The organism is Acidovorax sp. CCYZU-2555 (assembly GCF_018413525.1).
Lineage (GTDB): Bacteria > Pseudomonadota > Gammaproteobacteria > Burkholderiales > Burkholderiaceae_C > Comamonas.
This window is the reverse complement of record NZ_JAHCDD010000050.1, coordinates 1-43,659: the sequence shown is the minus strand read 5'-3', so window position 1 is coordinate 43,659 and position 43,659 is coordinate 1. Positions and strand designations below refer to the sequence as shown.

The 43,659-nt window shown below is 68.0% G+C and carries 35 protein-coding genes and 1 tRNA gene; 27 read left to right on the top strand and 9 right to left on the bottom strand.

The window, feature by feature from the left end; genetic code table 11:
• The 6 genes from KHY18_RS17450 to KHY18_RS17425 all read left to right on the top strand — a co-directional run.
• On the top strand, window positions 1-701 hold a 701-nt coding region (locus KHY18_RS17450; protein WP_213302631.1), incomplete at its 5' end, for a threonine ammonia-lyase.
• A gap of 103 nt (window positions 702-804) precedes the next feature.
• Window positions 805-1,806: a Bug family tripartite tricarboxylate transporter substrate binding protein gene (locus KHY18_RS17445; RefSeq protein ID WP_213302628.1), complete on the top strand. Its 1,002-nt coding sequence runs from the start codon at window positions 805-807 to the stop codon at window positions 1,804-1,806.
• Window positions 1,807-1,899: 93 nt separating this feature from the next.
• Window positions 1,900-1,976: transfer RNA gene (locus tag KHY18_RS17440), tRNA-Gln, on the top strand.
• A 205-nt stretch (window positions 1,977-2,181) separates the two neighbouring features.
• Window positions 2,182-4,620: a membrane-bound PQQ-dependent dehydrogenase, glucose/quinate/shikimate family gene (locus KHY18_RS17435; RefSeq protein ID WP_213302625.1), complete on the top strand. Its 2,439-nt coding sequence runs from the start codon at window positions 2,182-2,184 to the stop codon at window positions 4,618-4,620.
• Between the two features lie 144 nt (window positions 4,621-4,764).
• Entirely contained in the window at window positions 4,765-6,270 is a 1,506-nt protein-coding gene (locus KHY18_RS17430; protein ID WP_213302622.1) for an MFS transporter, read from the top strand.
• Window positions 6,271-6,287: 17 nt separating this feature from the next.
• A complete protein-coding gene (locus tag KHY18_RS17425) occupies window positions 6,288-6,860 on the top strand; it encodes a TetR/AcrR family transcriptional regulator (protein WP_213302619.1) in 573 nt (190 codons plus the stop codon).
• A gap of 21 nt (window positions 6,861-6,881) precedes the next feature.
• Here KHY18_RS17425 and KHY18_RS17420 read toward each other — a convergent pair whose 3' ends face one another.
• Window positions 6,882-7,394, bottom strand: coding sequence for a Dps family protein (locus KHY18_RS17420; protein WP_349630311.1), 513 nt, complete (start codon window positions 7,392-7,394; stop codon window positions 6,882-6,884).
• 144 nt (window positions 7,395-7,538) lie between these two features.
• Window positions 7,539-8,375, bottom strand: coding sequence for a DNA/RNA non-specific endonuclease (locus KHY18_RS17415; RefSeq protein WP_249729191.1), 837 nt, complete (start codon window positions 8,373-8,375; stop codon window positions 7,539-7,541).
• A 143-nt stretch (window positions 8,376-8,518) separates the two neighbouring features.
• On the opposite strand from KHY18_RS17415, the gene KHY18_RS17410 reads away from it, so the two are divergent.
• From KHY18_RS17410 to putA, 4 genes are all read left to right on the top strand, one after another.
• On the top strand, window positions 8,519-8,728 hold the full coding sequence (locus tag KHY18_RS17410; RefSeq protein ID WP_213302613.1) for a putative hemolysin: 210 nt from the start codon (window positions 8,519-8,521) through the stop codon (window positions 8,726-8,728).
• Window positions 8,729-8,850: 122 nt separating this feature from the next.
• Window positions 8,851-9,924 (top strand): 6-carboxytetrahydropterin synthase, encoded by a 1,074-nt coding sequence (locus KHY18_RS17405; RefSeq protein WP_213302610.1) that lies wholly within the window; start codon window positions 8,851-8,853, stop codon window positions 9,922-9,924.
• The gene (queE, locus tag KHY18_RS17400) at window positions 9,921-10,556 is read left to right on the top strand and encodes a 7-carboxy-7-deazaguanine synthase (protein WP_213302607.1); all 636 of its coding nucleotides are present in this window, start codon (window positions 9,921-9,923) and stop codon (window positions 10,554-10,556) included. Before KHY18_RS17405 ends, queE begins: the two co-directional genes overlap by 4 nt.
• A 246-nt stretch (window positions 10,557-10,802) precedes the next feature.
• Entirely contained in the window at window positions 10,803-14,552 is a 3,750-nt protein-coding gene (putA, locus tag KHY18_RS17395; RefSeq protein ID WP_213302603.1) for a trifunctional transcriptional regulator/proline dehydrogenase/L-glutamate gamma-semialdehyde dehydrogenase, read from the top strand.
• Here the strand turns inward: putA and KHY18_RS17390 are convergent.
• From KHY18_RS17390 to acnD, 3 genes are all read right to left on the bottom strand, one after another.
• Window positions 14,538-15,263, bottom strand: a complete 726-nt coding sequence (locus KHY18_RS17390; RefSeq protein ID WP_213302600.1) for a class I SAM-dependent methyltransferase — start codon at window positions 15,261-15,263, stop codon at window positions 14,538-14,540. The two genes, putA and KHY18_RS17390, sit on opposite strands and share 15 nt — an antisense overlap.
• Before the next feature lie 74 nt (window positions 15,264-15,337).
• Window positions 15,338-16,501 (bottom strand): bifunctional 2-methylcitrate synthase/citrate synthase, encoded by a 1,164-nt coding sequence (prpC, locus tag KHY18_RS17385; RefSeq protein ID WP_213302598.1) that lies wholly within the window; start codon window positions 16,499-16,501, stop codon window positions 15,338-15,340.
• A 1-nt stretch (window position 16,502) separates the two neighbouring features.
• The gene (acnD, locus tag KHY18_RS17380; protein ID WP_213302596.1) at window positions 16,503-19,142 is read right to left on the bottom strand and encodes a Fe/S-dependent 2-methylisocitrate dehydratase AcnD; all 2,640 of its coding nucleotides are present in this window, start codon (window positions 19,140-19,142) and stop codon (window positions 16,503-16,505) included.
• Between the two features lie 134 nt (window positions 19,143-19,276).
• On the opposite strand from acnD, the gene KHY18_RS17375 reads away from it, so the two are divergent.
• Window positions 19,277-20,722: a short-chain fatty acyl-CoA regulator family protein gene (locus KHY18_RS17375; protein ID WP_213302594.1), complete on the top strand. Its 1,446-nt coding sequence runs from the start codon at window positions 19,277-19,279 to the stop codon at window positions 20,720-20,722.
• Window positions 20,723-21,171: 449 nt separating this feature from the next.
• Here KHY18_RS17375 and KHY18_RS17370 read toward each other — a convergent pair whose 3' ends face one another.
• A complete protein-coding gene (locus KHY18_RS17370; protein WP_213302592.1) occupies window positions 21,172-21,669 on the bottom strand; it encodes a flavodoxin family protein in 498 nt (165 codons plus the stop codon).
• 126 nt (window positions 21,670-21,795) lie between these two features.
• Here KHY18_RS17370 and KHY18_RS17365 point away from each other — a divergent pair, with 126 nt between their 5' ends.
• From KHY18_RS17365 to KHY18_RS17355, 3 genes are all read left to right on the top strand, one after another.
• On the top strand, window positions 21,796-22,338 hold the full coding sequence (locus tag KHY18_RS17365; protein WP_213302590.1) for a sigma-70 family RNA polymerase sigma factor: 543 nt from the start codon (window positions 21,796-21,798) through the stop codon (window positions 22,336-22,338).
• The gene (locus tag KHY18_RS17360; protein ID WP_213302588.1) at window positions 22,335-23,315 is read left to right on the top strand and encodes a FecR family protein; all 981 of its coding nucleotides are present in this window, start codon (window positions 22,335-22,337) and stop codon (window positions 23,313-23,315) included. The genes KHY18_RS17365 and KHY18_RS17360 overlap by 4 nt, the downstream gene beginning before the upstream one ends.
• A gap of 104 nt (window positions 23,316-23,419) precedes the next feature.
• Window positions 23,420-25,984: a TonB-dependent siderophore receptor gene (locus tag KHY18_RS17355; protein WP_213302586.1), complete on the top strand. Its 2,565-nt coding sequence runs from the start codon at window positions 23,420-23,422 to the stop codon at window positions 25,982-25,984.
• A gap of 23 nt (window positions 25,985-26,007) precedes the next feature.
• On the opposite strand, the gene KHY18_RS17350 is transcribed toward KHY18_RS17355, so the two are convergent.
• Window positions 26,008-26,328, bottom strand: a complete 321-nt coding sequence (locus KHY18_RS17350) for a hypothetical protein (protein ID WP_213302584.1) — start codon at window positions 26,326-26,328, stop codon at window positions 26,008-26,010.
• A gap of 259 nt (window positions 26,329-26,587) precedes the next feature.
• The gene (locus tag KHY18_RS17345) at window positions 26,588-27,046 is read right to left on the bottom strand and encodes a VOC family protein (protein ID WP_213302581.1); all 459 of its coding nucleotides are present in this window, start codon (window positions 27,044-27,046) and stop codon (window positions 26,588-26,590) included.
• A 246-nt stretch (window positions 27,047-27,292) separates the two neighbouring features.
• Here KHY18_RS17345 and KHY18_RS17340 point away from each other — a divergent pair, with 246 nt between their 5' ends.
• The 4 genes from KHY18_RS17340 (at window position 27,293) to KHY18_RS17325 (ending at window position 32,334) form a co-directional block, all read left to right on the top strand.
• On the top strand, window positions 27,293-27,928 hold the full coding sequence (locus KHY18_RS17340; protein ID WP_213302577.1) for a TetR/AcrR family transcriptional regulator: 636 nt from the start codon (window positions 27,293-27,295) through the stop codon (window positions 27,926-27,928).
• A 22-nt stretch (window positions 27,929-27,950) separates the two neighbouring features.
• The gene (locus tag KHY18_RS17335) at window positions 27,951-28,940 is read left to right on the top strand and encodes a Bug family tripartite tricarboxylate transporter substrate binding protein (RefSeq protein WP_213302574.1); all 990 of its coding nucleotides are present in this window, start codon (window positions 27,951-27,953) and stop codon (window positions 28,938-28,940) included.
• On the top strand, window positions 28,937-30,361 hold the full coding sequence (locus tag KHY18_RS17330; RefSeq protein ID WP_213302571.1) for a carboxylesterase/lipase family protein: 1,425 nt from the start codon (window positions 28,937-28,939) through the stop codon (window positions 30,359-30,361). Before KHY18_RS17335 ends, KHY18_RS17330 begins: the two co-directional genes overlap by 4 nt.
• A 134-nt stretch (window positions 30,362-30,495) precedes the next feature.
• The gene (locus tag KHY18_RS17325) at window positions 30,496-32,334 is read left to right on the top strand and encodes a methyl-accepting chemotaxis protein (protein ID WP_213302568.1); all 1,839 of its coding nucleotides are present in this window, start codon (window positions 30,496-30,498) and stop codon (window positions 32,332-32,334) included.
• 120 nt (window positions 32,335-32,454) lie between these two features.
• Here KHY18_RS17325 and KHY18_RS17320 read toward each other — a convergent pair whose 3' ends face one another.
• Complete coding sequence (locus KHY18_RS17320) at window positions 32,455-33,486, bottom strand: porin (protein WP_213302566.1); 1,032 nt, start codon at window positions 33,484-33,486, stop codon at window positions 32,455-32,457.
• Window positions 33,487-33,777: 291 nt separating this feature from the next.
• Here KHY18_RS17320 and KHY18_RS17315 point away from each other — a divergent pair, with 291 nt between their 5' ends.
• From KHY18_RS17315 to KHY18_RS17275, 9 genes are all read left to right on the top strand, one after another.
• The gene (locus KHY18_RS17315; protein WP_213302564.1) at window positions 33,778-34,962 is read left to right on the top strand and encodes a CaiB/BaiF CoA transferase family protein; all 1,185 of its coding nucleotides are present in this window, start codon (window positions 33,778-33,780) and stop codon (window positions 34,960-34,962) included.
• Window positions 34,963-34,992: 30 nt separating this feature from the next.
• Window positions 34,993-36,021, top strand: coding sequence for an AraC family transcriptional regulator (locus KHY18_RS17310; protein WP_213302562.1), 1,029 nt, complete (start codon window positions 34,993-34,995; stop codon window positions 36,019-36,021).
• A 114-nt stretch (window positions 36,022-36,135) separates the two neighbouring features.
• Complete coding sequence (locus KHY18_RS17305; RefSeq protein WP_213302560.1) at window positions 36,136-37,326, top strand: lipid-transfer protein; 1,191 nt, start codon at window positions 36,136-36,138, stop codon at window positions 37,324-37,326.
• Window positions 37,323-37,766: a MaoC family dehydratase N-terminal domain-containing protein gene (locus KHY18_RS17300; protein WP_213302558.1), complete on the top strand. Its 444-nt coding sequence runs from the start codon at window positions 37,323-37,325 to the stop codon at window positions 37,764-37,766. Before KHY18_RS17305 ends, KHY18_RS17300 begins: the two co-directional genes overlap by 4 nt.
• A 14-nt stretch (window positions 37,767-37,780) precedes the next feature.
• Window positions 37,781-38,203, top strand: coding sequence for a MaoC/PaaZ C-terminal domain-containing protein (locus tag KHY18_RS17295; protein WP_213302554.1), 423 nt, complete (start codon window positions 37,781-37,783; stop codon window positions 38,201-38,203).
• Between the two features lie 30 nt (window positions 38,204-38,233).
• The gene (locus tag KHY18_RS17290) at window positions 38,234-39,058 is read left to right on the top strand and encodes an SDR family NAD(P)-dependent oxidoreductase (protein ID WP_213302551.1); all 825 of its coding nucleotides are present in this window, start codon (window positions 38,234-38,236) and stop codon (window positions 39,056-39,058) included.
• 10 nt (window positions 39,059-39,068) lie between these two features.
• On the top strand, window positions 39,069-40,229 hold the full coding sequence (locus tag KHY18_RS17285) for an acyl-CoA dehydrogenase family protein (protein WP_213302548.1): 1,161 nt from the start codon (window positions 39,069-39,071) through the stop codon (window positions 40,227-40,229).
• A 17-nt stretch (window positions 40,230-40,246) separates the two neighbouring features.
• A complete protein-coding gene (locus KHY18_RS17280; protein ID WP_213302545.1) occupies window positions 40,247-42,343 on the top strand; it encodes a long-chain-fatty-acid--CoA ligase in 2,097 nt (698 codons plus the stop codon).
• 52 nt (window positions 42,344-42,395) lie between these two features.
• A partial coding sequence (locus KHY18_RS17275; protein WP_213302543.1) for a class I adenylate-forming enzyme family protein occupies window positions 42,396-43,659 on the top strand: 1,264 nt, incomplete at its 3' end.

The window sequence follows — 43,659 nt, the reverse complement described above, 5'->3', positions numbered from 1 at the left end:
CCACCATCGTGATGCCCGTTGACGCGCCCAGGAACAAGGTGGCGCGCGCGCTGGCCCAGGGCGCGCAGGTCGTGCATTACGACCGCGAGAAGGAAAGCCGCGAAGACATAGGCATGCGTCTTTTGGCCGAGACCGGCGGCACGCTGGTGCCTCCCGGCGATCACCCGCAGGTGCTCGCGGCCCAGGGCACGGTGGCGCTCGAAGCGCTGCAGGACCTGCCCGCGGGCGTGGCCGAAACGCTGGGCCTGTTCGCCGCGCCCTGCGGCGGCGGCGGCCTGATGGCCGGCTGCTGCCTCACGCTCGATGCGCTGAGTCCGAACGCGCGCCGCGTCGCCGTCGAGCCCGCGGCCTTCGACGACACCGTGCGCTCGCTGGCCAGCGGCCGGCGCGAAACCAATGCGGCCGGCGCACGCACGCTGTGCGACGCGCTGCAGGCCGCTACGCCCGCCGAGCTGCCGTTCTCCATCAACCAGCCGCTGCTGACCGGAGCCGTGGCGGTGACCGACGACGAAGTCGCGCGCGCCATGCGCTTTGCGCTCGAAGAGCTGCACCTGCTGGTCGAGCCCGGCGGCAGCGTGGCGCTGGCCGCGCTGCTCGCGGGCCACCTGCGGCTCGACGGCCAAAGCGCTGTGGTCGTGCTGTCGGGCGGCAACGTCGACATGGCGCTGCTGCAGTCCGTGATCGCCCGCACCGATGCCTGAACCCGAATCCCAGAACAACGAGGCCGACGCCACCGCCCAGCGGTGCAGCGTCGCCCAGGAGACCGAAAGCCCTCTGTTCACCGCGTTTCAGAAAGTCCCCACCATGTTGTTTTCCGCACCCTCTCTCTCGTCTTCCCGCCGTCTGCTGCTCAAGAGCCTTGCGGCGCCGCTCGCGGCGCTGGCGCTTTGCAGCCATGCCCACGCAGCGTTTCCCGACAAGCCGATCACGCTGATCGTGCCGTTCAACGCCGGCACCACGCCCGACATCGTCTCGCGCCTGCTGGCCGAATCGGTGAGCCGCGACATCGGCCAGCCCGTGGTGGTGATGAACCGGGTGGGCGCATCGGGCATCATCGGCACGCAGGCGGTGGCGAATGCACCGGCCGATGGCTACACCATCGGTTTCGCGAACGTCGCGACGCTGGCGATCAACCAGTCGCTGTACCAGAAGCTGCCCTATGACGCCGACAAACAGCTCGCGCCCATCACCTTGATCGGCGGCGTGCAGAACGTGCTGGCCGTGCGCAGCAGCCTGGGCGTGAAAGACGTTGCCGGCCTGATCGCGCTGGCCAAGCAGCAGCCGGGCAAGCTCACCGTGGGCTCGGGCGGCAACGGCACGACGGGCCACCTGAGCGCCGAGATGTTCAAGAGCATGGCCGGCGTGTCCATCGTGCACGTGCCCTACAAGGGCGGGCTCGAAGCGGATCTGGCGCTGCTGCGCGGCGAAGTCGATCTGGTGTTCGAGAACATCACCTCGATCGCGCCCCATCTCAAGGGCGACAAGCTGACGGCGCTGGCCGTGACCGGCGCGGCGCGCGACAGCCGCCTGCCCAAGCTGCCGACCCTGGCCGAAACCGGGCTCACGGGCTACCAGGCCGTGGCCTGGAACGGCTATATCGCGCCCGCGGGCGTCGACGCCAAGATTCTCGACTTCCTGAACGCGGCGTTCAACAAGGCGCTGTCTTCGCCGGTCGTCAAGCAGCAGTTGAACAGCCAGGCCTATGAAGTGAATGTGGGCCCGCGCCAGGCGCTGTTCGATCTGGCCAAGAAGGAGCGCCCGGTCTGGGCCGAGGTGATCCGGATCTCGGGCGCCAAGCTGGATTGAGGTCGGCCGGAACGCAGGAATGAAATTTTTGTGAATTTTTCGCTGAATTTCATTTTTGCCCCATTTTGGCGATGCTATGATTGCGGGCATTGAAGGGGAGTCGCCAAGTTGGTTAAGGCACTGGATTTTGATTCCAGCATGCGAAGGTTCGAGTCCTTCTTCCCCTGCCAAGATTCAAACCCCGGTTGCGCAAGCAGCCGGGGTTTTTTCGTTGGCGAACGCTTTGGACTGCGAGGGCCATGGGTATACCCTAATTGACCTCGCCGCAGCCAGGGGTGAATGCTAATGGCGAAAATTGCCTGTTGATCAGTATGGGGTGGCTGTGCCTGTTGCATGGCGCCTAACAATCCATGTTGACTGAATGGGAGTTGAGCCTTGAAAACAAAAACAATTCCGCCGCTCGGCGGTTGGCGTGTCTGGCTGTATGCCTTGGCACTGTTGCTGCTCGCAGCCGGCCTGTTCCTGACCATTGGCGGCGCCGTGTTGGCGACGCGAGGCGGTAGCTGGTACTTCGTGCTCGCAGGCCTGGTCATCACCGCCGCCGCGGTGCAGGTGGGCCGCGGCCGCAGTTCGGGTGCCTGGCTTTATCTGGCCGCATTGGCCGGTACCGTGGTCTGGGCGCTCGCCGATGTGGGCCTCGACTTCTGGGGCCTGATCTCGCGCCTGCTGGCGCTGGTGTTCCTGGGCGCCGTGGTCGCGTTCACCTTGCCGCTGCTGCGCCGCGCGCAAGGCCTCGCGCCCGCGCGTGCGCAGGGCGCGGCCATAGGCGGCGTGCTGCTGGTGCTGGGCGTGATCGGCTTTGGCGGCATGTTCGTCAAGCACCCCGAAGTGGTGGCCTCCGCACCCGCGGCCCAGCAGATCCCCGTGCAACCCGGTTCCGAGCAAAAAGACTGGGCCCATTATGGCAATGACGCCGGCACGCAGCGCTTTGCCGCGCTCGACCAGATCAATGCGTCCAACGTCGGCCAGCTGGCCGTGGCCTGGACCTTTCAGCATGGCGACATTCCCCAGTCGACGGGCGCGGGCTCCGAAGACCAGCTGACGCCCATGCAAGTGGGCGACAAGCTGTTCGTCTGCACCCCGCACAACAACGTGATCGCGCTCGACGTCGACACCGGCAAGCAACTGTGGCGCCGTGACTTCAACGCGTCCGTGGGCGGCGTCTGGGAACGCTGCCGCGGTCTCGCGTATTTCGACGTGAACGCCGCGATCGCCGCGCCCACGGTCGCGGGCTCCAGCCCCGTGACGCCCGTGTCGCTGCCCGCCTCGGGCGGTTGCGAGCGCCGCGTGGTGATGAACACCATTGACGCGCGCCTGGTCGCGATCAACGCCGACAACGGCGAAATGTGCGCCGAGTTCGGCGACAAGGGCCAGGTCGACCTCAAGGCCGGCCTGGGCAACATCGCCAACAAGGCGTTCTACACCATGACGTCCGCGCCCACCGTGGCCGGCACCGCCATCGTGGTCGGCGGCCGTGTGGCCGACAACGTCCAAGTCGACATGCCCGGCGGCGTGATGCGCGCCTTCGACGTGATCAGCGGCAAGATGCTGTGGCACTTCGATCCGGGCACCGACAACCCCAACGCGCCCTTGAACGCCGACCAGAACTTTCAGCGTTCCACGCCCAACGTCTGGGCCGGCATTTCGTACGACCCGACGATGAACGCCGTGTTCCTGCCCGTGGGTTCGGCTTCGGTCGATCTGTACGGCGCGACGCGCAGCGAACTCGATCGCAAGTACGGTGCTTCGGTGCTGGCGCTCGACGCCGCGACCGGCAAGGAAAAGTGGGTCTACCAGACCGTGCACAACGACCTGTGGGACTTCGACGTTCCCATGGCGCCTTCGCTGATCGACTTCCCCAAGCCTGACGGCAGCAAGGTGCCGGCCGTGGTCGTCGCCACCAAGGCCGGCCAGATCTACGTGCTGGACCGCGTCACGGGCAAGCCGCTGACCGCCGTCGAAGAACGTGAAGTCAAGCCCGGCCGCATCGCGGGCGAGCACTACTCCAAGACCCAGCCGTTCTCCGTGGGCATGCCGCAAATCGGCGCGCAGACGCTGACCGAGTCCGACATGTGGGGCGCCACGCCGTTCGACCAGCTGCTGTGCCGCATCGACTTCAAGGGTATGCGCTACGACGGCCTGTACACCGTGCCCGACACCGACAAGTCGCTGTCGTTCCCCGGCTCGCTGGGCGGCATGAACTGGGGCGGTCTGTCTACCGATCCGAACAACAACCTGCTGTTCGTCAACGACATGCGCCTGGGCCTGTGGGTCACCATGGTCGAGCAGAAAAAGAATGACAAGCTGTCCGACGGCGGCGAAGCGCCCAACGTCGGCATGGGCCAGGTGCCGCTGGGCGGCACGCCTTACTCGGTGATGAAGAACCGCTTCCTGTCGGCGCTGCAGATCCCTTGCCAGAAGCCGCCTTTCGGCACCATGACCGCGATCGACCTGAAAACGCAAAAGGTCGCGTGGCAGGTGCCTCTGGGCACGGTGCAGGACACCGGCCCGTTCGGCATCAAGATGCTGCTTCCCATGGAAGTCGGCATGCCCACGCTGGGCGGCTCGGTCGCGACCCAGGGCAATCTGGTGTTCTTCGCCGGCACGCAAGACTACTACCTGCGCGCGCTCGACACCGCCTCAGGCAAGGAAGTGTGGAAGCAGCGCCTGCCCGTGGGCAGCCAGGGCACGCCAATGACCTACAAGTCGCCCAAGACCGGCAAGCAGTACGTGGTCATCTCGGCCGGCGGCGCACGTCAGTCGCCCGACCGCGGCGACTATGTGATCGCCTACGCCTTGCCTGACAAGAAGTAAAAGCGAGGGCGGGGCCGCAATTGCGGCCCCCGTGCACAGGCCACCTGAGGGTGGCCTTTTTCATGCGCGGGCTTTCCGATCGGGTTTGAAACTTAACATTCAAGAATGTATAGTTATGAACCCGATCCGAAAGAAAATTGACCCATGTCCACCGACAATCGACGCTGGAAAGTGCTGATCACCGTCGCAGCCGCACTGCTGCTGATCACCCTCGACAACTCCGTGCTCTACACCGCGCTGCCCACGCTGGTGCGCGAACTCGGGGCCAGCAATACCCAGGGGCTGTGGATCATCAACGCCTACCCGCTGGTGATGGCCGGCCTGTTGCTGGGCGCGGGCACGCTGGGCGATCGCATAGGCCATCGCCAGATGTTTCTCGGCGGTCTGGTGGTGTTCGGCGCGGCGTCGGTGATCGCCGCCTTCGCGCCCAGCCCCGCGCTGCTGATTGGCGCACGCGGGCTGCTGGCCGTGGGCGCGGCGGCCATGATGCCGGCGACGCTGGCGCTGATCCGCATCACGTTCGAAGACCAGCGCGAACGCAACATGGCGATCGCCATCTGGGGCAGCATTTCCATTGTGGGCGGCGCGCTTGGCCCCATCGCGGGAGGCTTGCTGCTCGCGCACTTCTGGTGGGGCGCGGTGTTCCTGATCAACGTTCCCGTGGTGATTGCGGCGTTCATCGCCGCGCTGGTGTACACGCCGCGCAGCACGCCCGACGCTTCCAGGCCCTGGGATCTGCTGTCGTCGCTGCAGGTGCTGGTCGCGCTGTCGGGCCTGGTCTTCGCGATCAAGCAGGCCGCGCATGCGCCGCCGTCGTGGCCCTCGGCGGGCGCGGCGCTGGGCGTGGCCTTGATCGCGGGCCTGCTGTTCGCGCGGCGCCAGGCGCGCCTGCCGTATCCATTGCTCGATTTTGCGATCTTTCGCAATCGCGCGTTTCTGGCCGGCGTGCTGGCCGCGGCGTTCGCGATGTTCACCATCGGCGGCGTGCAACTGATCACCACGCAGCGCTTTCAGTTGGTCGCGGGTTTCAGCCCGTTGCAGGCCGGGCTGCTGGTCTCAAGCATCGCCTTGGGTGCCTTGCCCAGCGGCGTGATCGGCGGCGCGGTGCTGCACCGCACCGGCCTGCTGCCGCTGATCGGCGGCGGCCTGCTGGTGGCGCTGCTGGGCGTGCTGCTCACCATCTTCGGCCTGGATGCGAGCCTGGGCTGGATGATTGCCGGCCTGGTGCTGACGGGCTTCGGCCTGGGCGCGGTGATGTCGGTGGCTTCGAGCGCGATTGTCGGCAACGCGCCCGCGCAGCGCGCGGGCATGGCGTCGTCGGTCGAGGAGGTGTCCTATGAGTTTGGCAGCCTGATCGCCGTGGCCTTGCTCGGCAGCCTGCTGGCCGTGCTCTATTCGGCCGGCGTGCAACTTCCGGCCGGCGCCCCGCAAGCCGCGCGCGCGGGCCTGGCCCAGGCCTTGGCGCTGGCCGATGCTGACAGCGTGACGGGGCCGGCGATCATCGAGGCCGCGTCGCGCGCTTACGATCGCAGCTATCTTGTCGTGATGTATGTGATCGCCGGCGTGCTGCTCATGGGCACGCTTGCCACGGCCGTGCTGCTGCGCCGCCACGGCCCGGGCTCGGAATCGTTCAGCACCGGCGCCCATTGAGAACAGAGGAATTCACCATGCGCACCAGCAACCGCAGCAAGATTCTCGACGCCGCAATCGGCGTCATCCAGCGCGACGGCGTGACCGGCGTGACATTCGACGCCGTCGCGGCCGAGGCCGGCGTCACGCGCGGCGGCATGATGTACCACTTCCGCTCGCGCGAAGCCCTGATCCAGGCGATTCACGACCACCTTGCCCAGCAGTGGGAAGCCAGCCTGCTCGAGAGCGCGGGCAAGCCGGCGCAGGAGGCCACGCCCAATGAGCGCCATATCGCCTACGCGCGCACCTGCGCGCAAAGCGCGACCCGCGCTGAACTGCTGTTCATGCTCGATGCATTGGGTTCGCCCCAGCTGAGCAACCCCTGGGATGGCGTGATGGCGCGCTGGGCGGCGCCCGTGCCCGAAGCGCTCGATGATGCCGACGCGCTGGCGCGCTTCGTCGCGCGCCTGGCCGCCGACGGCATGTGGGTCTATGAAGCGCTGTCGAACGAGCCGCTGTCTGCGCAGCTGCGCGAGCGCGTGGCAAGGCAGCTCACCCACATGATTGAAACCGGCTCCTGCGCGCCGGGCCAGGGGCCGGTTTCGGAGTGAGTCGATGGGGCGCTGGGCTCGTTATTCTTCGAGCAGCGAGCGCAGCATCCAGGCCGTCTGTTCATGCACCGACAGGCGCTGCGTCAGCAGATCGGCGGTGGGCTCGTCTGCGGCCTTGTCGGCGACGGGAAACAGGGCGCGCGCGGTGCGCGCCACGGCTTCGTGGCCGTTCACCAGAATGCGCACCATTTCGAGCGCCGAGGGCGGCTTGATGGGCGCGTCGTCGAGCGACGTGAGCTGGCCGTACTGCGCGTACGAGCCCGGCGCGACATGGCCCAGCGCGCGTATGCGTTCGGCAATCAGGTCGGCGGCATTCCACAGCTCGGTGTACTGCAGCATGAACATCTGGTGCAGGCTGTTGAACATAGGCCCGGTCACGTTCCAGTGGAAGTTGTGCGTGGTCAGGTACAGCGTGTAGTTGTCTGCCAGCAGGCGCGACAGGCCTTCGGCAATGGCCTGGCGGTCCTTGGCCGAGATGCCGATATTGATGGTGTGGGCCTGGGTTGCGGCGATGGCGACGGGTTTCTTGGGCACTGCTGACTCCTTTGCATTGAAACAAGGCGGGTTGAAATCGGTGGTGAACGTCGAAGAGGCACTACTGCAGACTCTAGCGTGTAACGGCGAGGCTCGCCACCCGGGCGTGCTGTGCGCGTGCCCGTGCGCGGCGCAAACCATGGGCTATCTGCTCACATGCGCGTCGTGTGCCTGGTGCCGCGTGCAGCCGGCGCCGGCCTGCATCGCGCGCGCGGCAGGCGGCAGAAAACGAATGCGCGTGCGCCGCACCAGTTCGTCGTAGCTGATGGGCGCCAGGGCCGTGGTGCTGGCCTCGTTGGCCATCCAGTGGGCCCAGCTCTTGCCGCTGCAGGGGTCGTAGACCAGCTTGAACAGATGGCTGGGCACCTGCACCTTGCCCGGGCCTATGGTCGGGGCCTGGGCGGCGAACACCGGGCCCGTGAAGACATACACGTCGGCCTGGGCGCGCAGCACGTACTGGCGTGTGTGCTGCTCGATTTCAGACCAGGCGCCGGCGTTGAAGATCTGGTCCTGGGGCACCATGTTGGCGAGGCTGAAGCTTTGGGCCATCGCATCGGGCGTGCTCATGTCGCCGGCCGGCGCCATATGGCCGCGCGAATAGCCCGAACCTCGGTAATCGGCGAGTTCGGCGCGTTCGCCCTCGGGCAGGCGCGCATCGGCAAAGAAGCGGTCGCTGCGCTTTTGCCCGCGCGCGGCGTTGATCATCGCCCGGTCGAGGTGTTCGGCAACGAATACTGGCGTCTTGGATTCACCGCTGTGCAGCACCGCGAACGCGCTGTAGCACAGCTCGCGCAGCGCGGGCGCGCCCGGCACCACGGGCGGGGTCTGCGCGGGAAAGAATTGCAGGCATTCGGAAAAAGCCGTGTCCACGGGCGACAGCGGCGGCACGGGCCGCAGCGCGCAGCCCGCCAGCAGCACCAGCAGGCCGCCGACCGCACTTCGTCTGCAGCGCCCGCGCGCGGCGCTACGCCAAGCCACCATTGCACCTCCTGCGGAACGGGGCGTGCACGACAAGGTGCATGTGTCTGGCATTGCCAAGGCCCCTGAATTTCCATCATAGGGGGACTATGTCCGTGCAGAGAGAAGAAACCATGGCCCGGTATCTGATGAAAAGCGCTGTCGCTATGGGCGCTGCATGCCTGCTGGCGGCCTGCGCGCCCCAGCCGATACGGCCTGCTGGCCTGGTCAATCCTGCGACCAGCCATTGCCATGCGCGCGGCGGGCGCACGCTGCTGGGCTACACGGCCGAGGGCCGCGAAGCGCTGTGCTTCCTGCCCGACGGCTCGCTGGTCGATGAATGGCAGCTGTATCGCGGCGACCACCCCTGCAAATAGCGCGTGTATCGGGGGGCCATGCCGGGCGAAGGAGCCGTGCGCCCTCCGAGGTCATGGCATGGCAGGCACAATGCCGGTCTGCGCCGGCCACCCCTGCTGGTTTGCTGTTTTGATTGAGTGCAATGAATACCAAGACTTTCCATGCTGCTGCAGCCCCTTTCGAGGCGGCGCGGCAGCTGACCGGGCACGCGCCAGCGCACCCGGCATCCCGCCTGCATGGGCATGGCTTCACCGCCCGCGTCCAATGCGCCATAGAAGCCGGCTGGGCGGATTTTCCCGGCGGCGAAGTTGAAAAGCTGCAGCAAAGCCTGACCGCGGCCCTGGCGCCGCTGGACTATCGCCATCTGAACGAGCAACTGGCCGATCCCAGCGATATCAACATCGCGCGCTGGCTTGCCGCGCAACTGGCCGACCCGGCGCTGGGCCAGATGGAAATCGGCATCGACAGCACCGACCGCCAGGGCGCGCTGCTCGACGCCGCGGGCCAGGCCCATGTCTGGCGCCGCTATGTGTTCCAGTCGGCGCACCAACTGCCCAATGTGCCCGAAGGCCACAAGTGCGGACGCATGCACGGCCATGGCTTCGAAGTCATCGTGCAGGCGCGCGCCCAGGACGGCGTCGATTACGACCGCCTCGACGCGGTCTGGGCACCGCTGCAGCATGCCTTGCACTACGCCTGCCTCAACGAACTGGCGGGGCTCGAGAACCCGACCAGCGAAATGATGTCGAGCTGGATCTGGCAGCGGCTGCAGGCACAGCTGCCTTCGCTGGCGCTGGTCACCGTCTACGAGACCGCGTCCTGCGGCGCGCGCTTCGACGGCCGGCACTACCGCATCTGGAAGGACCTCACGCTCGACAGCGCGCGCCAGCTGCGCCGCGCGCCCGAAGGCAGCGTGCACCGCCGGCTGCATGGTCACACCTATACGCTGCGCCTGCATTTGAGCGCGCCGCTGGACCAGATCATGGGCTGGACCGTGGACTTCGGCGATGTGAAGGAATTGTTCAACCCCTTGTTCAAGGCGCTGGACCACCGACCGCTGCACGAGATCGCCGGCCTCGAAGACTGCGATACCGCAAGCCTGGCGCAATGGATTCTGGCCCAGGCGCGCGCCGATCTGCCGCAGCTCGACGGCGTGGACCTGTTCGAAACCCGCGGCTGCGGCGCGCTGGTCGCGGTGCAAGGAGTGGCAGCATGACCTATTCCGTCAAGGAAATCTTCTACACGCTGCAAGGCGAGGGCGGTCAGGCCGGGCGCGCGGCGGTGTTCTGCCGCTTTGCGGGCTGCAATCTCTGGACGGGCCGCGAAAAGGACCGCGCCAAGGCCATTTGCCAGTTCTGCGACACCGATTTCGTCGGCACCGACGGCGAGGGCGGCGGCAAGTTCGCCACGGCCCAGGCGCTGGCGGAAAAAGTGAAGTCGCTGTGGCCCGCTTCGCCTTCGGGCAAGCCGCTGGTGGTCTGCACGGGCGGCGAGCCGCTGATGCAGCTCGACCAGGCCGTGGTCGATGCACTGCATGCCGTGGGTTTCGAGATTGCCGTCGAAACCAACGGCACCCAGCCCGCGCCCCAGGGCCTGGACTGGATCTGCGTGAGCCCCAAGGCCGGCGCGCCGCTGGTGTTGACCGCGGGCTCGGAGCTGAAGCTGGTCTTCCCCCAGCCCGGCGCCATGCCCGAGCAGTTCGCCGATCTGGCGTTCACCCACCATTTCCTGCAGCCCATGGACGGCCCCGACCAGCAGCGCAACACGCGCCTGGCGATCGACTACTGCATGGCCCATCCGCAATGGCGGCTGTCGATCCAGACCCACAAGGTGGTGGGAATAGCCTGACACCCCACAGTGCCGCGCGGCATGCTTAGAGCCGCCAACACAACCCTTGCTGCGTCGTTGCGTCGCCTTGTCGTGCTACTTGCACTGCCTGCGGCACCGCGCCTAGCATCAACCGCAAATCTTCGATTTGCTGGGTCGTGTTAGCGGCTCTTATCGCCGCAAGCAAAAAGGCGTACGCTGGAGGGGTACTTCGCAAGGAGGGCGGGCGCAGCCCCTGCCAGGCCATGGGGCGGCGTTCGCAAAGCCATGCCCGACTCGACTTTTGCGGCGCCCGCATTTGCGCCGCGCGACGCGATGGATTCGCCGCTGCGCCAGGCGATTGCGCAGGCCCAGGCGCTGACCGAACCCCAGGCGCTCGCGCCTTTGCTGGCCCAGGCGCGCCTGCCGCCCGCGCTCGCACAGGCGGTGCAAGCCACCGCCAGCCGGCTCACGCGCGGCATGCGTGCGCGCGGCGGCTCCTTGCAGGCCGGCCTGGTCCAGGGCATGCTGCAGCAGTTTTCGCTGTCTTCGCCCGAAGGCCTGGCGCTGATGTGCGTGGCCGAAGCCCTGCTGCGCATTCCCGACGCTGCCACGCGCGATGCGTTGATTCGCGACAAGATAGGCCGCGGCCATTGGCAGGCCCATCTGGGCCAAAGCCCGCGGCTGTTCGTCAACGCCGCTGCCTGGGGGCTGCTGGCCACGGGCAAGCTCGTCGCGGCGCCCGCGAACGCCAGCCTGGGTGCGGCCTTGCACCGGCTGGGCGCGAAAGGCGCCCAGCCGCTGGTGCGCGCCGCGGTCGACACGGCGGTGCGCCTGATGGCGCGGCAATTTGTCGCCGGCGAATCGATTGAGCAAGCACTGGCCGATGCGCGCGCGCGCGAAGCCCAGGGCTTTGGCCATTCCTATGACATGCTGGGTGAAGCCGCGCTGACCGAAGCGCAGGCGCAGCACTATCTGGCGTCGTACGCCCATGCGATCGACGCCATAGGCCGGGCGGCGATGGGGCGCGGCCTTCTTGCCGGCCCCGGCCTGTCGATCAAGCTGTCGGCGCTGCACCCGCGCTATGCGCGCGCCCAGCGCCAGCGCGTCATGACCGAGCTGTACCCGCGCCTGCTGCGGCTGGCGGTCGCGGCGCGGCGCTATGACATCGCCATCCATATCGATGCAGAAGAAAGCGAGCGGCTGGAGCTGTCGCTGGATTTGTTCGAAAAGCTGTGCCTTGCGCCCGAACTCGCGGGCTGGAACGGCCTGGGCTTTGTGCTGCAGGCCTACCAGAAGCGCTGCGCGAGCGCGGTCGACTATGTGCTCGATCTCGCACGCCGCAGCCAGCACCGGCTGCTGCTGCGCCTGGTCAAGGGTGCTTACTGGGACAGCGAGATCAAGCGCGCCCAGGTCGAGGGGCTGGACGGCTACCCGGTGTTCACGCGCAAGGCGCATACCGATGTGGCCTACATCGCCTGCGCGCGCCAGCTGCTGGCCGCGCCCGACGCGGTCTACCCGCAGTTCGCGACCCACAACGCGCTCACGCTGGCCACGGTCTACCACCTGGCCGCTGCCGAGTACCCGCAGGCCGACTACGAATTCCAGTGTCTGCACGGCATGGGCGAGCCGCTGTACGAACAGGTCGTGGGCCGCGGCGGACTCGCGCGCTCGTGCCGCATCTATGCGCCCGTGGGCGACCATTCCCATCTGCTGGCCTATCTGGCGCGGCGGCTGCTTGAAAACGGCGCCAATTCCTCGTTTGTGAACCAGGTGGCCGACCCGGCCAGGGCGCTGGCCGGGCTGCTGCGCTCGCCCGTGGAAAGCGTCGATGCCGCGGCCGCGCGCGAGGGCGTGTTCGGCGCTGCCCATCCGCGCATTCCCTTGCCGCGCGCGCTGTTCGGCGCGCAGCGCGCAAATTCGCGCGGGCTCGATCTGAGCGATGAAGCGAGCTTGCAGGCCTTTGCGCGCGTGCTGGCCCAGGCCAGGCGCGCACAGGCCGGCCCCGTGCTCGCGCGGCCGCAGGCCTCGACCGGCTCGCGCCTGGTGGTGCGCAATCCCGCACAGCATGACGAGATCGTCGGTGAAGTGCAGGAGACCGACGACGCGCAGATCGAGTCGGCCTTGGCCCAGGCCAGCGCCGGCTTTGCGGCGTGGTCGGGTACCGCTGCGCCCGTGCGCGCGCAGTGCCTGCTGCGCGCGGCCGATGCCTATGAAGCCCAGACCCTGTCGTTGATGGCGCTGATGGTGCGCGAAGCCGGCAAGACCGCGGCCAATGCGCTGGCCGAAGTGCGCGAGGCGGTCGACTTTCTGCGCTATTACGCGACCCAGGTCGAGCGCGATTTCCACAACGACACGCATGTGCCGCTGGGGCCCGTGGTCTGCATCAGCCCCTGGAATTTTCCGCTGTCGATCTTCACCGGGCAGATAGCGGCCGCGCTGGCCGCGGGCAATACCGTGCTGGCCAAGCCGGCCCGGCAGACGCCGCTGATCGCCGCCCAGGCCGTGGCGCTGTTGCACGCGGCGGGCGTTCCGGTCCAGGCGCTGCAACTGCTGCCCGGCGCGGGCGCGATCGTCGGCGCGGCGCTGGCGGCCGATGCGCGCGTGATGGGCGTGGTGTTCACGGGCTCGACCGAAGTCGCGCAGCAGCTCGCGCGCACGCTGGACCAGCGGCTGCGCCCCGACGGCCAGCCCGTGGTGCTGATCGCCGAAACCGGTGGGCAGAACGCAATGTTCGTCGACTCGTCGGCCCTGCTCGAACAGGTCGTGCCCGATGTGCTGGCCTCGGCTTTTGACAGCGCGGGCCAGCGCTGTTCGGCGCTGCGCATTCTGTGTGTGCAGGAAGACTGCGCCGACCGTCTGCTGCAGATGCTCGATGGGGCGCTGCAGCAGCTGCAGGTGGGCGACCCGCAGCGCCTCGCGACCGATGTGGGGCCGGTGATCGATGGATGCGCCCAGGCCGAGATCGCCGAGCATATCGTCACGTTCCAGGCCAAGGGCGCTGTCGTGCGCCAGGCGGCGCTGGCCGCCGAGGTCGCGACCCGGGGCAGCTTTGTCGCCCCGACCGTCATCGAGATCGAGCGCATCGCGGAACTCGGGCGCGAAGTGTTCGGGCCGGTGCTGCATGTGCTGCGCTACCCGCGCGCGCGCTTCGAAAGCCTGCTGGCCCAGATCAACGCCACCGGCTATGGCCTGACCCAGGGCCTGCATTCGCGATTGGGCAGCACGGCGGCCCAGGTCACGGCCGCATGCCGTGCGGGCAATCTCTATATCAACCGCAACATCATCGGCGCCGTGGTCGGCGTGCAGCCGTTCGGCGGCGAAGGCCTGTCGGGCACCGGCCCCAAGGCGGGCGGGCCGCTGTATCTGCGCCGGCTGCTCGCGCGCCATCCGGCCGACACGCGCGAACTGGTACTGCGCGGCGCGCTGGCGCCCCTGCCGCGCCAGGCATCGGCTGCGCGCCCGGCATTGCAGGCGCTGCAGCAATGGGCGCGCGCTCAGGGCGGGGCGGCGATGCACCAGCTCGAGCAGCGCTGCGCGCTCTATGCCAGCCAGTCGCCCGCCGATCTCGATGTGCTGCTGCCCGGCCCCACGGGAGAGTGCAATCGCTACCGGCTCATGGCGCGGCCCGCGACGCTGTGCCTGGCGACCAATGCCTACGGTCTGCTGCTGCAGCTCGCGGCGGTGCTGGCCGTGGGCGGCAAGTCCGTGTGGCCGGCCGAGCATGCGGCGCTGGCGGCGCGGCTGCCGGCCAGCGTCACCCATGAATTGGTGCTGGTCATCGCCTGGGCCCAGGCGCTGGCCGAGAACCGGCTGCGCGCCGACGCCGTGCTGCATGCGGGCACGGCCGAATCGCTGCGCGCGCTGCAGCTGCGGCTGCAGGCCCGCGCCGGCCCGCTGCTGGCCGTGGTGCACCTGGGCAGCGACGACGCGCCGGTGCCGCTGGAGCGCCTGCTGATCGAGCGCGCGGTCAGCACCAACACGGCCGCTGCCGGCGGCAATGCGTCGTTGATGACGCTGGACTCACATGGCGAATGAACCCGCAGGGCTCTTGAACGCGATCCACGCGCTCCAGAACAGGCTGGAGAAGAACCGCATGGGCTGGCGAAAGCCCGCGGCGTGCAGCAGCGACTCGACTTCGGCTTCCGAGGCCGGCGGCACCGCGCCCTGGCGTATCTTGCCCAGCTTGGCCTCGACTTCGGCGTCGCTGGCCCCCGCCATGCGCCAGCGCTGCGCCCATGCGGCGAGAAACAGCGGCTGCGATTCGTAGGCGCAGCGATTGCAGGCCAGGATGAAAGGCGCACCGGGCCGCAGCCGCTCGGCCATGGCGTGCAGGATGTCTTGCTTGGCCTGCTGCAAGGGCAGGTGATGGAGCACGCCGATCAGCGTGGCCGCGTCGAACGGCGCGCTCGCGGGCAGCGCGTTCAGCGTGCCCACGAACGGCGTCACACGGTCGGCAAGGCCGGCCTGGGCGATGCGTTCCAGCGCGGTATCGAGCATGGTCTGCGCGGGGTCGACGGCAACGAATTGCCAGCCGGACTGCAACTGCGCGGCGCTGATGATTTCCTGGCCCGTGCCGCCGGCGCCGCCGACCAGAATGCGCGCGTCGCCCGTGCCCAGATGGGCGGACAGCAGGCAGGCCGCGAGTTCATGGCAGGCGTCGTAGCCGGCCAGCGCGATGCGGCTCTGGGTGGCGTACTCCTGGGCACGGGACTGATCGAATTTGGTGATGGCTTCATCGGTAGGCATGCGCCGATGTTAGGCAGCGCAGGCATGCGGGAAAAGCCGTGGTCCGCGATTGGCGGCATCGCCGTTGTCGACGCTCACTGCCGCTGATCGATGGGCACGAACGCGAGATCGTCGGGGCCCGTGTAATGGGCGCTGGGACGGATGATCTTGTTGTCCTGGCGCTGCTCGATCACATGCGCGGCCCAGCCGCTGGTGCGCGCGATCACGAACAGCGGCGTGAACATGGCCGTGGGCACGCCCATCATGTGATAGCTCACGGCGCTGAACCAGTCGAGGTTGGGGAACATGCGCTTGCTGTCCCACATCACGGCCTCGAGGCGCTCGGCGATGGCATACATCTTGGTGTTGCCCGCCTGCAGCGACAGCTCCTCGGCGACGCGCTTGATGATGGTGTTGCGCGGGTCGCTCACGGTGTAGACCGGGTGGCCGAAGCCTATGACCACTTCCTTGGCCTCGACGCGCCGGCGGATGTCGGCCTCGGCTTCGTCGGGACTCGCATAGCGCTTCTGAATTTCGAACGCGACTTCGTTGGCGCCGCCATGCTTGGGGCCGCGCAGCGCACCTATCGCGCCCGTGATCGCCGAGTGCATGTCGCTGCCCGTGCCCGCGACCACGCGCGCGGTGAAGGTCGAGGCATTGAACTCGTGCTCGGCGTAGAGATTGAGCGAGGTGTGCATGGCGCGCTCCCAGGCCGCGCTGGGCTTTTCGCCGTGCAACAGGTGCAGGAAATGCGCGCCTATCGAGTCGTCGTCGGTTTCCACGTCGATGCGCTTGCCCTGCGTGCTCCAGTGGTACCAGTACAGCAGCATCGAGCCCAGGCAGGCCATCAGCCGGTCGGCGATGTCGCGCGCCCCGGGCGTGTTGTGGTCGTCCTTTTCGGGCAGCACGCAGCCCAGCGTCGACACGCCGGTGCGCATCACGTCCATGGGGTGGGCGTTGGCGGGCAGCTGTTCCAGCGCGTCCTTGACGCTGGCCGGCAGGCCGCGCATGGCCTTGAGCCTGGCCTTGTAGGCCTTGAGTTCTGCGCGCGTGGGCAGCTTGCCGTGCACCAGCAGGTGGGCGATTTCCTCGAAGGTGCAGACTTCGGCGATATCGAGAATGTCGTAGCCGCGGTAGTGCAGGTCGTTGCCAGTCTTGCCCACGGTGCACAGCGCGGTGTTGCCGGCGGTGACGCCGGACAGCGCGACGGATTTCTTGGGCTTGGGAGCGTTGTGGGCGCTGGCGAGGGCGAGGGTCATGTCAGTTCTCCTGGAATGCGGGTTGGCGGTGGGGAGCGGAGGGAGCGGTGGCGCTGCGTTGCAGGAAATCCTGGGCGAAGCGCTGCAGCACGCCGCCGGCTTCGTAGATCGAAAGTTCCTCGGCGGTGTCGAGCCGGCATTGCATGCGCACGTCCTGCTGGCGGCCGTCGCGGCGCGTGATGCGCAGCACCAGCGTGGCGCTGGGCGCGCGCATGCCCAGCACGTCATAGGTTTCCGTGCCGTCGAGCGCCAGCGTGTGGCGGTCGCAGCCCGGCAGGAACTGCAGCGGCAGCACGCCCATGCCTATCAGGTTGGTGCGGTGTATGCGCTCGAAGCCTTCGGCCGCCACCACTTCGACGCCCGCGAGCCGCACGCCCTTGGCCGCCCAGTCGCGCGACGATCCCTGGCCGTAGTCGGCGCCGGCGATGATGATCAGCGGCTGGCGGCGCGCCATATAGATTTCTATCGCTTCCCACATGCGCAGCACATGGCCTTCGGGCTCGATTCGCGCCAGCGACCCTTGGCGCGTCTTGCCCTGGTCATCGCTCACCATTTCGTTGCGCAGCTGCGGGTTCGCCAGCGTGGCGCGCTGGGCCGTGAGGTGGTCGCCGCGGTGGGTCGCGTAGGAGTTGAAATCGTCTTCCGGCAGGCCCATGCGCGCCAGGTAGTCGCCCGCGGCCGAGTCGCGCGTGATCGCGTTCGACGGCGACAGATGGTCGGTGGTGATGTTGTCGGGCAGGATCGCCAGCGGCCGCATGCCGCGCAGCGTGCGCTCCCCCGCGAGCGCGCCTTCCCAGTAGGGCGGGCGGCGGATGTAGGTGCTCTGCGCGCGCCAGTCGTAGCGCGGCGCGACGGCCGCGCCCTTGACGGCGCGCAGGAACATCGGTGCATAGACCTGCTCGAACTGCGCGGGCCGGACCGCGGCCTGCACCACGGCATCGATCTCCTGGTCGCTGGGCCAGAGGTCGCTCAGGCGGATCTCGCGGCCCTCATGCACGCCCAGCACGTCGCGCTCGATGTCGAAACGTATGCTGCCCGCGAGCGCATAGGCGACGACCAGCGGCGGCGAGGCCAGGAAGGCCTGGCGCGCCTGCGGGTGGATGCGTCCGTCGAAATTGCGGTTGCCTGAAAGCACGGCCGTGGTGTGCAACTGGCGCGCATCGATTTCCTGGGCGATGGCCGGCGCGAGCGCGCCCGACATGCCGTTGCAGGTGGTGCAGGCAAAGCCGACGATGCCAAAGCCCAGCTGCTCGAGTTCGCGGTCCAGGCCCGCGGCCTCGAGGTACAGCGCGACCGTGCGCGAGCCCGGTGCGAGCGAAGATTTGACCCAGGGCTTGCGCGTGAGCCCCAGCCGGTTGGCGTTGCGCGCGAGCAGGCCCGCGGCGATCACGTTGCGCGGATTGCTGGTGTTGGTGCAACTGGTGATCGCGGCAATGATCACCGCGCCATCGGGCATCAGGCCGTCTGGCGGCGGCGCCTGTTCCTGGGCGATGCCGCGCGCCGCGAGCTCCGATGTAGGCACGCGTGCATGCGGGTTCGACGGCCCCGCGATGCAGCGCACCACACCCGCCAGATCGAACTGCAGCACCCGGTCGTAGACCGCGCCGGCCAGCGTATCGGCCCACAGGCCTGCGTGGCGCGCATAGGTTTCTACCAGCGCCACCTGCGCGGCTTCGCGCCCCGTGAGGCGCAGATAGGCCAGCGTCTGCGCGTCGATGGCGAACATCGCGGCCGTCGCGCCGTATTCGGGCGCCATGTTGGAAATCGTCGCGCGGTCGCCCAGCGTGAGCCCGGCCACGCCGTCGCCGTGGAATTCGAGGTAGCTGCCTACGACTTTCTGCGCGCGCAGGAATTCGGTCAGCGCGAGCACGATGTCGGTCGCGGTGATGCCCGGCTGGCGCGCGCCCGTGAGTTGCACGCCCACGATGTCGGGCACGCGCATCCAGACAGCGCGGCCCAGCATCACGCTTTCGGCTTCGAGCCCGCCCACGCCCACGGCCATCACGCCCAGCGCATCGACATGGGGAGTGTGGCTGTCGGTGCCGACCAGCGTGTCGGGGAAGGCGATGCCGCCTTGCACCTGCACCACGGGGCTCATTCGCTCCAGATTGATCTGGTGCATGATGCCGTTGCCCGGCGGCACCACGTCGACGTTCTCGAAGGCTTTCTGGCACCAGTCTATGAAGTGGAAGCGGTCGGCATTGCGCCTGTCTTCGATGGCGCGGTTGGCTGCAAAAGCGTCGGGGTCGTCGCCGCCGCGTTCGACGGCCAGCGAATGGTCGACGATCAGCTGCACCGGCACGACCGGGTTCACCTGCGCCGGGTCGCCGCCTTGCGCGGCAATCGCATCGCGCAGGCCCGCAAGATCGACCAGCGCGGTCTGGCCCAGGATGTCGTGGCACACCACGCGCGCCGGAAACCAGGGAAAGTCGCGGTCCTTGCGGCGCTCGATCATCTGCAGCAGGCCCTGGTCGCGCAGCGCGGGCGCGCAGCGGCGCACCAGATTCTCGGCATGTACGCGCAGCGTGTAGGGCAGGGCGGCCCAGGCGCCAGGGCAAAGGGCCTCGACGGCGGCGCGTGCGTCGCAGTATTGGAGCGCCGTGCCGGGCAGGGCGCGCAGAAAGTCGTTGGTCGTGTTCATCGGGGTCGTGATAGGCTTGCGTTGATTCGCAATTTACGCAACGGAGCCCGCTGCCGCCACCCCTGAATTGGCGAACTTTTGCGAATCACAAAACGTCAATTTGCGAAGTTTGCGAATTTTTGGAGATCGCTGTCATGGCCAAGACTTTCATGGGCGTGCGCCTGCGCTCGCTGCGCGCCGAGCGCGGCATGACGCAGCTCGCGCTGGCCCACGCGCTGGGGCTGTCGCCCAGCTATGTGAACCAGCTCGAGCAGGACCAGCGCCCGTTCACCGTGGCCGTGCTGCTCAAGATCCACCGCCTGCTGGGCGTCGACATCCAGCAGTTTTCCGAAGACGAGGAGGCGCGCGTGCTGGCCCAGCTCGGCGATGCGTTTGCCGCGCTGCCGGGCGCGCCCGCCGTGCCCCAGCCCGAGCTGCGCGAAGTCGCGGCCAAGCTGCCGCAACTGGCCCAGGCCATCCTGGCGCTGCACCGCCGCCATGCCGAAGATGTGCAGCGCCTCGAAGCGCTGTCGGCCCGGCTGGGCGACAGCCGCGCCGAAGGCGACGACTGGGCCGCGACGCCGCTGCGCCAGATGCCGTTCGAGGCGGTGCGCGACTTCTTCTTCGCCCACCGCAATTACTTCGATGCGCTGGACCGCGCGGCCGAAGCCTGGGCGGGCGAAGCCGGCGCGCAGGGCGCATCGCTGGTCGACTGGCTGATTGCGCGCCTGCGCAGCCAGCACGCCGTGCATGTGCAGCGCAGCGAGCGAGAAACCCAGGGCCCGCTGCGCCGCTACGACGCCGCCAGCCGCATCTTGTTTCTCTCGGCCCAGCTCGCGCCGGGCCAGCAGGCCTTCCAGATGGCGACGCAGCTGGCGCTGCTCGAAATGGAGACGCTGATCGACGAATGCCTGGCCACCGGCACCTGGCAGGACCCCGCCACGCGCCGGCTGGCGCGCATAGGCCTGGCGCATTACGCTGCCGGTGCGCTGGTGCTGCCCTACGGCGAATTCCTGCAGGCCGCGCAAACGCTGCGCCACGACATAGACCGGCTCGCACGCCAGTTCGGCGTGGGCTTCGAGACCGTGTGCCATCGGTTGTCGACGTTGCAGCGGCCCGGTGCCCCGGGCGTGCCGTTCTTCTTCATTCGCGTCGATCGCGCGGGCAATATCTCCAAGCGCCAGTCGGCCACGCATTTCCACTTTTCCAAGACCGGCGGTACCTGTCCGCTGTGGAATGTCTATGAAGCCTTTGCCCAGCCCGGGCGCATCCTGCCCCAGCTCGCCAGCATGCCCGACGGCCGCACTTATTTATGGGTCGCGCGCAGCATCTCCCATCCGGGCGCGGGCTGGGGCACGCCGGGCAAGATGTTCTCTATAGGCCTGGGCTGCGACGTGCAGCACGCGACGCGGCTGGTGTACTCGCAAGGCCTAGACCTCAAGGGCTCGCATGCGGCCACGCCCATAGGCATGGGCTGCAAGGTCTGCGAACGCAGCGCCTGCCCGCAGCGCGCGTTTCCGTTTGTCGGCAAGCCGCTGCTGGTCAACGAGAACGCGCAGGGGTTTGTGCCGTATGCGGCGGTGGAGGGGCAGGCGATCTGAGCGCGCTTTTGGCCTCGTGTTCGATTCGTTCTGGGCGAGGCAAGCCACAAGTGGCCGCGCAATGCATCGTCAAAAAACTGAGGGCTTGCCAATTCCGCTCGTCCTGAGCGAGGTATGCGAGCCGAGGTCTCGCAAGGCGTTCAAAAGAAACAGCGGGCCTCGAAATTCCGTTCGTCCTGAGCGGGGTAAGCGAGACGAAGTCTCGCAAGGCATTCAAAAGAAACAGCGGGCCTTAACCCCCCGTTCGTCCTGAGCTTGTCGAAGGATGAACGGCCTGCGCTCAAGTCTTGAGAACGGGCCGTTCATGGTTCGACAAGCTCACCACGAACGGTTCATAGTTTTACCGCCGTTTGCCAAAATCGACCGCCTTCTAAGTCATTGATCTATTTGACAAAAAAAGCTGTTTCTTGAGAGCCTTCCTCGGCAGCCTACAGAACGAAATATGCCGACTAGAACACCCCCATCCCGAGCCCCGCCGCCATGGCCTCGCCCAGCGCCCGGCATTGCGCCAGATCTTCAGCAGCGATGCGCTTGGGCGCGAGGATGGCTTCCGGCGTCTGTGCATGCGTGCAGACGATCAGCGGCTCGGCCACGGCCTTGAGGCGCCAGCCGGTGGCGATGCGCGCGATCTGGCGCGCGGCATTGCTGCCGTCGCTGCCCGCGCAGATCAGGCTCGCGTAGGGGCGGCCGTTGATGCGTTCGAGCGCGCCGTAATAGCTGCGGTCGAAGAAATCCTTGAGCTGGCCGCTGATCGCCGCGAGGTTTTCGGGCGTGGCGAAGAGATAGCCGTCGGCCGCGAGCACATCGTCGGCGCCCGCGTCGCGCGCGTGCAGCAGGCGCACGGTGACGCTGGCTTCGGCCGCCGCGCCATCGTGCGCTGCCTGGGCCATCTGGCGCGTGCCGTCGGTGAGCGAGTGGTAGACGATGAGCAGAGTCTTGCGGTCCATATGCCAAGCATAGTCGCTGCGCGCCCGCTGTTGTATGCGCGCTGCACTCGCCGCCAAGGTCACGGAAAAGACTTATTGCAATAAGAATACATCTCATTTGCAAGAAGCTTGTCCGTCGCCGACCCCGTGCCGTCTCCTCTCCCCACCCCCGACCTGCAGACCTTGTATGTTTCGCACCATCCCTGGCTGCTGGGGTGGCTGCGCCGCAAGCTGCATTGCCCGCACAACGCAGCCGATGTGGCGCACGACACGTTCGAACGCATTCTTGTGGCGTTGCAGCGCGGCACGCTGGAGAACCTCGCAGCGCTGCGCGAGCCGCGCGCGTTTCTCACCACCACGGCCACGCGCATCGTGATCAGCCAGGCGCGCCGGCGCGAAGTCGAACGCGCCTGCCTTGAAGCCCTGGCCATGGTCGCTCCGCTGGAGTGCGAAGTGGCCGCGCCCGATCAGCTGCTGCAGGCCGTGCAGACGCTGGTCGCGCTGGCTGCGCTGCTCGACGGGCTTTCCGACAAGGCGCGCCAGGCGTTCCTGCTGTACCGCCTCGAAGAAATGCCCCAGGCCGACATCGCCGCGCTGCTGGGCGTTTCGGTCAGCCGCGTCAAACAATATGTGGCCCAGGCCATGGTGCATTGCTACGCGGTGCAGCACGGCATGGCCGCGGCGCGATGACCGAGCCCACGCGGGCGATGGTGGAGCGCGCGGCGTTCTGGATAGGGCAGCTGCACGCGCCCGAGGCCACGGACGCCGAGCGCGCGGCCTGCGCGCGCTGGCGCAGCGAACACCCGGCGCACGAAGTCGCATGGCAGCGCATGTGCGCGCTGTGGGACGGCTTTGGCGACTCGGCGGGCCTGCCGCGCGCGGCCACACGCGCCGCGATCGATGCCGGCACGGCCGCGGCCGCGCATGCACGCCGGCGTCTGCGCCAGCGCGCCGTCGCGGCCTGGAGCGCTGGCACCGTCCTGGTCTTGCTGGCGCTGACCGCGCCCATGCAGCAGCCCGTGGCCTACTGGCTCGCTGATGTACGCAGCGGCGCGGGCGAGCGCCGCGTGGTGCAACTGCCCGACGACAGCCGCATCACGCTCGACAGCGGCTCGGCGGCCGATGTGCGCTATGGCGCCGACGCCCGGCGCATTGTGCTGCGCCAGGGCGCGGTGCTGGTCGATGTGGCGCGCGACCCCGCGCGGCCTTTCCTGGTCGAGACGCCGCAAGGCACGGCGCGCGCGTTGGGCACGCGCTATATCGTGAGCCGCGAAGCCGATTCGACGCTGGTGGCGGTGCTCGAATCGCAAGTCGAGGTCTGCGCCTTCACTGGCGTGGATTGCCGTCAGCTGCGGCCCGGACAGCAGCTGCGCCTGGACGCCAAGGGCCTGGGCACTGTCGAGACGCGCGACGCCGCGGACACAGATGCCTGGACCCAGAACCAGTGGGCTGTCGAAAACCGGCCCGTGGCCGAGGTGCTGGCGGTGCTCGAACGCCACCGGCCTGGCCGCATACGCTTCGACGCCCAGGCGCTCGAAGGTCTGCGGGTTTCGGGCGTTTTTCCGCTCGACGACACCGATCGCGCGCTCGATGTGCTGGCCGCGACCTTGCCCTTGCGCGTGGCGCGCTACACGCCGTGGTGGGTGGTGGTGCAGCGCAAGCCCTAGACCCATAGACTTTTTTTCGCCCGGCCCTGTCCCTGGGCGCGCGCCGTGCGTCATGACTCCTGAAGAACCACTTTTTTGCAAAGACTATTCAGGAGCATTTTCCAATGCCTGGCTGCCATTCCCTGCCTAACCATGAGATTTCGCGGCTCACGCCGCTCGCGCTGGCCGCTGCGCTGGCGCTGGGCGTGTCCCTGCATACGGGCGCCGTCGCCCAGACCACGCCGCCCGCGCAGCAACGCACGGCGTTCGACATTCCCGCAGGCCCGCTGACCCCGGCGCTCAACCGCTTCGCCCAGCGCCTGGGCGTGACGCTGGCATTCGAGCCCACGCTGGCCGAAGGCAAGACGACGCAAGGCGTGCGCGGCAGCCACAGCATTCAATCGGGCTTTGCCGATCTGCTGGCCGGCACCGGCCTCAAGGCGTCGATGACCGCGCCCGGTGTCTATACGCTGCGCTCCGACGCGGCCGATACCGTGACGCCGCCGGTCCCTGCAGCGCCCTCCGACTACACCTTGCGCGAAGTGCGCGTGGCCGCGCGCCGCCTGGGCGAGACCGAAGGCTCGGCCTCGTACACCAGCGATGCGATCACCGTGGGCAAGACCGCGCAGGCGATGCGCGAAATGCCGCAGTCGGTTTCGGTCATCACCAAGCAACGCCTCGAAGACCAGAACATCACCGACCTGGGCGCGGCCGCCGATCAGGCCGTGGGCATCACGGTGCAGGACCAGAACACGCGCCTGCCCAATATCTACTCGCGCGGCTTTCTGATCGACAGCATCCAGCTCGACGGCGGCTCGCCGATGTTCACCGGCCACTACGCCAATGTCGCCTACGACATGGCCGAATACGACCGCGTGGAGCTGCTGCGCGGCGCTGCCGGCCTGCTCAACGGCACGGGCAATCCCGGCGGCGCGATCAACCTGGTGCGCAAGATGCCCACGGCGACGCCGCAATACAGCTTCACTGCCTCGGCCGGCCGCTGGAGCAACTACCGCACCGAGTTCGACGCCTCGGGCCCGCTGGCCTTCGATGGCAAATTGCGCGGGCGCGCCGTGGTCGCCTATGAAAACCGCGACTACTTCGTCGATCGCCGTTCCGTGGAAAAGCCGCTGTTCTATGGCGTGCTTGAAGCCGACCTTGGCCCGGCCGCGACGCTGGCGCTGGGTGCGCGCGAGCAGCGCATTCACGAGAACGGCACGACGTCCTGGCTGCCGCGTTACAGCAACGGCGGCGATCTGCGCCTGCCGCGCAACACGGGCCTGACCACCGACTGGTCGTTCCTCGACGGCACTTCGAAGGAGGTGTTCGCCAAGCTGACCTGGCGCCTCGCGGATCGCTGGACCCTGCGCGCCAACGCCACGCAGGCGCGCCAGCAGGGCCTGGCCTATGGCGCGTTCGGCTTCGGCGCGGTCGATCCGCTGACCGGCAAGGGCCACACCTGGGGCGGCACGCCGCAGTGGTACCAGAACAAGCAGAACATGATCGACGTGAACGTCAGCGGCGCGTTCGATCTGCTGGGCCGCACGCACGAAGTGCTGTTCGGCGTCGATGCCCAGGACATCACCAGCCGCTGGAAAGGCAGCACCTTCAGCCCGGACGTGGGCCTGCCCGTCGATCTGTTCAATCTCGACCCCGGTCTGTGGGCCCGGCCCACGGCCAACGATTGGGTGCGCGACTACAACCCGAACCAGCAGCGCCAGGTGGGCGCCTACGGCACCTTGCGACTCGAGGTCGCTGACGGCACGAAGCTCATCGTCGGCGCGCGCGTCAATCGCTTCAAGTACGACCAGCAATACATGACGCGCACCAATGGCAGCGGCGACTTCGACGCCAGCGCGCCCTGGGCGCTGGCCGCCGCGACCCAGTACAAGGAGCCGACCAAGGTCACGCCGTTCGCCGGCATCGTGCATGACATCAACGCCAACTGGTCGGCCTATGCCAGCTATGCCGAAATCTTCAAGCCCCAGGCCAACCTCAAGGCCGGGCCCGCGCCCGGAACAGGCCTCAAGCCGGCGCGCGGCTCGAACACCGAAATCGGCGTCAAGGGCGAGCTGCTCGATGGCAAGCTCAATACCGCGTTCGCGCTGTACCGCATCGAGCAGGAAGGCAACGGCATCGCCGATCCGCGCTACCCCACCGAGACCATCCTGTACGCGGGCAGCTGCTGTTATCTGGCTTCGGGCAAGGTGATCAGCCAGGGCCTGGACGCCGAAGTGAACGGCGAGATCGCGCGCGGCGTCAACATCTACGCCGGCTACACCTACAACAACAACCGCAACAAGACCACCAACGCGGTGCTCAGCTCGATCACGCCCAAGCACTCGGTGAAGTTGTGGGGCACCTGGCAGCTGCCGGGCGACGCCTCGGCCTGGAAGCTGGGCGCGGGCGCCACGGTGCAGAGCACGCAATACGTGTCAGGCACGGCCAGCACGCGCAACGCCGCGACCGGGCTCTACAACGGCCCGTCGGTGCCGTTCCGCTACACGCAAGGCGGCTACACGGTCTGGAACATGTCGGTGGCATACCAGATCGACCCGCAATGGTCGCTGACGCTCAACGTCAACAACGTGTTCGACAAGTGGTACTACCGCACCGTCGGCAGCTCTGCCTCGGGCAACTACTACGGCGAGCCGCGCAACGCGATGCTCACGCTGCGCGGCAAGTTCTGAGCGCAGGCGCGGATGCGCGCCGCTCAGAACCCGCTCTCGCGAATCACCACCGCCAGCCCGTTCTGCAGCACATGCCACAGCCAGCTGCTGCGCTCGGCGCTGATGTGTGCCATGCCGCGCATCTCGCGCTCCTGCGGCAAGGGCTCGCGCAGCAGCAGGCGCACGCGGTACATGGGCCGCAACGGCACGGCCTGCTTTTCATGCGGCTGGGTGGCGATGCTGCCGCCGTGGCGCGCGTCGAGCATGGCGTAGGGCAGTTGCTGGCTGCGCGTGCTGTCGACATCCAGCACCGTGGCGTCGACCGGGCTGCCGCGGTGCTGCGCCTGTGATGCGCGCAGCGCCAACGCGGCCGGAGATGGTGGATCGGGCCGCTGGTGTCGGGAAGGGGATGGGTGTCTGCCGTCAGGGCGCGGCGGCCTGTGGGTCAGATGGCGTGATGCGACGGTGTCTTGCCGCCGTCATGGACTGATCCACTGCGATACAGGATGGTCTTGGGCCGCGACCGGGGTCCGCGCTGCGCCAGAGCCTGCGTCGGGCTCTGGGTGTTACAGCAACTGCGCCCGCGCCATGGGCATGGGCGGCTGGGCCCGCAGCGCAGCGAACTCAGGATGGCAGAGGAATGGCTTCGCCGTTGACTGCCCAGCTCACGCCGAAGCGATCGGTCAGCATGCCAAAGGTCTTGGCCCAGAACGAGGGCGCGAGCGGCATGGTGATCTGGCCGCCTTCGGCCAGCGCCGCAAAGGCGGTTTCGGCTTGTTCGACGCTGTCGTATTCCAGCGTCAGCATCACGCCCTTGATGCCGTCGAAAGGCGTTCCGGGCGGCATGTCGCCGGCAAACAGCAGCGCGCCTCCGGGCAGCACCAGGCTGGCGTGCATGATGCCGTCGCCCGAGGGGGCGGGCTGACCGCCGCAGCTCTCGGCGGCTGAGCCTGCGGGCGGCGTCGGCATGTCTGCGTAGCTCATCATCGCCTGGATCTTGGCGTCCAGCGCTTTTTCGTAGAAGGCGAAGGCTTCGCGCGTCGTGCCGTCGAAGCTCAGGTAGGGGGTCAGGGTGGTGGTCACACAAGTCTCCTTTGTGCCGACTTTGCAAGGCCGGTATGGGGCAGTGTATCCGCGCCGCGGCGGTGCCGTCCAATGCCATGCTGACGCTGCACCCCGCGCCAGACTTGCGCTGCGTGACCCGCTTGCTGTTGCGCCAGCCGAGCATGCCGTGGCGCCGGAAACAGCGCGGCCCGGCATCGGGTATCCCCTGTATAGCCCGGCGTTCCCTCTTATTTACATTACGTTTGAAATGCGAAATGTAAATTCATGAACCAGCCCGCCATTCCGTCACGCCGCAGCCAGGCGCAACGCAGTGCCGCCACGCGCCAGCACCTGATCGACACGGCGATCGACGTCATCGAGCGGCGCAGCCTCGAAGATGTGTCTATCCACGAAATTGCGCGCAGCGCGGGAATGACGTCGGGCGCGGTGCAGCACCATTTCGAGTCCAAGGCGGTGCTGATGATGAACATCCTGAGCGCGCTGCTGCACGCCCAGATGGATGCCGGCGCGCTCTGGCCTGCGGCCGATCTGAGCGCGCGCGAGCGCGCGACACGCTTCGTCGACACGGCCTGGGGGCTGATCTATGCGCAGCCGCGCTTCATCGTCGCCTGGAACATCTACCTCGGCAGCCGCAGCCAGCCCGAAATCCTGCAGCATGTCGCGAGCCTGCGTGCGCAACTCGGCCAGCAGCTCGAGGCGGGTTTCTTCGATGCATTTCCCGAACTGGCGGCGGCGCCGGACCGCCAGGCATTTCTGGGCCTGGTGTTTTCCGCCTTGCGCGGACTGGGCCTGCTGCAACTGTTTCCCGCTGCGGCGCAGCCGCTGCCGCTGGGTCAGCCCGGCGCGCAGCTCGCCTGCCTCGCAGACCTGATCGCCGCGCGTTGCGAGAACGCGCCCTGAATTCCTTCCTCCCCCCAAGCCCATGAAACTCCATGATTCAGCGCTGTCGCGCGCCTGTTTGTTCACCGCTACCGGCCTGCTGTGCGCCGCGGGCGCGTGGGCGCAAGCCTATCCCGCCAAGCCCATTCAGTTGATCGCGCAGCAGCCGCCGGGCAGTGCCTCGGATGCGATGACGCGCATCTGGGCCGATTGCGCGGCGCACGAACTGGGCCAGTCGGTGGTGGTGATGAACAAGCCCGGCGCGAACGGCGTGCTCGCGATCAACGGCCTCAAGGGCCAGGCTGCGGACGGCTATACGCTGATGAGCATAGGCATGTCGCAGATGAGCATCACGCCTTATACCTACCGGCAGCGCCCCTACGATCCCGGCGCCGACTTCGATGGAGTGGCCGTGCTCGGCACGTCGGCGCTGGTGCTCGCCGTACCCACGGGCGAAGGCCTTGCGCGGCTCGCGGATCTGCACAAGCTCGCCAAGGCCACGCCCGGCGGGCTGAACTTCGGCTCGCCCGGCAAAGGCAGCCCCGCGCATCTGCTGACCACGGCGCTGCTCGACAAAATGGGCGCGTCCGGAACGCATGTGCCCTTCGTCGGTGAAGGCGCGGGCGTGACGGCGCTGATCGGCAAGCAGATCCAGGCGATGACGCTGGTGATAGGCACAGCGGCGGCCCAGGTCAAGGCCGGCAGGCTGCATGCGCTCGCGGTGTTCGACACCCAGCGTTCGCCTTTGTTGCCCGATGTGCCCACGGTGGCCGAACTGCTGCCTGCCGCTGCCGATCTCGCGCGGCCGTCCTGGATCGCCATCGTCGCCAAGGCGGGTACGCCCGCGGCCGCGATCGCGCGTCTGGGCGCCGTCACCGAACAGTGCCGCGGCAACGCCCAGTACCGGTCGCGGCTCGAAGCCATGAGCGTGGTGATCACGCCGTCGACACCGGCCGATGTGCGTGCCTGGGCGGCGCGCGACGCCGCGGTCTGGCGCCCGCTGATCGACAGGCTGGGCCTGGTGTCCGAATGAGCGCAGGATCGGACGCCGGCCGCGCTGCGCCCGAAGTCGTGCTGCCCCATGGCGGGCGGCTGCGCGGTGCCTGGGACGGCGAACTGCGCGTGTTCAGGGGCGTGCGCTATGCGCGCGAACCCGTGGGCAGCTTGCGTTTCGAGCCGCCCCAGGCAGAGCCGCCATGGCGGGGCCTGCGCGACGCGACGGAGTTTGGCCCGGTGTCGCCGCAATGGCCGCGCAGCGGTGCGCGCCAGCTCGGGGCCCAGGACAGCCTGCGGCTCAATGTCTGGGCGCCGGCGGTGGCTGCGGGCGAGCGCCTGCCGGTCATGGTATGGGTGCATGGGGGCGGTTTCTTTCGCGGCGGCGCAAACGATGGGCTCTACGACGGCGCATCGTTCGCGCGCCAGGGCCTGGTGTTCGTGTCCATCCAGTACCGGCTCGGCGTGGACGGTTTTGCCGACCTGCCCGCAGCAGCGTCCAACCGGGGCCTGCTGGATCAGATCGCGGCATTGCGCTGGGTGCAGGACTGCATAGGCGTCTGGGGCGGCGATTCGCAGCAGGTCACGGTGTTCGGCCAATCCGCGGGCGCGGGCGCCATCGCCTGCCTGCTGGGCATGCCGCAAAGCCGAGGGCTGTTCCACAGAGCGATCCTGCAAAGTCCCAGCGTGGCCTGCCAGACGCGCGACGAAGCCGCAACGGCGTTGCAGGCGATTGCCGCGCTCGCGGGAGTGGCTCCCACGCGCGCCGCGTTTGCCGAGGCACCGCTGGCGCAACTGCTGCAGGCTGTGCACCATCTCGCGGCCGATCCCGCGCTGCGCCGCGCGCACGGCATCGGCAGTCGCCAGTTCTTTCCGCTGCGCCCGGTCATCGACGGCGAATGCCTGCGAGCCGAGCCGCTGGCGGCGCTTGCCCAGGCCTGGGAAGCGCACCCGCCCGCGCTGCAGCTGCTGGTCGGCCACAACGCCGAGGAAATGCGGCTGTACCATGTGCCGGGCAACGGGCTGGCGCGCATCAGCCAGCAGGATCTGCAGGAATTCGGCGCCGCCACCGGCCTCGCGTGCGAGCCCGCCGCCCACAGCCCCGGCGAGCAGCTGTGCCGGCTGCAGTCGCATTACTACTATGCCGAGCCCGCGCAGCGCCTGGCGCAACTCGCGGGCCGTTGGGCGCAGTCGTCGCACCGCTATGTGTTTGGCTGGCGCTCGCCCCAGTGGGCGGGGCAGCTCGGCGCGGCGCATGGGGTGGAGCTGCCGTTTGTCTTCAACAATCTGGCAGCGCCCACGGCGCAGGAGCTTGCGGGCCGGTCTGCGCCGGCGCAGCTCGCGCAGCGCATGCACGGCGCCTGGGCGCGCTTTGCGCTCACGGGCGACCCGGGCTGGCCGCGCCACGCGGGGGCTGCGCCCTGGACTGAAAGCTTTGACGACCCGGCGGCGGGAGGCTGAACAGCTGTGCTGGGGGCGGGAGGGCGTGGCTTGTAACAAAATTTAGTTGTGCGATTGCTCAAGTCGGTTGCAGGCCTTCCGAAAAAGTGTCGAGTCTCTTTTTTTTGGCCGCCTTCTCACTTCGCGCACTTCGCATGCTTCATACCCTTCGCTCCAAGATTCTCGCCATCAGCACTGCCACCGTGGTGGGCGCGCTCGCGATCACCGGTGCAGCCACCTACACCATCACCCGTGCCAGCACCTTCCAGACGCTGGAGCAGGACCTCGACGCCATCACCGCGGGCAACACCATGGCCATCGACCAGTGGGTCGCGGCCAAGTCCCTGGCCGTCGAGGCCGCGGCGGCCGCCATCGAGCAGGGCGACCCGCGCGAGCTGGCGGCCCACATGGGCAAGGCCAGCGGCTTTCCCATCACCACCGTCGGCTGGCAGGACAAGACTTTCAAGTCCACCACCCAGACAGCGCCCGGCTACGACCCCACGGCGCGCCCCTGGTACAAGGCCGCGGTGCAGGCCGGCAAGCTCACGCTCACCAAGCCCTATGGCGACTCGACCACGGGCGTGGCGTATGTGGCCTTCGTCGCTCCCATGCTCAGGAACGGCACGCTGGAAGGCGTGATCAGCGGCGCCGTGCCGCTCGAGGGCGTGCGCGCCGTGGTCGCGGCCATACGCCCCACGCCCAGCAGCAGCGGTTTTGTGATCAGCACGGACGGTCAGGTGCTGGCCCACGCCGATGCCCAGTTCCTGCTCAAGCCGGCCACCGAACTGTCGCCGCGGCTCACGCCCGCCGCGCTGGGCGCGCTGGCCAAGGCGCAGTCGCCGCTGGCGCTGGAACTGGGCGGGCGCGCGCAATTGCTCAAGGCCAGGCCCGTGGCCGGCACCGACTGGCTGCTGGTCGTGGCGCTGGACGAAGCCGAAGCCACGGCAGGCCTCGACAATCTGCTGCGTACCTTGGCGCTGGCCATCGTCGTGCTGGCGCTGCTGGCCACGGCCGTGGCGGCGGCGCTCACCGCCAAGTCGTTTCGCCGACTGTCGCAGGTACGCGATGCGATGGACAAGATTGGCTCGGGCGGCGGCGACCTGTCGCAGCGCCTGCCCGTGGAAGGCAAGGACGAAGTGGCGCAGATCGGCGCTTCGTTCAACCGCTTCGTGCAGCAGATCGCCAGCGTGCTGCGCGATGTGCGCAACGGCGTCGACTCCATCACCACCGCCACCGACGAAATCAAGGCCGGCAACCTGGACCTGTCCACGCGCACCGAAGACTCGGCCAGCAGCCTGCAGGAAACCTCGGCCGCGCTGTCCCAGCTCACGGCCACCGCGCACCAGTCGGCCGAATCCGCGGCCCAGGCCAAGCGCCTGGCCCATGTCGCCAGCGAATCCGCGGGCCGCGGGCGTGCCACCGTGGGCGGCGCGGTCGACACCATGGACGAGATCGCCCAGTCTTCGGCGCGCATCGGTGAAATCATCGGCGTGATCGACGCCATTGCGTTCCAGACCAATATCCTGGCGCTGAACGCGGCGGTGGAAGCCGCGCGCGCGGGCGAGCAGGGCCGCGGTTTTGCGGTGGTGGCGGCCGAAGTGCGCAGCCTGGCCCACCGCAGCGCCACGGCCGCCAAGGAGATCAAGGCCTTGATCGACGCCTCGGGCGCGAGCGTGCGCACCGGCACGGAACGGGTGCGCGCGGCCGGCGCCACCATGGGCGAGATCGTCGACGGCATAGAGCGCGTGACCCATATCATCGGCGAGATCCATGGCTCCATGACCGAGCAGAGCAGCGGGATTGTGCAGATCAACCAGGCCGTGGCCGAAATGGACCGCGCGACCCAGCAGAACGCGGCCCTGGTGGAGCAGTCCACCGCGGCTTCGGCGGTGCTCAACGAACAGGCCCACCACCTCGCGCATACGGTCAACATGTTCACCCTCGCGCCCGAACATTCGGCCCAGCCCGCCGAGACGCTTGCGCTGACGCGCTGAACGAAAAAGCCCCGCTCTAGGCGGGGCTTGCTTGCAATGGTTTGAACGCTTCCCCACCCGGAGGTCCAGCCTTGCAAGAAAGGCATGCGCTGGCGCGCATACCTTGAAGCGCTGCAGCGCTTAGAAGTTGTGGCGCAGGCCGATTTCGTAGCCGGTCAGCTTCTTGCCGACGTTGGGCGTGGGGCTCAGCGACGAACCCAGCTTGCGGGTGGCCTTGCCGTCGTTCTTGATGTGACCCACGGTCGCGTAGATTTCCGTGCGCTTGGACAGCGCGTAGCCGTAGCCCAGGGCCAGGCGCTGCGAGTCGGCGTCGTTTTGCTTCTTGTCTTCGAACATCGTGTACGCGGCACGCAGTTCGCCTTGGCCCAGAGCCATCTTCAGGCCGAAGCTGTACAGGTCGATGCGCTTGTCGGCGCCGCGGTCCGAAGCGACCAGCACCATGGGCGTGAACGCGCCCAGCTTGTAGGAAGCGCCCAGGTTGAACGTCTTGTAGTCCACGCTTGCAGCGGCCGTGCCACCGCGCACCAGGCCATAGGCGCCGGCAACGTTCAGCGCGCCAGCGGCATAGCCCAGACGCACGCCGGTGTTGCTCGACAGGCTGTTGTTGTCGGCTTGTTCGCCAAAGCTGTGGGTCACTTGACCGTACACGCCGCCGAACTTGGGCAGCAGGTAGCTGATGCTGTTCGAGACGCGCTTGGGATTGGAGCCTTCAGGCGTGCCTGCAGCCGAACCGCTGATCAGGCTGTGGCCGTTGATGGCGCCCATGCCGGCGTCGGCGAACGCATGGAATGTTTCCAGGTTCTGATAGGCGGGCGTCTTGTCGCGGCCCAAGCGCAGTTCACCGAAATTGCCCATCAAGCTGAGGGTAGAGCGGCGGTCGAACTTGAAGCCGGCGGCAGCGCCGTCATCGACGGTCACGCCGCCTTCGAGCCAGAAGCCGGCCTTCAGGCCGCCACCCAGGTCCTCGACACCACGAAAGCCCAGGCGGCTGCTGGAATTGCCGCCGTTGGCCAGGCCCGTGACGCTCTTGCCGGACGTCGACAGATGGGCGACGGAAACGTCGGCCACACCGAAGAGTGTCACGCTGGAGCTTTGTGCCATGGCACCTGTGGCAACGGTGAGGGCGGCAAGGGCGAGGAGTTGTCGTTTCATGCTGTTCAATGTGTAAGTGGAGATGAGAAGGCCCAGGCGCGAAATTGATCGAAACCGAAGTCGCTTTCTTGCTCGGGACTGAATCCATTAAACAAATTGAAGATGAAACAATAGTTACAACCCTTGGTGTGTCAAAAAAACAATACATGGAAAGCATGACAAGCCATTGAGACCATCGTTCCCGGAGCAGCCGTTGATCGTTCCCGCCAATCCGATTCATCCAATCGGCCATCGCGCGCGCGCGGGGCGGTTTCTAGACTGAAGGCCTATCGACGGCACTCTGTTCAGACCATGACTACCCAAAAAACGCCCGCGGGCGAGACCAATGCTCCTCCCCTGGCCGGCGTGCGCGTGCTGGACCTGACCCGGCTGCTGCCCGGACCGGTCTGCTCCATGCATCTGGCCGATCTGGGCGCGGATGTGATCAAGATCGAGGACACCGGCGCCGGCGACTACGCCGCGCCCGCGCTGCGCGCGCTGGTGCACCGCAACAAGCGCGCGCTGCGCCTGGATCTCAAGCAGCCCGAAGGCGTGGCCGTGCTGCAAGCGCTGGCGCGCGACGCCGATGTGCTGATAGAGAGCTTTCGCCCCGGCGTGACCGACCGCCTGGGCGTGGGCTACGAAGCGCTGGCGAGCATCAACCCCAAGCTCGTCTACTGCAGCATCACGGGCTACGGCCAGACCGGACCGCAGCGCCACGAGCCTGGCCATGACCTCAACTACTGTGCGCTGACCGGCGTGACCGATCAGGTCGGGCCGCGCGGCGGCGCGCCGGCACTGTCGAACATTCCCATGGCGGATCTGATCGGCGGCTCGCTGACTTCGGCCATGGGCTTGCTGGCCGCGCTGTTCGACGCGGCGCGCACCGGCCGCGGCCGCCATGTCGACATCGCCATGGCCGACAGCATGCTGGCACATGCCGTGGTGCCCATGGTCACGCTCGCCGTGCATGGCCAGACGCGGCCCGCGGGCACCGACAAGCTGTCCGGCGGACTGCCTTGCTACGCGGTCTACGCGACGCGCGATGCGCGCCATCTCGCGGTCGGGGCGCTGGAGCGCAAGTTCTGGGATCGCTTCTGCGAAGTCATAGGGCGCACCGATTTGCAGGCCCAGCACCAGCCTGTCGATGCCGCGGCCAGCGACGCGCTGCGCGCCGAGTTGACTGAAATCATAGGCTCCCAGACTTTGGCCCACTGGCAGCAGAAGTTCGACGGCACCGAGTGCTGTGTCTCGCCGGTGCTGCGCCTGGAGGAAGCGCTGCAGGCACCGCAGTTTCAGGCGCGCGGCCTGGTGATCGCGCCGCAGCAGGAAGGCGGCGCGACGCAGATCGCGAGCCCGGTGAAGATGACCGGCTACCGTTTCGAGGTACGCCGGCCCGCGCCCCGGCCTGGTGAGCACAACCGCGAAATTCTGCTCGAGGCGGGCTACGATGCCCAGGCCGTCGCGGCGCTGGAGCAGCAGGGGGTGCTAAGGTAATATGGGGCATTGCCCGTGACTTGCCCCACCGTGACCGTCGCCAGTTTCACCCACCACACCATTGCCATTCAGCAGGTCGAACAGATCCTTTTTGGCGCGCGTGAACGGGGGCTGGATGTGCCGCAGTTGCTGCAGCGCGCCGGTATTTCGCCGGCACTGCTGGGCTCGCCGCTGTCGCGCGTGACCAAGGCGCAGTATGCGGCGCTGATCTTCGTGCTGCGGCGCACCTTGCGCGATGAACTGTGGGCGCTGTGCAGTCGCCCGCTGCCGCTGGGCAGCTTCATGCAGGGCTGCGAAATGCTGCTGGCGGCACGCACGCTGGGCGAGGCCATGCAGACGGGCTTGCGTCACTACCGGCTGCTGATCACCGACTTCACGCCGCGCCTGCATGTCAGCGACGGCGTGGCCGGCCTGAAGCTGGTGCCGCGCACGGCGCTCACGCCGTCGCTGGCCTACGCCGAACGCGCATTCTGCTTTCTGGCCTACGGCCTGGCTTCATGGCTGGTGGCGCGCCGCATTCCGCTGATGGCGGTCGACTATCCGCTGTCGCGCCACGGCCTGCACAGCGACGCGGCCACCTTGTTCCAGGCGCCCGTGAGCGATGTCGCACGCTGCACCGGCTGGCGCTTCGACGCGCGTTGGCTCGATCTGCCGGTGGTGCAGAACGAGCAAAGCCTGCGCGAATTCATGCGCCAGGCACCTGCGAGCCTGCTGGTGAAATACCGCGACCAGACCAGCGTGACCGAGCGCATACGCAGCATCCTGCGGCGCGACCTTGCGGGCGCTCTGCCTTCGCTCGAAGACATAGGCCGCCATCTGGCGATGACGCCGCAGACGCTGCGCCGCCGGCTGCGCGACGAAGGCCAGGGCTTTCGCGGCATCAAGGACGACTTGCGGCGTGACGCCGCCATCGGCTATCTCGCGCGCCCCGAACTGACGCTGCCCGAGATTGCCAGCCAGCTCGGCTTCTCCGAAGCCAGCACTTTCCATCGCGCCTTCAAGCATTGGACCGGAGTCGCTCCAGGCGAGTACCGCCAGACCCGTCTGCGCGAACGCTGAAAACTGGCAGTTTCAGCCAAGCAACTTGGTCGTCCGCGCCATTGGAACGGCGCCTGCGTTGATCGATCCTTGATGTCATGCCACCGCGGGTGGTGATTCTCAAGGAAGTTCGAAATGAAACGCAAAGTCTTCGTTGCCGGCGTCGGCATGATTCCCTTCAGCAAACCCGGCAGGAGCGACCCGTACACGGTGATGGGCGAACGCGCCGCGCGCCTGGCCCTGGAAGATGCGGGCGTGCCTTACGCTGAAGTGCAGCAGGCCTATGTGAGCTATGTCTACGGCGACTCCACCGCGGGCCAGGCCGCGATCTACCGCGTGGGCCTGAGCGGCGTGCCGGTGTTCAACCTCAACAACAACTGCTCCAGCGGTTCGAGCGCGCTGTTCCTGGCGCGCCAGGCGGTCGAGAGCGGCATGGTCGAATGCGCGATCGCGCTGGGCTTCGAGCAGATGGTGCCCGGCGCGCTCAAGGGCGCCTACGAAGACCGCCCTTCGCCCATGGCCCGCTTCGCCGACACCATGACCACGCTGCAGGGCTACGACCCCATGGCGCCGCGCGCCGCGCAACTGTTTGGCGGCGCGGGCCGCGACTACATGAAGCAGTACGGCATCCGGCCCGACACCTTTGCGCGCATCTCGGTCAAGGCGCGCCAGCACGCGGCGCGCAACCCCATGGCCGTGTTTCGCGACACCGTGACGCTGGACGAAGTGATGGCCGCGCCCAAGGTGTTCGACCCGCTCACGCGCCTGCAGTGCTGCCCGCCGACATGCGGCGCGGCGGCGGCCATCCTGTGCTCGGAAGACTTCGCGCGCCGCCACGGCCTCGACATGCGCGTGGCGATCGCCGCGCAGGCGATGACCACCGATACGCCCAGCACCTTCGACGCCGGCGACATGCGCCAGATCGTCGGCTACGACATGACGCGCGCCGCGGCCCAGCAGGTCTACGAGGCCGCGGGCATTGGCCCTGAGGACATCGACGTGGTCGAGCTGCACGACTGCTTCACGGCCAACGAATTGATCACCTACGAAGGCCTGGGCCTGACGCCCGAAGGCACGGCCGAGAAGTTCATTCTCGAAGGCGACAACACCTACGGCGGACGCGTCGTGACCAATCCTTCGGGCGGCCTGCTGTCGAAGGGCCATCCGCTGGGCGCGACCGGTCTGGCGCAATGCGCCGAGCTGACCTGGCAGCTGCGCGGCCAGGCCGACCAGCGCCAGGTGGAAGGCGCGCGCTTCGGCCTGCAGCACAACCTGGGCCTGGGCGGGGCCTGCGTGGTGACGCTCTACGAGGCGCAGACGCAATGATCGATCGCCAATACATAGGCCACCGGCTCGCGCCTTTCAGCGTGCCCGTGGAGGCCGGCCGCCTGCGCTTCTTCGCCAAGGCCACGGGCCAGACCGACCCGATCTACAGCGACGAGTCCGCGGCGCGCGCGGCCGGCCATCCGGGCCTGCCGGTGCCGCCTACGTTCCTGTTCTGTCTGGAGATGGACGCGCCCGACCCGGCCGCCGTGCGCGAGCTGCTGGGCCTGGACTACCGCCGGCTGCTCCACGGCGAGCAGCAGTTCACCTACCACGCCGCGGCGCATGCGGGCGACGTGCTGCGCTTCGAGCAATGCATAGAGGACATCTACGAAAAGAAGGGCGGGGCGCTGGAGTTCGTGGTGCGGCGCACGCATGTGAGCAACCAGCATGGAGCGCTGGTGGCCGAGCTGCGCTCCGTCACCGTCATGCGCAACGGCTGAGGAGGGACCAGACCATGAATTCACTTCCCGACTACGACACGCTGCAGGTGGGTGATGCGCTGCCCGCGTTCACCACCGCGCCCATTTCGCGCGTCGCATTGGCGCTGTACTGCGGTGCATCGGGCGACCACAATCCCATCCACGTCGACAGCGACTTCGCCCATGCGGCCGGCCACAAGGATGTGTTCGCCCATGGCATGTTGTCCATGGCCTACCTGGGCCGGCTTTTGACGAACTGGGTGCCGCAGCATGTGCTGCGCGAATACGGCGTGCGCTTCGTCGCGATCACACAGCTGGGCACGCGGGTGCAGTGCCGCGGCACGGTGACCGAGAAGCTGGTGGTCGACGGCGAGCGCCGCGTGCGCCTGGCGCTGGAGACCGTAGACCAGGACGGCCAGGCCCGACTGGCGGGCGACGCCGTCGTCGCTCTGCCCTGACATTCCAAGCAACAACAAGGAGACAAAAAAATGCACAAACTCAACCGCAAAGTGGCGCTGATTTCGGGTTCGGGCCGTGGCATAGGCCGCGAGATCGCGCTCAAGCTGGCCAGCGAAGGTGCGCGCGTCGTGGTCAACGACCTCGATGCCGGACCCGCCAACGAAGTCGTCGCGGAGATACGCGCTGCGGGCGGCGAGGCCGTGGCCTGCATAGGCAGCGTCACGCAGCCGGACTTCGGCCAGCGCTTCGTCGACACCGCGCTGGAAAGCTTCGGCGGCATCGACATCATCGTCAACAACGCCGGCTTCACCTGGGACAACGTCATCCAGAAGATGAGCGATGAACAGTGGGAAGACATTCTCGCGGTGCACCTCACCGCGCCGTTTCGCATCCTGCGCGCGGCCGCCGAATTCATTCGCGAATCGGCCAAGAAGGAGGCCGAGCTGGGCACGCCCGTGTTTCGCAAGGTGGTGAACATCTCGTCGACTTCGGGCGTCTATGGCAACGCAGGCCAGGCCAATTACGCGGCCGCCAAATCCGGCATCAACGGACTGACCAAGGCGCTGGCCAAGGAATGGGGGCGCTACAAGGTCAACGTCAACAGCGTGGCCTTCGGCCTGATCAAGACGCGGCTGACCGAAGCCGACGCCCAGGCCGACGCCAGCATCGATATCGACGGCCGGCGCATCAAGGTCGGCGTGAATCCGCAGATTCTCAAGAACGCCGAGTCGCTGATTCCGCTGGGGCGCGGCGGCACGCCCGAGGAAGCGGCGGGCGCGGTCTACATGTTCTGCATTCCCGAATCGAACTACGTCAGCGGCCAGGTCCTGGTGTGCGGCGGCGGTCGTCCCTGAGGCGCGCGCCATGAGCCTCGCACCCGCGCCGCGTCCCTGGATGGACGCCGAACTGCAGATGCTGCGCGACACCGCGCGGCGTTTCTTCGAAACCGAATGCGTGCCCCACCAGGATGCCTGGGGCCGGCAAAAGCACGCCGACCGCGCCATCTGGCGCCGGGCCGGCGAACTCGGCCTGCTGTGCGCAGGCATTCCCGAGGCCTATGGCGGCGGCGGCGGCAGCTTCCTGCACGAAGCCGTGATCTGCGAGGAGCAGATGCGCGCGCTGATGAACAGCTTCAGCATCAACGTGCACAGCGGCATCGTCGCGCACTACCTTCTGTCGTATGGCAGCGAAGCGCAAAAGCAGCGCTGGCTGCCGCGCATGGCCAGCGGCGAACTGGTCGCGGCGATCGCCATGACCGAGCCCGGCGCGGGCACCGATCTGCAGCGCATCAAGACCAGCGCGGTGCGCGACGGCGACCACTATGTGGTCAACGGCGCCAAGACCTTCATCACCAACGGCCTGCATGCGGGGCTGATCTGCGTCGCGGTGAAGACCGACGCGCAGGCCGGCGCCAAGGGCGTGTCGCTGGTGATGATTGAAACCGACGAGCTGGCGGGCTTTCGCCGCGGCCAGCTGCTCGACAAGATCGGCCAGCAAGGCCAGGACACGGTGGAGCTGTTCTTCAGCGACATGCGCGTGCCCGTGGCCAACCTGCTCGGCGGCGAGGAAGGGCGCGGCTTTGCACAGCTGATGCAGCAGTTGCCGCGCGAACGCCTGCTGCTGGCCATAGGTTCGGCCGCGACCATGCAGCGCGCCGTGGACGACACGCTGGCCTACACCAGCCAGCGGCAGATCTTCGGCGCGGCGCTGATCGAGCTGCAGAACACGCGCTTCAAGCTGGCCGAATGCCAGACCCGCGCGACCATTGCGCGCACGTTCGTCGACGACTGCGTCGCGCGGCTGGCTGCGGGCACGTTCGACGTGCCGACGGCGGCCATGGCCAAGTGGTGGATCACCGACACCACCAGCCAGGTGATCGACGAGTGCCTGCAGCTGCACGGCGGCTACGGCTACATGAGCGAATACCCGATCTCGCGCATGTACACCGATGCGCGCGTGGGCCGTATCTACGGCGGCGCGAACGAGGTCATGAAGGAAATCATCGCCCGGGCGATGACCCGATGAAGCCAGGAGCCGCCTTCATGACGCTTGCTACACCTGTTGCACCCACCACCCCCTGGGCCGCGGCCTGGCCGGCCGGCCTGCCGCGCCAGCTCGAGACACCGCGGCGCACGCTGGCCGACGCGCTCGATGCCGCGGCCGAACGCCACCCCGACAAGCCCGCGCTGCTGTTCTTCGGGCAGGCGACGTCCTTCGCGCAGCTGCGCGCCGATGCCGATGCGCTCGCCGCCCACCTGCAGCAACGGGCCGGCGTGCGCGCCGGCGACCGCGTGCTGTTGCTGAGCCAAAACTGCCCGCAGTTCACGATTGCGTTCCAGGCCATCGTGCGCTGCGGCGCGGTGGTCGTGCCGGTGAACGCGATGTCGACCGCTTCCGAGCTGGACCATTTCATTGCCGACAGCGGCGCGCGCGTGGCGATGCTGGCGCAGGAGCTGCTGCCCGCGGCCCAGGCCGCGCTCGACGACGGGCGGCTGCAGCACGCGGTGGTGCATTGCTATGCCGATGCGCTGGGCGCAGGCGTCGACGCCAGCGCCGACCTGTGCGTGCCCGATGCGGTGTCGGCGCCGCGCCTGGCGCTGACCCATCCACGCGTGGCCGGCTGGGCCGCGGCGCTGGCCGCAGGCGTGCGGCCTTCCACGGTGGCCATTGATGCCGACGACCTGTGCGTTCTGCCCTATACCTCGGGCACCACGGGCCGGCCCAAGGGCTGCATGCACACGCATGCGACGCTGTTGGCCTCGACGCTGGCCGCGGTGCGCTGGCGCGGCCTGCATGCCGATTCGGTGGTGCTGGGGGTGGCGCCGCTGTTCCATCTGCTGGGCATGCAGAACGCCTTGCTGATGCCCATGGCCGTGGGCGCGACCGTGGTGCTGATGCCGCGCTGGGACGCGGCCACGGCGGCGCGGCTGATCGAGCGCGCGCGCGTGAGCGCCTGGGCCGCGCCGCCGGCCATGCTCAACGACTTCTTTGCCCACCCCGAAGCGCAGCAGCGCGATCTGTCCAGCCTGGCCATTCTCAACGGCGGCGGCGCGCCCATGCCCGAGGCGGTGGCCGAGATGCTCAAGTCGCGCTTCGGCCTGAGCTATATCGAAGGCTATGGGCTGACGGAAACCGCGTCGTTCCTGCACTGCAGCCCGCTGGGGCGGGGCAAGCGCCAGTGCCTGGGCATTCCGACGTTCGGTGTCGATTCGCGCATCGTCGATCCCGAGACGCTGGCCGAGCTGCCGCCGGGCCAGACCGGCGAGCTGGTGACCAGCGCCGCGCAGCTGATGCGCGGCTACTGGCGCGACGATGCGGCCAATGCCGCGGCGTTTTTCGAGCGCGACGGGCGGCGCTACTTTCGCACCGGCGACCTGGCCGTGATGGACGACGAAGGCTACTTCTTCCTGCGCGACCGGCTCAAGCGCATGATCAATGTGAGCGGCTTCAAGGTCTGGCCCGCGGAGATCGAAAGCCTGCTGTACGCGCATCCGGCGCTGCACGAAGCCTGCGTGGTCGCCGCGCCCGATGCGCGCCAGGGCGAGTCGGTGCGCGCGGTGGTGGTGTGCCGGCCAGGCGCCGTACTCGATGCGGCGCAGCTCGAGGCCTGGTGCCGGGAGCGCATGGCGGCCTACAAGGTGCCGCGGCGCATCGAGTTCCGCGCCGCGCTGCCCAAGTCGAGCACCGGCAAGGTGCTGTGGCGTGTGCTGCAGGAGGAATGCACGGCCGCGCCGGCACCGGTTGCCGCCCCGGCTTCGGGCCGCGAACGCCATGTGCCGTTTCTCGGCATGCTGGGCATGCGCCGCGAAAGCGTGGGCGACGGGGTGGCGGTCGTGGCACTCGATCTGCATGCGGAGCTGCTCAACAACCATGGCGCAGGCCATGGCGGCGTGGTGATGACGCTGCTCGACAGCGCCATGGCCAACGCCGCGCTGAGCCGCATCGACTTTGCGCGCGAGGTGGTCACCATCGACATGCACATCGGTTTCATGCGCCCGTCGTCGGGCCGGCTGCGCGCCACCGGACGGGCGACCGGCGGCGGCCGCTCGGTGTGCTTTTGCGAGGCCGAGCTGGTCGACGACAGCGGCGAGGTGGTGGCCAAGGCCATGGGCACCTTCCGCTACCGCACACCAGTTTAGGGCGATCACGCCTTTCCTCGTTCCCATAACAAACAACCGCCGGAGACAAACGATGTATCTGACCCAAGGCCTGCACCGCTCGCTGCAACGCCACCCGGACAAAGTCGCGCTGTGCCACATTGCACCGGAAGGCGAGCGCAGCTGGACCTTTGCGCGCCTGATCGACGAAGTCGGCCGCCAGGCCGCGGCGCTGCGCTCGCGCGGCGTGGCGCGCGACGACCGCGTCGCCATCCTCGCGCCCAACGACGACGCCATCATCATCACCATGCTCGCCTGCTGGTGGCTGGGCGCCGTCGCCTGTCCGATGAATGTGCGCTGGAGCGTTCCCGAGCTGCGCCACGCGGTGTCCGACTGCGGCGCGGCGCTGCTGGTCGCCAACCCGGCGTTCACGGCCACGGCCGGCGCGCTGGGCGACATGGTGACCGTCGCCGGCACCGATACCCTGGCCGCCGAGGCGCGCGGCCAGCTGCCGCTCGAGGATGTGCGCGCCGGCGGCGATGCGCTGGCCGCAATCCTCTACACCGGCGGCACCACGGGCCGCTCCAAGGGCGTGATGCTGTCGCACATGAACTTCTGGAGCGCGTCGATGACGCGCGGCGCCGAACTCAACAATGCGCCCGACAGCGTGACGCTGCTGGTGGCGCCGATGTTTCATGTGGCCGGGCTGGGCCGCTTCATCGGGCAGAGCATTGTCGGCGGGGCCTGCATCACGCTGCCTCAGTTCCGCGCCGACGTGGTGCTCGAGGCGATAGAGCGCCACGGCATCTCGGACATCATCGTCGTGCCGACGATGCTGCAGTCGCTGCTCGACGCGCCCGGCTTTTCGCCCGCGCGCGTGCGCAGCCTGGACCGCATCGCGTTTGGTGCCGCGCCCATGCCGCCCGACCTGCTCGACCGTGCGCTCGCGGCCTGGCCGCAGGCCGAGTTCTTCCAGGCCTATGGCCTGACCGAGACGGCCGGCGCGGTCAGCATCAACCTGCCGGTGAACCACCGGGCCGAGGCCATCGCGCGCGGCCTGCTGCGCTCGGTGGGCCGCGCCGGCCTGGGCGCCGAGATCCGCATCGTCGACGCGGGCGGCGGCGACTGCGCGCGCGGCGAGGTCGGCGAACTGGTGGTGCGCGGCCCCATGGTCACGCGCGGCTACTGGAACCTGCCCGAGGTCAGCGCGCAGGCGCTGCGCGACGGCTGGTTCCACACCGGCGACGGCGCACGCATGGATGCCGACGGCTATATCTTCATTGCCGACCGGCTCAAGGACATGATCATCACGGGGGGCGAGAACGTCTACTCGGCCGAGGTCGAGGCCGCGCTGCGCA

Bases quoted from the DNA above. Each gene is read 5' to 3' on its own strand.
- queE (WP_213302607.1), top strand. From the start codon at position 9,921: ATGACCTATTCCGTCAAGGAAATCTTCTACACGCTGCAAGGCGAGGGC.
- putA (WP_213302603.1), top strand. From the start codon at position 10,803: ATGCCCGACTCGACTTTTGCGGCGCCCGCATTTGCGCCGCGCGACGCG.
- KHY18_RS17305 (WP_213302560.1), top strand. From the start codon at position 36,136: ATGAAACGCAAAGTCTTCGTTGCCGGCGTCGGCATGATTCCCTTCAGC.
- KHY18_RS17295 (WP_213302554.1), top strand. From the start codon at position 37,781: ATGAATTCACTTCCCGACTACGACACGCTGCAGGTGGGTGATGCGCTG.
- KHY18_RS17410 (WP_213302613.1), top strand. From the start codon at position 8,519: ATGGGCGCTGCATGCCTGCTGGCGGCCTGCGCGCCCCAGCCGATACGG.
- KHY18_RS17390 (WP_213302600.1), bottom strand. From the start codon at position 15,263: ATGCCTACCGATGAAGCCATCACCAAATTCGATCAGTCCCGTGCCCAG.
- KHY18_RS17300 (WP_213302558.1), top strand. From the start codon at position 37,323: ATGATCGATCGCCAATACATAGGCCACCGGCTCGCGCCTTTCAGCGTG.
- KHY18_RS17325 (WP_213302568.1), top strand. From the start codon at position 30,496: ATGCTTCATACCCTTCGCTCCAAGATTCTCGCCATCAGCACTGCCACC.
- prpC (WP_213302598.1), bottom strand. From the start codon at position 16,501: ATGACCCTCGCCCTCGCCAGCGCCCACAACGCTCCCAAGCCCAAGAAA.
- KHY18_RS17445 (WP_213302628.1), top strand. From the start codon at position 805: ATGTTGTTTTCCGCACCCTCTCTCTCGTCTTCCCGCCGTCTGCTGCTC.
- KHY18_RS17355 (WP_213302586.1), top strand. From the start codon at position 23,420: ATGCCTGGCTGCCATTCCCTGCCTAACCATGAGATTTCGCGGCTCACG.
- KHY18_RS17430 (WP_213302622.1), top strand. From the start codon at position 4,765: ATGTCCACCGACAATCGACGCTGGAAAGTGCTGATCACCGTCGCAGCC.
- KHY18_RS17285 (WP_213302548.1), top strand. From the start codon at position 39,069: ATGAGCCTCGCACCCGCGCCGCGTCCCTGGATGGACGCCGAACTGCAG.
- KHY18_RS17415 (WP_249729191.1), bottom strand. From the start codon at position 8,375: ATGGTGGCTTGGCGTAGCGCCGCGCGCGGGCGCTGCAGACGAAGTGCG.
- acnD (WP_213302596.1), bottom strand. From the start codon at position 19,142: ATGAACACGACCAACGACTTTCTGCGCGCCCTGCCCGGCACGGCGCTC.
- KHY18_RS17315 (WP_213302564.1), top strand. From the start codon at position 33,778: ATGACTACCCAAAAAACGCCCGCGGGCGAGACCAATGCTCCTCCCCTG.
- KHY18_RS17340 (WP_213302577.1), top strand. From the start codon at position 27,293: ATGAACCAGCCCGCCATTCCGTCACGCCGCAGCCAGGCGCAACGCAGT.
- KHY18_RS17375 (WP_213302594.1), top strand. From the start codon at position 19,277: ATGGCCAAGACTTTCATGGGCGTGCGCCTGCGCTCGCTGCGCGCCGAG.
- KHY18_RS17320 (WP_213302566.1), bottom strand. From the start codon at position 33,486: ATGAAACGACAACTCCTCGCCCTTGCCGCCCTCACCGTTGCCACAGGT.
- KHY18_RS17330 (WP_213302571.1), top strand. From the start codon at position 28,937: ATGAGCGCAGGATCGGACGCCGGCCGCGCTGCGCCCGAAGTCGTGCTG.
- KHY18_RS17290 (WP_213302551.1), top strand. From the start codon at position 38,234: ATGCACAAACTCAACCGCAAAGTGGCGCTGATTTCGGGTTCGGGCCGT.
- KHY18_RS17335 (WP_213302574.1), top strand. From the start codon at position 27,951: ATGAAACTCCATGATTCAGCGCTGTCGCGCGCCTGTTTGTTCACCGCT.
- KHY18_RS17280 (WP_213302545.1), top strand. From the start codon at position 40,247: ATGACGCTTGCTACACCTGTTGCACCCACCACCCCCTGGGCCGCGGCC.
- KHY18_RS17360 (WP_213302588.1), top strand. From the start codon at position 22,335: ATGACCGAGCCCACGCGGGCGATGGTGGAGCGCGCGGCGTTCTGGATA.
- KHY18_RS17425 (WP_213302619.1), top strand. From the start codon at position 6,288: ATGCGCACCAGCAACCGCAGCAAGATTCTCGACGCCGCAATCGGCGTC.
- KHY18_RS17405 (WP_213302610.1), top strand. From the start codon at position 8,851: ATGAATACCAAGACTTTCCATGCTGCTGCAGCCCCTTTCGAGGCGGCG.
- KHY18_RS17370 (WP_213302592.1), bottom strand. From the start codon at position 21,669: ATGGACCGCAAGACTCTGCTCATCGTCTACCACTCGCTCACCGACGGC.